Here is a 52,678-nt window from a genome sequence, read left to right as displayed (position 1 = left end):
GGCCGCGGGCCAGTGATACGGCGTGGACTTCGCGCGCAACCTGCTCACGAGTTCGCAGCGGCCGCGCGGCGAACCAGGTGAAGCTCACTTGTTGCCGCCGAGTAGTCCGCCGAGCCCGCCGATAACCCTGCCCAGGTTGAACTGTCCGGCGAGCAGCGACGCCAACGACGGCGCGAGCTTCGCGACGAGTGGGTCAATGATCTTGTCGTCCCACTGCCCCGGGATGAGATTGGTGACCTGGTCGACGGCAGCGGGGATCGTCTCGGCGACGCGATCGGCAATGAAGTTGCCAGCGGCCTTCACGTCGTCGGCGTTGGCGGGGTCTTTGATCCAGGCGATGGCGGCGTTGAGGAGTGCTTGGGCGAGGAGTGCGGCGAGTTTTTGCAGCATGACGGGACCTTTTGACGAAGAAACCCCGCAGCCGGATGGCTACGGGGTGAGCGATGTGGATGCTTCAGGAGAAGTCGGAGCCGAAGTCTCTGTCCACGAGCGGACACCCCCACAAGAACATCCACGTGAGCAGCGAGGAGAGGGCGATGCCGCCGACAGCTCCGGCGGCGATGGTGGTGAGTGCGCGGGTCATGGGTGCGCCCGGTTGTGCGGTTTGGGCATGGCGACCTCCGTGGGTGGGTAGGGTGCTGCGGGTGAGGTTGTGGGCGGCATTCACCGGCTGGCTGTACCGGGCACGGCATCGCGGTACGTGCCTGGTGTGCGGCCAGGTATTGCGCGACGATGTGACCGATGAGCTGTGCTCGCCGGCGTGCGAAGAGACGTGGTTGCGCGCGGGTGCGTGGTGATCAGGCGAGTGTGAGGACGGGTGTGGTGGTGCTGTTGAGCGTCAGCGTGTTGCCCGCGGTAACGACGACATCGGCCGGGGTGTTGTCGAGCAGCACATAGCCGACGACATCTCCGCCGACCTCGTAGAGCACAGCCCAGCGGGCCGTGATGCCCGACCCCGCGGCCGTCCAGACGGCGTTGGCTGCGAGCTTCGCGGTGACGCTCGTGGTCCCGGCCAGGTTCGCGGTGACGGCGATGCCGCCCGTGGTGTACCCGCTGCCGTTCGCCACCTCGCCCGTGACCCCGGCCCATGTGGTCGATGCCGCGCCGATGTTCGATGCGGAGGTGACCAGCGCGAGTTTGAAGCTGTCGGTGGCGAGATTGAATTGCCCGTTGAGCAGCTTGATTCGGGTCGTGTTGGTGAATTGCCATGTGCCAGCGGTCATGTGATCGCCTTTCAGCCTCGGATGATTTCGATGGTGTGGCCCGAGTAGCCGGTCGTGCCGCCGGTTCGGGTGACGGTCACAGCGCCGTCGGTCGTGGTGGCGTCCTTGGTGAGGACGCAGATCGGGCCGCCGCTGGTGATCTCTGTGCGCTTGGTGTAGCCCGCGGGTGCGGCTCCCCAGGTGACCGTCGCGCCGCCGGTGCGAGCACCCATGAAGTGCAGCAGGATCGACGACCCATCCGTCTTGGAGAGCGTGACGGCGGGGGCTGTGGCGTCGAGTGTGGACGCGCCGCCACCGGCCTGCCCGCCGATGGGCGATGCGGCCTGCCCGCGGATCACGACGGCGGTCACACTGTCAGCTCCGGACCATGTGCCAGTGGTGTGGTTGTTGGCGGTCGCGACGGCGGTTGCCACGACGCCGACGCACGCTGCGCCGGCGTTGCCCTGGTTGACAAACGACCAGGTGGGCACGGTGCCGCCCGCTGCGGGTGCTGGCGGAACGGTGGTGCTGTTGCGGGCGAACGCGAAGATGACGATCAGGTCACCAGCGGCGTGCGTGGGGATCGTTCCCGACGTGCCGTTGGTCGCCGCGATGCCCGTGATGCCGAACACCGTGACCGTCGGTTGGCCGCCGGCGAGGGTGAGCGTGGCGCTCGACGGGGCGACGACCTTGTGATCGCTGAGTGTGACTGACGGCTGGCCGCCCGTGAGTGCGAGCACCGCGGGCGTGGGGTTGGCCCAGTAGTGCGCCGTGGTGTCGACCTCGGGCGTGCCGCCCGTGAGGGTCAGTAGCGCGCCGTCGGGGACGACCTCGATGACCTGTTCGGCCCACCATCCCGGCATCAGCTACCCCCCTCGGCCTCGGGGTGGTGCGCCAGGTAGGCGTTCGCGGCGTCAATCCACAGTTCGACGGGCTCGCACTCGTAGCAGCGCGGGGTGTTGCTGCCCGACGGGATGACACGGGCACGACCGCACTGCGGGCACGGATAGTCCATGAGTCCTCCTACGGTGTGGGCTGCTTGTAGTTCGGCTGCGTGGTCATGCTGCCCGGATAGAGGTATTCGGCGACCCTGCGGAAAATCGTGGTGTAGGCGGCCAGCGGGACCGGACCATTGCCGGTCGTGGTCTGCATGTTCTCCAGGATCACCATGCACGCACCAGACACGCTGTCGAAACCGGTCTGACCGTCGTAGCCCAGCCAAGATCCGTTGTGCCCGAACCACGTTCCCGTCGACTCCAGCCCGAGCCCGTATCCGAACTGGACCGGAGTGCCCGCGGGGAACGGTGCCGGGTAGCCAAGGAAGTCGCTCGTGGGTGAGTCGGGGTCGGTCCAGTGCGCCCACGTCGCCGCGTCGAGGCGGGTGTGGTCGCGCATCGCCTGCGCCCACTTGATCAGGTCGCCAACCGTGGAGGTCAGAGCGCCCGCTGCGCCGAGAAAGTCGGGATTCCACTGCGCGGTGCCACCAGCCGGAGGCTTGACGACCGGCGAGCCCTTGCCGCTGGCGTTCACGTCCCATGTCGTCTCGATCAGGCCGAGCGGGGTGATCAACTCGTCCATCAGCAGATCGCGAATGTAGCTGCCCGTCACCGCTTTCAGGATCAGGCCCAGCAGAACGAAATTGCCGTTGTTGTACTGATAGGCCGACCCGGGTGTGAAAAGTGGCTTGCCGGAACGGATGTAGTTCACCGTCGTCTGCTCATTCCACGAGCCCGTGGGGGTGAGCATGAGGTAGAGCAGCACGGCGGGGCTGGCGTTGTAGTCCGCGATGCCCGACCGCATGGTGAGCATGTGCCGGATCGTGATGGACGACGAATTGGCAATGCCGATGCCGGGGAGGTACTGCTCGAGTGTGCCGTCCAGCGACAAACGTCCGGCCGCGATCGAACGCATCACCAGCGTGGACGTGAAACTCTTTGTGGTCGAGGCGATGCGGAAGTGGTCGTCGATCGTGACCGGACGCCCGCCCGACGCTTTGGTGTTGCCGTACGCCTGGAAGTAGTTGCCGCGCGGCCCGGTGATGGCCAGCACCACACCCGGGGGTTTCGACTCGGCCATCGACGCCGCCACGATCGCATCGACCGCGGCCTGATCCGCGGGTGACAGCTCGGAGCCGCGAGGATAGTCCAGCGTCACCAGCGTGCCCGGCGGCAAGGGCGACGACAGGTCCGACTCGATCCCCGCGTCGTTGACGTAGGTCGCCCTGATCCGGCCCGAGCAGTCGGTGACGGACGCCAGGCCATCGAGGGTGTACGTCGGGCCCGGCACCAGCGCGTCGTTTACCTTCGCGCCGTCGAAATAGACGTTGTACCCGGCCATTACAGAACGGCGATCTTCCCGGCGTCGTTCGGCCACGTGATCAGCTCGTCGGCACCCGACGGCGTGAACGGCAGACCGGTCATGCTGTCGATATAGAACAGCAGCGGCGAGGTGGCGGCGTTGCCGGTGTCCTTGTAGACGACGGCGGCGATGACCTGCGCGCCCGTGACCGCCGTGAACAGGGCGTCATCGGCATCGAGAACGCCAGCCGTGTACGACTTTCCAGTCAGGGCCGGGGACGTGCACACCCGGGCGAGTGACGGCACATCGGCCAGGAACTCGTGCGCCTGACTGAACGCGTAGGAAGCTGAGACGCCGACCGCCTTGATGGTGTCGCCCGCGCTGCCAATGCCCCAGGTGCATTGTCCGGCCGCGAATTTCTCGACGCCCTTGTCGTACCACTGATTTGCCATGCTGCTCCTAGCTGCTGAGTGGGATGTGGATTGCGGCCCACGCGGTCGGCGTCGACAGCGCGGCAGTCATCGTCGCCGCTGTCGTCTTGGTGCTGATCGCCTGCGACGTGCCCGACGTGGACAAGAGCGACCGGTTCGTGACGCCCGTGATCGCGGACAAGGTGCCACCACCACTACCGCCGCCGCCGGAGCCGATGATCTGCAGGCCGAACCCGGCCGGAAGCTCCTGAGTCACGGTGTCGCCGTTGCCGAACGCGATCGTCGGCTCACCAACGCTGCTCACGCCAGAGACCGCCACGACCTGCACCACCCACCACGCGATGCCTGAGCCGACCGCCTGCACCGACTGCGGTGAGCCAGTGCCCGTGCCCGCGCCTGCGAACCGGTACACCTTCGTCGACCCGTAGGTGGTGACGTTGTTGTGCGCCGAACCGGCGACCGGAGCGCTGTTGGTGACGCCATCGAGCTTCGCGCCGTTGATGTTCGACGTGCGATCCGTCGAGACCACGATAAACAGGTCCGCACCGGCCGGGGCCGTGAAATTGAACGCCGACGGGACGCCCGTACCGGTACCGCCTACGCCCTTGTCGACGTACGTCGGCATCGGAGGCGGCGCACCGATCGACGGCACGCCCACCGAACGTGTGCGCGGAACACCCGTGGCCGTGAGGATCTGCGTGCGCTTCGGGCTGCCCACCGAGCGAACCCGCGGCACGCCGGCCAGCGTCGAGCCCTGCGCCAGATTGATGGTGATGCTTGAGAATGTCGCCTCAGCAAGCGAGATGATCGGCGGCGGTGGGGGCACATTCGTCACTGGTGGCGGCGTAGAGCCGCCCACTGGATCACCCGGCAGGAACACCACCCAGCCACCCCCCTTGGCGCCGCGACCGCCGGCGGTGACCGTCGACCAGTTGCCACCGTTCGCGCCACCACCGGGCGCGATACCGTCACCGCTGTAGGCGTTCTGGTCGCCGCCGCCTGGGAACTCATATCCCTCATAGGCGAACGGCTCCGAGCCCGTGCCGCGGCCCACCGGCTTGCCGCTAGTCAGGACGAAGCGCACACCCTTGCCGCCCTTACCGCCCTCTGCGGTGACGCTGCGGCCCGGAATGGACATTGTGGTGCCCACGCCATCGCCCCCGTTCTGCGCGAGCGGGGACGCGCCTGCAGCACCACCCGGGCCAGGGTTGAGCGCAATGAGCGTCGTTCCCTCCCCAGGGAAGTCGACCCCGCGGTCCCACACCGCGACCGCGGCCAGGCCCGGCTCGCCACCCTGACCCGCGAACCCGACACTGCCGCCGAGATGCCCGCCACCGCCGTCGCCACGGGCCACCGCGATGACACGCGCACACCAGTTCGGGACGGCAATCTCCGTCGGCTCAGTGCCGAGGTACAGCCACATCGGCTCGTGCTGGGATGCTGTGTTGCCCGTCTCGATCGCCGTTTCAATCCACAGCACATCCGGCGACGACGTGGCTGCCGCCTTCGTGACTGTGGATCCGAGCGCGGGCGGCGACGACCACGAATGCTCAAAGCCGAACGACTTCACCTGCGCATACGGGTGATCCACGATCGCATCGGCGTACGACAAGCCCCAGATGTGGTGCGTCCCGCCGACGAACATCACCGAGTATTCCCAGTCCTCGCCCCGCTTCTGGGTTACGGCGTCGGCGGTCTCGATCTCGTAGAACACCCAGCCGCGGTCGGCCACGGTCGATCCCGGAGGCAGCAGTCCGGCGATGTTCGGCGACACATGCTTGACCGTGCGCAGGCCGGTCGTGGCGTCGATACCCAGCGCAATCACGTAGGCGCCGGTGATGCCGACGTTGCCGTAGCCGTACCAGGACACCACACCCATGGGCCTGTCTTTGCCGATCCGATGCGTCACACCCTTGGCAACACCCGGCGCGACCGGCACCCACGTGTTCGCGTTCGCCCATGGATAGTTCGAGTCGCCCGTGGCCATCATGCCCGACGACACCGGCTCAGCGTTGCGGACGCCGAGGATGCCCAACGCATCCTGGCCCATGCTGGCCGCGTTCTTCACCATGCCCGCAAGATTCAGCAGCTCGCCCAGCGATGCGTTGCCAGACCCCTTGTGCCCCAACGCCTTAGCCAGGATGTTCACGACCGCCTGAAGGTCATCGTCCAGCCCCGCCGCGCCCAGCACGCCCTTGATCACGTGCGCTGGGATGTTCACCAGCGTCTCGGCCAGGTCCTCCAGCGTGTCGCCCACGCCGCCGAACGCCCCCACGATCACGCCGATCAGCAGTTGCCAGCGACCCAACATGTCCTGCAACGCTTCCGGCAGATTGTCTACCGCAGACTGCGGAATCTTGCCCGTCTGTCGCCCCGACGCATCATCGAGAAAGAACGTGCCCGCTGTGGCGTCCGAGGTCAGGACATAACGCTTCTGATAACCGATCACACCGTCGGGGACCGCCCACACGCCCGACAACATGCGCCCCGGCCACGCCAGATCGGCAGCGGCCGGGGTGTACGCGTCGAGCTGCACCGGCGTACCAGCACCCGCCGCGGTGAACGGCACTACCTGCAACAGGATTGCCGCGCCAGTACCCGAATAGCCCTCGTGCGCAACAAAAACCGACTCCGTGATCGACTGGCCGGCGCCGACCGCGATGTAGTCATCCTGCGCCGACACGTCGCCGCGGGGCTCGCCGGAACGCAACACCTTCGTGCGCCCATCGGCCACCACCCGCGCGGCTCCGGTCCCGTCAGCCGTGCGCGATTTCGCGAGGTCGACAGTCCAATCCGGGTTGTCGGCGATAGACCCCTCGGCGAACGACGCCCACGGCGCGGCCTGCAGATTCGGCGTCTCGTTCGTGATCGCACCAGCCGGCACGCGAGTCAACAGGTGGATGATGCTGCCCACGATGTTCACCGCGGCAATGGGGGCGGTTTTGAGGACGGTCTCGACGATCTGGATGATGTCGCCGATAACGGGGATGCTCTCGGCGAAGTCCTTGAGCTGGTCGAACGCCGGAGACCCAGGGACAAGGACTCCGACGAGCGCGAGGACTACATCGCCGAGGAACTTCTCCAGTAGCTGGAGAACCAACCTCGTTAGGTCCGGGAGCGACGGCAGCGGCACACCCTGCTTGCTGTAGCCACCCCACGGAACATCCGGGAGATTGTGCAGGGACTCCAGATTCGGAGTCTGCCGCATCCAATCCGGAAGTGGATCGGTCACACGTACTCCACGTCAACCGAGAACCACGGCTCCGTCGTGGCATACGTCGCGGCACCAGACTTCTTCTCCGCCATCAGGTAGACGGTGGCCGCAGCGCCACCCGCCACGAAGTAGTCGGCGTTCGACACCGAGGTGCCCGCCGGCGGCCCAGAAACCACCACGGTGCGCTGCGTCTGAATCCCCGCAACGCCAGCCCCGTAGCCGATGATCGGGCCATCAGCGGCGCCCAGCCGTGCGACGATGTCCACCTTCAGGTCAGCGCTCGACCCGATTACCGTCGCGCCGGCATTGATGTGCAGGCGGAACGGATTCTTGTAGACGCCCGCCGAGATGCTGACCACGCCGAGCTGGAATGTCGCCGTCGTACCAGATGGCGCGTTACTCAGACTGCCGGGCCAGTGTGACCGAACGACCCTCTGCTGCACCAACTCGAACGCAGTCTTAGCGTCGTTGACCTGCAGAATGTCCTTCGCGTTCGGAGTCCCGTAATCGGTTGGGGTGAGAACCGTGTCCCCATCATCTCCGGGAGGTCCCTTGCGTTGCGACATCTGCAGCTTGACCACCTGAGACGTCGTGTCGCTACCGGGGACGGTTTCCACGAACTGCGCGAAATCCGGTGTCGGATCGTTCCATTCGAGCACCGTGCGATCAATGTCGGTGTCGACGATGGTGTGCTTTCCCGCATCGCCCTTTATCAGACCCGCGATACCCGTCACCCCGTCCAGGGGTTTGGCGAAGAAGATGTAGGCGCCCCGCTCCGGGTCTGACTCTTTCGGCACCAGGCAGGGAATCTCCCAGTATTCTTCCCCGTCAACGACTTTGGTCGGATATGGCTCATCAGGCACAGTGCTCTCCTACGTTCTCGGGGCGAGGGTTAGGACGTTGAAGCTTTCGAACAACCCAGATATGAATCGCTGATGTCTGGCGATCGGCGCTTCCTCTGCGCGGCCGTCGCCGATCTGCACCATCAGCTCGCGTTCCTTCGGCGAGTACCGCCACGGCGTGTCCTCGACGTAGTCGGTGTACATCTCCCAACCACCCCCCGGCACTGGGTAGATGAGTGACATGAGGCCGCCGCGGAAAATGTCGCGTCCCAACGCATACGGGCCGAACGGGGCGTTCTTCAGCACCGCCTGCGCCGACGTGTACCCCCGGGTATCAAACAGCGCCGTGAGGAATGAGAAGACAGCTTCGATGTTGTACGGCGGTGACTGGGTCGGGATGAACACCTCAATGTTCGGGTGCATCGGGCCCATCTCGGACCGCCGCGTGTAGTGCTGGATCAGCTGGAACGCGAACAGGGAATCCGACATGAAGCCGTCCAGAATGTTGGACGGCACCCCCGTGAAACCGATGACGATCATCAGGCTGTCGATTAGCCAGGACAGGGTTGCGTTGATGAAATCGTTAATAAACTTCGGCGAGTGACCGCCGATGGCTATTTGCCACGCCTTCGGTGTGTGGTCCGTGATCCTGCACGACACCAGGGGCGAATCCCCACCATGCTCGGGTGCCACAACGATCGCGTACGGCGGCGTCCAGTTCACCCCCAACACCGGCGACACGTACACACCCGGCATCGACTGGACCTGCTGAATGATCGGCTCGAAGATGCCGCCGAGCGAACCACCCAGGTCGACGGTGGTGCGGAAAATGGAATCCAGGATCGTGTGCGTCGGACCTTCGATCTGGGACCGGTCGGTGACCTTCACGACATAGGTGGGCTTGGTCAGGTTGGCCCACTTGTCGGGCTGCGGATCACCCTCACGCCACAGCGTGACGCTCACGTCGACGCCGTACGCCTTCGTCAGATCCTTGATCGTGGTGCCGCACGACTCCATCCGAACCGTCTTGGCCACCAACGGAGATCCATCACCGAGTGGATTGGTGCGCACCACATACATCGGCGTCTTGAGCATCTCCAGCAACGCCTGAGGATTCAGCCCGTCACGCTCGATCGCCTGCAGGATCGTCCCGAACCACGCCCGCACATCTGGATTCAGTGACAGCGCGTTGTTCAAGAACTCGTTGATGCCCGATTGGATACGGAACGCGCACTCGGAGATCATGTTTTCGATCACCGTCACCAGCGGGCCCACGAACACAGCGTGGGAGAACGGCTGCAGCTGGATCGGCAGGAACCATGACGGCCAGATCGTCAGGTAGTTCAGGATGTCCCAGATGCCAACGCAATTCGCGGTGCTGGTCCACGCTGCCTTCTCATAGGCCCAGTCGTGGGTGTCGATGTAGTACGGCAACCGAACACTGCCGGTCTCAACGAGGACACCGCGCAACGTTTTGCGGCACTGCTTCATCGGCCCGACGAGGTCGGAGCTGCCCTTGGTCTTGATGGTGGCCGCGCCCTTGTCGTTGCGCGGATCGGTGCCGGACGCCTCCATAAGGTCGGCGCCGAACTGGTCAATGTCGCGCCACAGTTCGTCGCACAGCGTGAACGTCCAGTCGATGTCCAGTTCGTCCTGCATGCGGGCGAGCGTCTCGGCGGCCTCGGCCTGCGCTGCGACGTCGCCGTGCAGCAGCCGGTCGTTCAGGCGCGCGAGGTCCGCGGTGGCCGCTGTCACGCGTCACCGCCCGATACCCACACCATCAGAGTGGGTATCTCCGCTGCGCGGTTCCCGACACGAGGATCTTCGAGTCGGCGTTGCCGTTGTCGATCGCGACCTTCACGTAATACGGCTCAGCCGGTTTACCCGAGGGCTTCGGCGGAATCGACGATTCCTTCGCCCACCGCCCCTTCAGCAGCGAGTACAGGTTTCCCTGCGGCGGCACGATCCCGAACGCGCTCTCAATCTGCTGCTTCAGCAACGGTGTGTTGTTCCCCAGCGACCAGGACAGGAAATCGTCAAGCGCCTTCTGCCACGAGTTGAGTTCCTGCGTCGTCGGCGGCACCGACGTCAGATCCTTGATCTTCGGGTTCTGCCGACTCGTGTCGATCCACACCACCTGATTCGGCAGCAGCGGACCGAACTCGATCATCTCCGACCTTCCAGGCCCCAACGCGAACTTGAATGTCCCCGGCCCGAAAACCGTGTACTTGTCAGCCATTGGTTGATCACCGATGTTGAGCCGCTTCACATATCCGGTCTGCGACACCGTCGAGTTGTCTCCGGCGGACAGCTTGGTGATCGGCGATGGGGTGGCCTGGGTGAGCATCGCGGCCCCAGCGAACATGCCGTTGCCGACACCGCGATGGTTCGCATCCACCAACGAGCCGGAACCGGATTCCTTGACCGACATGATCTCGGCACCGTTGCGCAGCGCCTTGAACATGCGCTCGTTGCCCTCATAGCCGCAGACCAGGCTGAACTCCTCACCCCGCAGCGGAGGGATGATCAGCGGCTGCTCACGCAGCACTCCGACCTCGACGTAGTTGATGTAGTACGACAGGCGAATCCAGCCGAGCCCGTAGTACAGGCGCACACCGTCACCGCCCCATGACCCGTCGGGCTTGCGGTTCATCCGCCCCCACAGGGTGTTCCGCGCCGACTCCGGCACCGAGAACTCACCGAACCCACCATGCTTCTGGCTGATGACCTGGTTGTTCGTGGTGGTTGAGAATCCCGGCCAGGGCCCGTTGACGACCTCGCGGGACTGCGTGCTCGTCGGGTGCGCCGGATCATCCACCCAAATCATCTGGGAGCCATCGGAGGTGCAGTAGCCACCACCGCTACCGGTGTAGCGCTGCGGCACTGTCCCGAGATTCTGCGTGCCGCGATAATCCACGGTGAACGAGTCGCTGACCGCGTCGTAGGTGAAGCGGAACGAGTCAGTGTGCGCGAAGGTCCGCCAGAATCCCGAGTCGGCGCGCAGCACCAATGTCAGTTCCTGCGTGACTGATTCGCCGATCTTGTACACCTCGGGTGGGCCCTTGAACCACCGCACATCCGACCACCACCGGGTACCTGTGCCGTGGTCGATGAACGACAGCTCACTGGTGCGTTTCTTGTCGATCGACGCGATCAGGTCCCGCACCACCTTGCGCAGATGCTGCGGGTCCCGGCCGCGGCAGACCACTTTGATCTCCACCTCGGTGGGGCCTTGGATGGCGTCGACGAACGTCACACCGTCCTCGGTGGCGCCCTTCTGGTCGACCATGTCCCAAGGCGCGATCAGACCCTTGAGGCCATCACGCTTGATCTGCACGCACTCGGGGGCGAGGAACCGGTCGGGCATCGCCTGCCCGCCAAGCATGGAGATCTTGATCGTCTCGTCGGGTGACCACAGTGTGACCAGTGGATAGCGGCCCTTGAGGTGGTAGTAGGCGGCGTGCGGGGTGAGTGGCCCCGACGGGTAGCTGATCGTCATCACCGCACCCCAGCCGGGGCGTTCGTAGCCTCCAGGTGGCGTGTCAGGTCAGCTCCGGCACGGTCCTCGGTGGCGCCCTGGTTGGTGTAGTTCAGCTCGATGTTGGTGTCACCCTTTCCACCTTGCTGCTGCCCCTGCTGCTGGGCGTTCGGATTCGGCGGGGCCTGCTGCCCGGCCACGTTCGGCAGCGCGGGCCGGGCGCCTGCGAAAACGGACGCGAGCTTGCCGAACCACGAGTTGCCGATATTCCCCAGCGGTGAACCGGATGGCAGGAAGGTCTCCATCAGTCCGGACACGCCGATACCGGCGAGCTGACCGGCGTAGCCGATGGCGCGGTTCGCGAGTTTCATGCCCATTTGGGCGGCCTGACCGGCACCTGGGGCGAGCAGATCCAGTCCCCCGGCGGCCATCATGGCCGCGTCCATCGGAGCGCCCGAAACGCCTTGGAATCCACCGCCGGGCTGCGACGGGAAGGCGACACCACCGATCGGACTGTTGAGGGCAAACGGTGCGGCATTCGGCATCCCCATACCCGGACCGCCGCCACCACCCCACCGAGTGGGCAGCGGCGCACCAGTGCCGTACGCGCCCGCCGTCGGCTGGAACCACTCCGGGTGCGCCGTCGACGTCGCCGGCCACGCGCTCGGGCCCTGCCCGGCCAGCACGTTGTTGCCTACCGCCATCTGCTGCTCAGGGGTCGCCTGCCACGCCTCCGGGGCGTACTGAGTGCCACCGAACGCTTTCCAAGTGTTCGGATCGAACTGCAGCCCACCAGAAAAGCCGTTGCCCGAGTTGATCGCCCATTCGCCGCCAGATTCAGCTTCGGCGATGTTGTTCCACTGCTCCGTGCTAAGTCCAGTCGACGGAGCCGCGCTCGATGGAGCGCCGCTCGACGAAGCGATGCCAGGTGCGGAACCCTGCGATCCGGGCCAGTTCGTGACGAATACCGGGGTCGCACCACCAGCCGCTGGCGCAGCGACAGCGGGCGCAGCGGCAGCAGATGCTCCCGGCACGGGCGCACCCGTCGGATTGATGTTGTCGCTACCTCCGGGCTTGTACCAAGCGTGAACATGATCTTGGTGGTCCTGCGTCGGATTGCCGGTATGCCCTGCGCTGTAGTCCTGGGGGGTCAGGCCGTGGCCGTAGCCGTACGTCTGGTTGTTGAAGATCGCGCCGTAGACGTTGGGGTCGGACAGCACCTGCTGGAGAACCTTCTGCCCTTCGGCGATGCTCGGCACCATGATGTCGAGGGCGCCGTTCTGGTGCTCCCCGTACTTGTCTGCGGCGTGGTCTCCGACCGTGAGGCCCTGGTTCTGCCAGAACGGCATCATCACCCGATGCGCGAACTCCCGCGCAGATTCACCAGGTTTGGCTGCGCCCACCGGACCAGCTCCTGGCAGCGCTGGCGTCCCCGCTGGGGCAGTCCCTGCTGGTGCGTATCCGTAGCCCGGCTGCTTGCTGTAGTCGACACCGGTGAACCGGTCACCGAACACGCCCCGGGCGCCCAGGATGCCCATCAGCCCGTAGCCACCCTGAGATGGGTTGGCCTGCTTGATCGCCTCCAACTGCCCCAACAGTGGTGCGGCAGCGAGGTTCGCGATGAACTTCGTCAGGTTCTCCGCGAGCCCCGGCAAGCCCTTCGAAATACCCAGATCGTTGTCGAGCGCGGCACCGATGTCCTCCATGCCCTTCGACGCCTGCTTGGCCGAGTTCTCCAGCTTCTTCCAGGTACCCTGCTGCGCCTCAGCCAGCTTCTGCTGCGCCGAGATGGCACCGCGCTCGGCCATGACCACCGCCTGCTTGGCAGCCGCCAATTCCTGCGCGGTCGTGGTGTTGTCCGCCTCCAACTCCAACACCCGGATGCGGGCCTGCTCCACACTGTTGCGCGCCGACATCACCGACGAATCCGCGTCAAAAACCCGCTGCGGATCCACCTGGTAGTAGCCATATCCCGGCTTCGCATACGGGTCATTGCCGGTGCCCCACATGATCTGGCCGTTCTGCACCTGCCCAACACCCGGAGCACCCAGTGCGCCAGCCGACCCAACAATGCCAGGGAATGCGCCCAACGGGATCGCATCGAGCGAGTACTGCGACGGATCGAACGACGGCTTCGCCTTCGCCGCATCAGGATCCAAAGGGATCGGCGTCGGCGTGCCCGCCACCGGAGCGCCCGGCACGAACGTGTGCGGCCTGCTCTTCAGGTCATCCAGCTGCCGCGGCGACAACCCAGCGGGGAACTGAATCTGAGGGAGCACCCCATCAGGCGGCGCGGAAATCCCCGGCCCCCAGAAACCAGCCGGCTTACCCGGGCGATCCGTGAACGCATCCTTGATCTGCCCCGGCAGATCCTTGATCACCGGCAGGCTCGTAAACCAATCAGCGATATCCGTCTTCAGGTCCGAAAAGTACTGCCCAACAGCCTTGGTCGCACCCTCCCACTGCGACTTGAAGTTGTCCGTCGCCGTCTTATTCGCACGATCCGAAGTGCCCTGCAGATCAGTGAACTCGCGCTTCGCCGGATCCAAGCTCAGTCGATTGATCGCGTCACCCATGTCCTCCCACTGGGTGCCGAACAACCGCTGCCAGATCAACGCCTTCTGCTGCTCATCATCGGTCTCACGCAGCTTGTCCAGGACAGCGGAGAAAGCCACCTTCGCCGAATCCCCACCGGCGGCGATCCGCTTCCCCATCTCCTGCGCATTGAACCCGAGCGCCTCGAAACCCTCCTTGGTGGACTTCGACCCGTCAACAGCGCGAATGCTGAACTCCTTCAGCGAATCCGCCACCTTGTCCGTATCCCGAGCGCCACCCTCGAGCCCCTGGTTGAGCAGGGTCATGAACTCGCTCGCATCCAGCCCAAGCTTGCGGAACTGGGTGGAGTACTCATTGAGGGTGTCCAGCCAGTCCTGCGACACGTTCAGGCCCCGCTGGAACCCGGACGTGATGATGTCCATCGCGCTGGCCGTGTCATGAGCGAACCCGGTCCGAATCAATGTGGTCGCCGAGCGCGCCAACTCCTGCGGCGACGCCTCACCGAGGCTGGTTTGCGACGCGCCCTGCAGCCGCTGCACCACGTCCTGGACCATTGCGTCCGACGAATCCGGAGAGATCAACCCCGCCTGTAACGCCGCCCGGGCGGCGGCGAGGTTGTCGGCCAACGATTCACCGAAGTTGTTCGCGAACGCGTGGCCAGCCGCAGACGCATACCGGGCCATCGACGCATCGTTGAGCCCCATCGCCGCCTGGAACTGATCCTGCAACTGAATGCGAGCCATACCCTCGGAGATGCCTTGAGCGAGTTCCTTACCCGCCACAACCCCCAGAGTTGCCACACCAGCAAGGGCCAGTCCGATCGGCCCGGCTGCGGCGCCCAACCGCAGCAGCATCGACGAGCCGGCGAAGCCCTCAACGAACCCGTTCGCTGCTTCCTGCCCGGTCTGTCCAACGCCTGACACCGCGTTGTGGAGCCCGCCGAGGAACCCTGAGCCGGCGTTCTTCGCGGCGTCCTCGTACTCTTTGTAGGCGTCCGTCGCATCGCGGACAGCACGGACTTCCGCACGCCGGGCTTTCTCCACCCGCTCGACCTGCGCGACGATCCGATCATTCGATGCGGCCTCGTTGCGCAGCTTCTGTAGCTTCTCCTCTTCGGTGCGCAACCGGCCCGCGGCGTCGCGCGCCTTGTCGTAGGCGTCAGAGGCTTTGTCGCCGATCTTCTTGACCGACTGGTCGACGTCCCGGGTGCCGTCGGCGAACGCGTTGGTGAATGACTGGCCGGCCTTCTTGCCCGCATCGGCGAACGTCTTCTCAGCCTTGTTCGCCGCGGCGGTGGCGGTGCGCTCATCGAGCTGCGGTTCAACGGGAATCGGGATGCCCAACGGTCACACCACCTTTCAGTCGTCGAACATGGTCAGCAGCTTGCCGAACTCTTCTTCGTGGAATTCCTCGGCCGCGGCAGCTTCTTCTTCACGCTCCCGGGCCTCCAGTGGGGAGATGAACACGGTGTACTCGTATTCGTGCTCAGTGCCCGCGTACTTGCTGGCCCGGTAGGCCGCCATCTCGTTGTGGTGCGCGGCGATCATCTTCTCCAAGATCGGCCAGTCGCCGTCGCGGCCGAACGGCGGAGCAGCGTTCGTCTTGAACTCAGACTTCTCATCGAGGCGGCGAATCAGGCTGAGTAACAGTCGACTCGACAGTGTCAGGCAGCCACGCTCGTCGCGTGTGCCTTGATGCCATTCGGCGATACGGATCCCGCGGAATCGGAGGTCCGCTTCGATCTCATCGGGGTAGCGGCACCACAGTGCCACTGCCTCAAGAACTTTTCGAGTCTTGCTTCATACGCTCCCGGAGCTGACGCTCCATCATCTGCCACGCCGTGTTCAACTGCCCGGGAACACCACCAGCCTTCAAGAACTTCGCGTAGACGGCAGGCAGGGTGCCGTCCTTCAAGTACGCGGCGCGGTCCTCCTCAGCGTCGGTACCCATCAGCGCGATGGCCAGCAGTTCCTCATCGTTGATGAGCTTGCCGCCGTGGCGGATCGGGAACTTCTGCACCGGACGCATCTCGCCCGTGATCGGGTCCTTACGCTCATCGGTGTCGAGATCCTCAGCCATGAACCGCAGATGCTCCAGATACCGGTTCTTCATGGCCGGCGGCATCATGTTCGGGTTGGGCAGGGTCCACGTTTCCCCTTCGCCGAGGTCGTAGACTGCGCTGCCCATGAAGCCGAGGTAGTCGGTGGCTTGCGCGGCAGCGGCTTCGGGTTTGATCGGATGCTTGTCGTCGTCGGACACGAGAGGTTTCCTTTCGGGCTGATGGGCTGAGGCTGGGCTGAAATGGTGGGGGCTCACCGGCGGGCGTCAGCCCAACGCCCGCCGGTGAGGTCTATTACGGGACTGGGGTGATGGTCAGTGCGCCGCCAGTCAGGCCGGAGCCGTCGCCCGTAAGCGTCTTGTTCGCGTCGGGCACAGTGACCGTGAACGTCGGCGCGGTACCGGTGACAGTCCAGTCGGCGGCCACGTAACCGTCGTCCAGTGCGACCAGTGCGGACTTCACTGCCGAGCTGGTCGCGTTGTAGGCGATGGTCGCCGTGGTCAGGCCGCCGTAGGACAGGGTGAATGTGCCGGCCGAAGCAGCGCCCACTCCGACGTTGTACTGAGTCACCGGAGACCCGAGATCAGCCCACGCGTCACCACCGACCCAGGTGTGCCGGATGACCGGGATGTACTTCCCGTCGACCATGGCCATGAAGTAGCCCGACGGTTCCGGCTTGTACGTCAGCTCGGCCGCGGTGCCCTTCTTGCCCATCTTCCGTTCACCAACATTGGACAGGGTGGCGAAGTCGTAGCCCTCCACCTCGTAGACGTACTTGGCGCCGCGCTTGCGGATGCCGTACAGCAGGAACTGCCGGGGGATCTTCCCGGACTCCAGCGGCTGCGACCATCCCGCATCGGCGCCGCCGGGCAGCTCCACCAGAGAGTTTCCGTTGGCATCAGCCAGGGGAAGGTTGTTGCGCAGCCGCATGATCGCGGGCTGCAGGTTCTGCAGTGCCTGGAACGTGAACGGTTCATCCTGCTTGGTGATGTCCGATTCGAACGGCCAGTTCGACTGCTCGATCATCTGATCGTCGGTGTCGATAGACGGCTTTGTTGACGTCCCGTTGCCATCCCCGAACGCGCCGGCCAGGTACCAGCCCTCGTTCGGGTCGGTGTTGATCTGCCAGACACCGGCGACGCGCTTCTGCGCGAACAGATCCTTACGCAGCTTGTTGTCCAGCGCCAGCGGGTTGAACTTCACCGAGCCGTCCGGGTTGTGTGGAGAGATGTCAGTCGCCGCGCCGCGGGCATCGCGGAACGCGACACCAATCAGGCCGGTGCGGTGACCGCCCTGGAAGCGGTTGTCGGTATCGAGGTAGCCACCGGACGAAGGATCGGTGCCGGTTGCGGGTCGCGTCATCTGACGCTCCTTTCGGGAAGGGATATACCGGAAGGCAATCCGGCAAATGGGATTTGGGCTGAGTCGGCCTAGTGGCCGTGCACCGTCAGGAGACGGTGACGTATGAGAGGCCCAGCAGATAGCGGGCCGTGTACCGCACGATCAAGTCGTGCTCATAGGGCATCCGGAACGGGCGGATCAGGCACTCGCCAAAATCCAGACTGGCGGGGGTGCCGTCGGACAGGATGACGGTCGCACCCGTCCGGAACAGCAGGTTCATCCGCCGGTGTCCCTGCTTCGCAGCAGATTTCGCCGCAGTAGTGCCGTGCGCATAGAAGTCGAGCTGCACCACCGGATCAGCAGTCCCCGCCTCCGAGTCATCAGCACCATCGACACCGGTGACTTCGCAGAACGGCAACACATCATTGAGGTCACGCTCCACCGCGGTGCGCATCACCGCCTGCATCCAACAGACGGCGAAGTCTTCCTCGTCGGGCGAATCCTGTTCGTACAGCAGCGGATCGGTCACTCGTCACCGTCCAGGTCGACAACGCCACCCTTGAGTTGACCCCCGAAGTGCGAGGCAACCTTCTGGGCGATACCGAGGGCTTTCGTCGGGGTGTTCGGGCCCAACTCGCGGATCTCGCCATCGGCCACCTCAACCGGCCGTCTCCCCTTCTTAGACCGCTTCCCCTTCTTGCCCTTCGACTGCTTCTTATCCGCACCGGTGCCGAACTCGACGAAATGGGAATACCAAGCCTTCGGGCCGAACACACCCTTGCCGTTCTTGGCTTTCTTCATCACCGCCCACGACGCCGCATACTTCCCCGTCTCGACCGGCGAGATGCTCTTCGCGTACGGGATGGCCTCGTTGACCATGAACTCGTTGATCCCATTGTCAACCTCGGCGGATTCCCGAATGTGCTTGGCCAGCTCAGCATCCGAGATGCCGAACTTGTCGAACGGGTTGCCCATCAGCCGGCCTGCCGCTTGCAGAAGATCGTGACGTGATGCACCTCGGCGCCGTCGTACTTCGGCATGATCGGTCCGTCGATCTGGAAGGTGGCAGCCTTGCCGGCATCTGATTCCAGGTCCAGCAGTTCGGGATGATCCGAACCGTCGTAGACCAGTTCACCGTTCGCTTTCACCGCCAACGCTGCAGCCTCGGGTGGGGCGGTCAGCTTCCACACCTCGGTCGTCACATCGATCTGCGTGTCAGGGGTCTCTGACGACGACGCGGGCCGAAAATGGCAGCCGCCCAGGGGCGTGGCCGTGCGAACCGTGGGTTTGAGACCGCCCCACCCGGGTGAACCAGTCTGCGTCACCGCCACGAACGCCACAGTCTGCCCACCGAAGCTCTCACTCATGGCGCGGGCAGGATCCTGAACGTCGAGAACAACGCCTCCAGCCGGGAATCGGTGGAGATGATGCCCTGCGCCCATTGGTATTGGACGTCGTCGATCCGCTTCATGATCATGTCGCCGCCGCCCCGCTGGGTGTCGTCGCGGTCCATCAGATCCGCGAGGCGCAGCACCGCGCGCCGCCAGTCCGCCGCCTCGGCCTCGGTGAAACCGTGAGTCATCGTCGCCGTGATAGCACCGTCCCGATGCGTCCAGTTTCCGTACGGGTGCTTCTCGACAGTGCCCTTGCGGCGCGACACGTCGAGTTGGGTGACATCCAGTGCGACACCACATTCCGTCAGCGCGCTCAGCGCGATGAGGTTGAGTGTCGGCAGGGACAGCACCCGGCCACCGGGCCCATCCACAACAAGTTCGTCGTCGGTGCGCACCGGTGACACGTGCCAGCCGCACCACCGGCGTGCCGCCGACAACGCCGCGTCCAGGAGATCCTGTGTCGTGGCGTCGGCCGGCAGGCGACTCTTGGTGTACGCCGACAGGTTGGCGGCGGTCAGTTCGGCCACGATGCCTTACGAACGCGCGACCGGGTTGTTTCCGCCGGCGCCCAGAACTGCGGTGGCGACCAAGACACCGCCAGTCGTGGCACCGGTAGCGGTGACGACGAGTCGGACATACCGCTTGTTGGGGCGGACCCCGAATGACTTCACCGTGTCGTCATCCGTCGCGGCGAACGACGGCAGCGGGCCCAGCACGCGCCAGGAATCCACTGCGGCGAAGCCACTGCCCGACTGGTCAGACTCCTCCGCGGTGATGACGTAGGTGCCATCAGTAAGGGTTCCAGAGGTGACCACGAACAGAATGTCGCGGAAGTTGTTGCTGAACGCCCCGGTATCCACGACTGCACCATTGACAGTCCCGGTCTGCACGGTCCCCGAGTTGAGGGCCTTTACTGCCAGCGTGTTTGAGTACACGTTACGCATCAGTCGTCGCCTTTCGGCTCGTTGTTCTCCGGCTCCGCTTCTTGCTTCACCTCATGCTTCGGTGCAGCCTTCTTAGCCGGCGCCTTCTTCGCCGCACGGTGTTCGCCCGGTGCGGCCGTTGCAGTTTCAGTACGTGAGGCGACCGGCTCGTCCACCCGCGCGAAATGCGTGAGGTGGGTCTGCAGGATCGGATCACTGTCCGCCACAAGGCAACCGCCGGGATACACGTCCCCGGAGGCGGTGGCGAAGGGGTCTACACAGCGGTAACTCATGACTTCCTCCCGTCCACTGCTGTGCCGCACAACTCCAGTTGTGCGGCACAGCAGTGGTTTTCGACTAGGTGACGTTCAGCAGCCGGAACGCGGCGTCGTTGACAGAGTCGGCGCCGACGCGCATCCACGCATGCCACCCCGCCTGGCCGGTCGGGCGGCCATTCGCGCCGAAGGTGTGCGGGATGTACGACATCGTGACGCCGAGGCGGTCGGCGATGACGTAGTTCTGGAAGTCGCCGAACGCCAGCAGGTAGTTCTCCTGAGAGGCGTTGACCACACCATCCATGGCTTCCGACACATAGTCGGGGCGGCCCAGCAGTTCCGGCTTGCGCCCATCTGCCAGGAATCCCCAGAGTGCTGCGCCACCGTTGGTGTCGAAGCGCCGCATGGCGTTGTAGGTGCCGCGGTGGGCGAGCCATGAAGCGTTCGCCGCGTAGCGGGCCGGCAGAGCAGAATCCAGCGCGTACACGTCAGCCAAGGCGAACGTGTCGGTGGTTGCCGAGTTCACCACAACAGTCGGCGACGAGGCGACCAGGGCAGTCACAATGCCGGTCGGCTGGCCCGAACCGGAGCCAGTGGCGAACGCAATGCCTTCCTTCGCGTCCTTCTCGAACGCGATGAACTGGGCGATGTCGTTGGCCAGGCCCGGTGCATCCATGGCGATCTCATGAGACACCGGGACGTACACCTGGAACTTGTACACCGGGACGCTCGGCTGCCCCAGTGTGGGTGCATCGTCGGAAACCTCGACGGCTTCCCCGTCCCACGAACCGGTCACTCCAGCCGACGAGATGCCGTTCCACACATCGCCAGTGGCCGTGACCACCCGGGAGATCTGGCGGATTTGGTTGACCGAGCCGTTGGCGGTCAGGATGACCGTCGGATCGAGCTGGAACGGCACCAGGAATCCACCGGCGGTGTCGGTGAGCGACATCGCGCGGGTGATCTCACGCTGCTCCTCGGCGTTCAGGGCAGCCATCTGTCCGTTCGACCGGATCACCTTGGTGAACGCCTCGGAGTACAGCGGGGAGGTGGTGTTGAGCACCAGTTCGGTGGCCTTGCCATCGCGGCCGTCGCGCTCGACGAACTTCGTCGCGGCTTCGCGGACCTTGTCGGTGGCGAACGGCATCTGCTCGACAGCACTCAGCGCGCGGCCCCGCAACTCGGCTTCACGGTTGCCCGCGTAGCGCACCTCGGACAGATCCCAGGGGTTGCGGTACTTGCCGGCGATGAACTCGGGGCCGCTGCGCTTGGCGTCCACCACCTGAGCGCCGGTATCGGCAGTGTCTGCAGTTTCGACCTTCGTAGCCGAACGGATCTCCGACAGCGCCATGTCATGCTCCAGGTCCAGGCGGTGCGCGTGCACCTGCCGGAACTCGTCGAGCAGCGTCGGCACCGCAGCGTGATCCTCGGGCGTCTTGTCCTTCTTGGCCTTCAACCGCTCCAGTTCGTCCTGGATGTCCTTTTCGCGGTTGAGTGCCTGCTTATGGGTTAGTTCGACAGCCATCGTCAGATTCCTTTCAGTGGTGGCGTCGCGTCCCGCGTGTTCTTGACCTCGTTGAGGGCATCGGCGAACACCTGCTCCAGCGCGGCGGCGCGGGCTTCATCGACCTCATCGGTCGGCGGGGCTTCGGTTACGGGTTCCGACTCGTGCTCTCCGGCCTGTTCGGTGGATCGCGGCGTGTCGTCGTCCTGACCGGAGTGCTCAACGGCCACCACGGGGGCGGTGTCTTGCGGCTCGTCGTTGGACGAATCCCCTTCTTCAGGGGTGTCTACTGCGTCAGCACGCAGCAACATCTCTGCGAGCAGCCTGCGCTGCTCGGGCTCTTTCAAACGAGACCGGTACAGCACAACCGGCTCTTCGTCGGTGGATCGGACACTTGCGGTGGTGTCCGAGTATGCCGGCCACACCACGGGCCCAACCTCTGCGATCTTGACCTCTTTGAGGGTCCGCAGCAGCGGAAGACGCTCCGGCTCTTCGCCATACAGCAACCGGTTGAGTTCACTGTCGTCCTTGATGGCCTTGCCGGCGTTGTCTTGCCACTCGTCGCGCACTACGGAGAACCGGAAGCTCATTCCATCGATCGCGCCGGACGCGATGGCCTCACGAATCAGATCGATCACGATGTGCTGCCCGAGTCGCGCGGCGACGTACAAACCGCGGTCGTCCTCGTGGATGTCAGTGATGGTTCCGATCGGAACGCTGCCGATCAGTGGATGGTGTCCGTGGTCGAACTGGAACTTCGGGGTGCGTTCCCGCAGCGACTTCCGGAACGCGCCTGGTGCGATCTGCTCGTCGAAAACGCCCTCCCACGAGTCGATCCGAGTCGGCGAGTTGAACACCGCGCCGTACCCCTCGAATGAGAGCCCGTCGCCGTCAGCTTCGCCGTCGCGAGTCAGTGTGAATGGCACCGACCGGCATACGTCGTCACGCGGTGGAGTCTTCTGTGTCATCACTGGACTCCCTCCTGTTCTGTGTGTCAGATGGCGCGATAGCCAACGGGTTCGGCCGAAAACTCGGAACGTGGCGTGCTTGAACGCCCGACTGCGGTGCGCCGGATCCCAACTCCTGCAATTGCACTGAGTAGTAGCCACTGTGCTTCAGCAGTCGCAGATCATTGGCATTGACCGCCGCAATCACGGAATCCGGCTCATACCCCGCGGTGATATACGAATTCACAGTCTGCGCCGTAACGGCTGCGATGTCGGCGGCATCCTTCTCGTCCTCGCGCAGGAATGGAACGTCGGCGGCGTCGTACCACAACCGCACACCAGTTCCCGGTGGCGGAAGCACACGCTCCATCGATCCTGCGAGGTTCGCCCAGAGCGGGTGGGCAGTCCCGTCAGCCAGCCGACGCCGGGCCTGTGAGTAGTTCGAGTAAGTGGACGAATCCAAGCCTTTGGACAAGCCGACGATCACCGGCGGCACACCTGCAGCTGCCGCGATCCGGACCTCCCCGCCGGCGCGCACGTCACCGAAGTCAATGTCCTTGAGATTCGCGCCCACAACCGTGGCGTCGGCACCCGGGTAGAGATTGAGGTTCTTCCATGCATTGTCGACACCGCCGTGGGTGGAATCGAGTTCCTTCGCCCACTTCAAGATCGCGTCACGATCCGCAATCGGGTTGTGCTTGATGATCATGTTGGGCGTCGCACCATGTTCGAAAAACTTGCGCTGATGCTTCGTCATCGCCTGATCGGCCTGGATCTCACGCAGAATCGGTGTCACCCACGACATTCCCGTGAACACGGCCAGCGGATCGGGGATCGGCGCGAAATGCACGACCTCGTCGACGGTGAATGCCACGGCTTCGTTCGAATTGCCCGGGTGATAGCCACCCTCGGTGTAGAGGTATCCGACCTTGACCCAACCGACCTGCCCGCCACCGCGACCCGAATCAGCGGATCCCATGTGTCGAGGCTTCCCGATGACCTGCACCCAGTCCGGGCGTAGCCGCACCAGTTCATCGCCTTGCCGTACCCAGTACGAATTGCCCGCCAAGTCGGCGTCCTGGATCATGCGGGACAACAGGTCTTGCGTCGTGCCGCCGGGCCATGGACGCTCAACGAGCGCCAGGGTCTGATCACCGAACGTGTCCGACGGTGATCCATTCAGCAGGCGTTGCCATTGAAACCGGACTGACGAAAACACCAACTGCCGCACCAGCATGCACGCGAACACCACGCCATTGGCGGCGTACGCCTGCGATGCAATGCCGGCGAACGTATCCGCAGGGCGTTCCGTCGACGTGCCCGCAATCGTCTGCTGCAGGCCGATCCCGGTGTATCCGTAACCGCCCAATTGGAACTGGTTCAGCATCTGCGCGTACTCGTCGATCGAGATCACAGATGTCCGCGATGGCGACTTTCGCCCGGTCAGGCGGTCCAGCAGGTTCACGTGTCGTCACCCCGCACCAGCACGGCGGCGCAACTCACAGATGCCACGATCAACAGGACCCCACCGGCGATCAGGGCCCACCCGGATCCGGCGAGAACGGCGACGCCAGACACCACCAGACCGATAGCCACGACGACCACCGCGATGGTGGCGGCGAAAACTACCTGCAGTGCTGTCAACTGAGTCACTCCGAATCCTGTTGTCCTGTCATGTCCACAACGGCTCCCACACCTCAACGGCCGCGGGCTGCAAACCCCACCGGTAGAACGCACCTGACACCGCCACGAGTGGGGAGTCGTCGACCTTTGCGTCCTTGCGGTCCCAACGTTCCGACTCCCCCGACATGCGGGTGCGGGCGTTCTTCACGGCCTTGTCCAGTTGCACCTGCCCGAGATGGACGAGCCCACCGTTCTTCACGGCTTCCTGAAACGCCGCACAAGACGCAGCTTCTCCGCTTCCGTTGAGAGTTTCGAACTCGATGCCGGCCTGCACGAAGTCCGGCTGCAGAGCGTTCGCCTGGGCGCCCACCAGCACAACCTCCGCGACATTGCGCTCACCCTTGAGTTCGGCAACCTTCGTAGCCACGCCACCGATACCGGGCACTGACTGGCACATCACCAGCGTTCGCGCCTCGTCGCCGACCATCACTTCACCCGCCACCGCAATGCACGACCACGAACGGTCCTGCGCCACAGCCACCGCCATCACCACGCGGTCCGGCGGCTCCACTGAAGCATTCAGCAGAGACATCCACCGCGCGTAGTCGATGACATCCATACCCGACTTCGGCCAGATGCCGCGCGCCTCACGGTTCCACGACTCATCGTCCGGGATGTTCTCCCGCATCCGCTCCATCGCCTCCAGCGGCGTCCGATGCGGAAACGACGGGTTCATGATCCGGTACTGCGATACATCGTCTGGTTTCGAATCCGGATCCGCCGAAAACTCAAACCAGAAGATGTTCTTCGACTTCCCCGACAATGCCTGCTCACGCTTCGCCGTGAACGCCTCACCAGGGTCTGACGGCCTAGGCGGCGTGCCGAGAAAAAACAGAAGGCCGCCGTGCGGATTTCGCGCCTGGTTCGTCGCCGGCACCATGTCCTCCAACGCCTTCAGCGTCAGAATCTGGGCCTCGTCGAACACTTCCGAGTCGAGTTCGTCCAAGCCACGGCCGAAGCCCTGCTCGCGCGCACCGAACATCATGATCGACCCATTGGCGAACCGGATCTCCTGCTCACCGTTGGTGGTCCGGATCCCATTCGGCGCCAGGAACGGCGCAATCTGCTTGCGCCTCACCAACCCCTGAACGGACCGAAACGTGTTCGTCGTCGTCCGGTTATGGTGCGATGTCCACGCACATTTCCATTCCGGAAACTCCAGGCACAATCCGAGTTCAAGCCGGCTGACGAAATACGTCTTGCCAACCTGCCGCGGAATCGAGCCGCACGCGCCGCCGATCGACGCCGCGAACTTCCCATCCTCCCGGCAGCCCAACGCCACCGTGCCTGCCCCCTGCTGCCACGGATCGAAGAACACGCCAACATCGTTCAGGCGCTTCTGGACCCGCGGGAACACCGACGTGACGATCCCCTCGGGGATGACCAACTCGCGGGCCGCCTCCGACAGTTTCGGGCTAGACGACGGAGGCGTCGTAGGTGTCATCTACCGCGTCACTGATCAGCGGATGGTCCGGAGCCACTTCCCGCAATGCCACTTCCAACTCACGAACACGCAGCTGCGAATCTTCGCGGGCATCCATTGCGTCGATCGCATTCGCAATGTCCTGCAAGCGCTTCGTCAATGACGCCAACTCGCGAGCCGGACACGTAGGGTCAGCCACTGTAACCGCGATCCGGTCCCGCATCGCCACCAGCAACTCCCGTGGAGTCCCATTCTTCGCTGCCTCGGCAACATCCTTCGGCGGCTTCGGTGGTGCGGTCTCGCCCTCTCCTACCGCACGCAGCGATTTTGTCCGAGTCACAACCGTTCACCACCCTTCGCTACATGTTTGCCACGAAGTTTGCTGGAGCGGTCAGTCTGGCGATGCCCAGATTTGGCGGAAAACTTCGGGGAGAGATTTGACTGGAAGGGGTGGGGTCAGGTGGCCGGCTCGCCTTCGATGGCGACCCACCCCCCCTGACCTGCGGTTTTGCTACTGCCCGCTGCCGGGCCGTTGAACCATCCGAGCGCCGGGGCGTGGCCGGGTGTTTGCCGGGTCGCGCCGGGTGTTTGCTGGCGGTACCAGAGTTTGGCGGCCTGCTGGATTTGCCATGGCCGTTCCGCTCTGCATCGGGCCATCACCACGTCCTGTCCCGGGTCGATGGTGACGATCTGGGCTCCAGCGTCCCGGTAGCGCTGCACGGTGGCTGCGCTGGGCATGGAGTGAATGATGTACACGTCGTGGTCGCCGGCGGTTTGCAGCGCGGTGTCGATGGCTGCTTGCCGCGCCGCTTTGGTGATGGCCTGCACCGCTGGTGTGTGCTTGTGCGGCTTGCCATCTGGTGGTGTGAGGACGTTGGCGATGGCGTCGAAGTCGATGGTGATGTCGCCAGGGCGCGCGTGTTCACGGACCCAGGTGGACTTGCCTGATGCGGGCGGGCCGGTGACGAGGTAGATAGCGTTCGGTCCGCTGCGCTTGTTGCGGCCCTTGGTGGCGCGGTTTCCGCCGGCGGGGCAGTCCTTGGCGCGTGCGTGTTCTGGTCCGCGGTATTTGGTGCGGTCGTGGTCGTCGTGGCCGAGGTCCCATTGCTGGTTGGGTTTGATGGGTCGGCCGCATCGCCAACATGTGGCTTGTCCGGTTGCGACGTGGTCTTGGTAGCGGCGGCGAAGCGCCTGGTGTGCGGAGCCGTATCCGCGCTTGGTGGTGCTGCCCTCGCTCGGCATGGTGGCTACTGCTCGGTGACGGTGAGGGTCCAGCTTGTGGCTGTGTGTTGCAGGGTGATGGAGAGGGATTTGCCGAGGGTGATGCCTTCAGTCATGGCGATCATGAGTGCTCGGAGTCCGGGTGGTTGGGTGCGTGGGTTTTTCATGGCTTCGACGAAGCGTTGGGGTTGTTTCTGTTCCCATTGGCCGAGGTCGCCGTCCATCCAGGTTTCGTCGTCGACGACGATGCGCATGCTGGGCATCAGGCTTCCTTGAGTGCGTTGAGGGCGATGTCGGGGATGACGATCTTGTCGTCCTTGCCGACGGTGATGGATAGCACTGGTGGGGTGGTGATGTTGTCGCGGTGCAGGGTGATGATGCGTGTGCAGTCGGGCATTTCGGAGGCGTCGGTGCGGAGCTGGTCCAGTTCCGTCTGTTGGATCATCTTCCAGCCGTTGGTTTCCAGTAGCGCAACGATGGCTTCACCGGTGAGCTGGGCGATGTCGAAGTGGGGTATCCCGGCTTCTTGCGCGAACTCTTGAGCCATGCCGGGTGGGATGGCGCTGGTGCGGAACATGGGCAGTGGGAGCGGGATAGGTCCGCTTTTGCCGTCTCCGGGGTGGATGAGTGCGGGCAGGTTGTCGGCGATGAGCTGCGCGACTGGCTGATTGGTCATGCTGTCGGCTGTCCGCCTGCGAGTCCTTCTGCGATTCGCTGCGACCATGTCATGCCAGCGAGTTGCCCGGCGTACTGCATCGCCCTGTCGGACAGGTCAGTGTTCGGCGGTTCGAGCTTGTTGGACTGCCGGATCAACGCGCGCGCGGTTCGGCGCATGGCGTGAGCGAGAGCGTGTTTCACGGGTTACTCCTGGGCTGTGGAGCGGGGCAATCGGTCGATCAGCCGGTCGAGTCGGCGTTGCGCGATGGTGATGCATGTGGCGTCACCATCGAAGCGTGCTTGGCGCAACTGCATCAGTGCGTAGGTGATCTGCGCGGTCAGTGGCTGGGGTTTCGCGAAGGTGGTCATCGGCGGGCTTTGTTGCGTGTGGCTCGTTCGGCCTTGGCGACATCGAGTAGGCGGTAGATCTTGCGGCCTTGCCTGTTGATGCCGACGGGTGTGATGCGGCCGTCGCGTGCCCATTTGGTTATGGTGCAGAGGGCGACTCCGCACAGGGCGGCGGCTTCGGTGGCTGTGATCTCGCTGTCGATGCCTTCAGGTGTGAGCACTGCTGTTCCTGCCAACCTGTCCTCCATACGAGAAAACCCGCGGCCAATGCTGGTCGCGGGTGTGGGCACAGTTGTGCTAGTGGCTTCCACTGTACCAGTACAGTTCCCCGCTGTTGGGCGCATCGTCATGGGGTGTGTCACGCTGCGCCGTTGAGGTACGCATCGAGGGTCATGCGGATGAGTAGTGGGTAGTGGGCTTCCTTGAAGGTGTAGCCGCAGGAGTCGCAGGAGATGAAGTCCTGGCCGATGCCTTGGATACGGGCGAGTGTGCGGAGCTCGCAGTCGCTGTTGGGGCATGGGATTGGCAGGGTGTATTTGGGGGTTGAGACTCCTAGTGCCCGGCGGATCTTGTGGTGGAGGTCTGGGAGTTCTTTGAGTGCTTCGGCTTCGACGATTTGGGTGAGTTGTTCGACTCGGGGTTCGAGGTATTTCCAGGCGGCGACGAGTCGGCGTTCTTCTGATCCGGTGGGCGGTGGGGTTTCGTTGCGTTGTTCGGCGAGGTAGTCGTGCCATCCGGTGAGGAGGTTGACGATTTCTGCTGCGCGGTCGGATGCCCATTCGGCTGGGTGTCCGTATTCGCGGGTGGTGGCGGATCGGGTTCGTTCGCCGGTGTGGGTTGGGGTTGGGAGTGTGGTGTGGAGGTGGATCCAGTCGAGGGCGAGCCAGTAGAGGGTTTGGCGTAGGCGCCTGGGGTTCATGGGTTTCGGCTGGGTTTCGCCGTCTTCGTTGGCGGGTTGGGTCACTGCTCACCCTTCCCGTACTCGCAGTTCTCATTTGGGCAGGGTTTCTCGTAGACGCGCTGGAATGTGTGATCGTTGGTGCACTTGTAGGCCACCTGAACAGAGTTGGGGTTATGTGCGTGGTACTGGCCGTCTTCGTCGTAGTAGGGCGACCACCCCATCGCCCAGGTGCTACCGCCTTGGTCATACACCTTGCTTCGCTGGCCGCTCTCGATGCACTGCGGACACTTCAGATAGTTTGGTCGAATCACGCTGCTAGCCCTTCCTGATTTCCATGTGATTGGGGTTGACGCACGAGCATTCGGTTCGTTGCCTCCAGCAGTCAGGGCACGTCGGGGAATTGGCTAGGAATTGCACTTGTGCGGCAACGATGTCGGCGAGGGTCACCATGGCGGTCCCCAGGCTTCGATCAGGGCATCGAACGCGGCCGTGGCCACAGGCGTCAGGTCGATGCCGCCGTCTATGAGCAGCGAATGCTCGCCGCTGTAGCCGGTGCCGACGTATCCGCCGCCAGGTTCATCTCCCTGTTTGCGGATCTCGATTTCGATGACATCGCGGACCTTGGCGATGATCTTGTCGCGGTCATATGGATCGGTCATGGCAGGTTGTCGATTTCGCCGGTGCCAATGGCCGCGACCTTGAGGTAGCCACTGCCAACTGCGAATCGGAGTGCGTCGATCTCTTCGGCGAAGATGGCATCGATGTGGACGCCCATGTCGTGGTGATAGCAGATCCATGCGAATGGTTCTGGGCAGACTTCGCCGTCATCACCCGAGTACCAGCCGAGCGGCTTGCCGGTGATGGCCTGCAGCGCAGCCAGATCACTCGCTTTCCTGGCGCGCGTCAACGCGAGAAGGTGCGAGTCGTAGTTCATCTGGTCAACCATCGACAGGCCGAGAGCGTCAAGGGTCAGCTCGGGCTGGGCCGAATTGTCTGGAAGATCAAGGGTCGGCTTGGGATCGCCTGAAAACCATTGCACTGCAACTATTTTCTGAAAATCCCTGGGCTGCCCACCCTCGGGCGTGGGGAGGATCTGAATCGTGTCCCGGTACGGCGCGGGGTAGAGGAGCGCGATCGGGGCCGTGTCCAGCGCCCTCGCTAGGACGATCAGCTCGGCAGTCGTAACGTAGCGCCGCCGGCCTACCTCGATGTCGGAGATCACGGCGCGCGTAAGCGGGTAGCCGAGTTCCCTGGTGCGGTCTGCCAGCCACTGGCCGGTGCGCTTGCCGCGGAGGCGACTGACCTCAAGCGCCACGCGGTGCGCCTGCTCCTCGGCCCAATCGCGTGGCGGAACTTCTGTCCAATTCGGCTTCTGCTTCGGCTTCTGCGGTCCATCCATGCCGTCAGCGTACGTCAGACGCACGACGCGCGTCATATGCCGTCGCTTGCGGCTGATGGCGACCAGGTGTTAACGTCGCCATTGGACGCGCATCAACCACAATTATCGCCTATTTGCGTCCCACGGCGACGGGAGTTGATTATGGAGAACGTTGTCTGGCTCACCCGGACCGAGCTGGCCGAGCGGGAGAAGCTGCCCGTCGCCACGCTCGCGCAGTGGGCGAGCCAGGGAAAAGGGCCGCGCTACGCCCGCTTTGGTCGGCATTGCCGCTACAGGCTGTCCGACGTAATCGCTTGGGAGGAACAGCAATTCGGCGATGGCGCCGCATGATGCGGACATACCCGCAGTTCGAAGACCTCGGCCTCGATCCGGAGGCCGACCGGACCGAAGATTTGCGGCCCGGAAAAGACGACGACCCCAGGGCTGCCACCCCGAGGCCGTCAGTAACCCATCACTCAGCAGAGATCTAGGAGAACACCATCATGACACAAACGGAGATCGCCCTGCCCGCCGGTGCTGACACCGAATCAGACGACTGGTACGCCGACGAGGGAGTCACACAACGGCTCGTCTGGTCACGGCCGATGCAGCTTCCAGAACACCTCGCCACCAACGACATCCGAGTGGTTGTCGTACAACGAGCGGACGGCACGATCATCAACGTCAAAGGAGATGACGAGCCGCTCGTATACCACGGCTGCTTCGACTACACGACGGAAGATGCCCGGACAGTCGCACGGGCGCTCCTTGAGGCCGCCGACCTCGCCGACACGTGGGCTGGCCGTTCTGACGCTGCGGACACTGCAATGATCGCCGCCCATCGAGCGGTGCGGGCCGCGTACGCGCTGCTGCGCACCACTCCAGGCAACGCAGGAGACTACTTGCGGGCCGCACTGGACAGCCTCATCGACGCCACCGAAGCGATCCGATGACCGATCAGGCCACAACTCGCGACAAGCTGGAGACCCGCACCGATAGCCACGGTGCGGGTTCTCCCGCATCCCAGCAAGTTTCGTGGTGGCCAGTTCATCAGTTCCTCGAAAGCGTCGTCGCTCAAGCGAATTACGGACCACTACCGATCGCTGGTACACCAGCGTGGCAGCAGCTCGCCGACGGCGACCCCAGGAAGTTGTTGGCCGTCGCCATGAGCGGCGAGCACTGGGTGCTGCGCCGGGCGGACTTCTTTGCCGTCAACCCATGTCCAGGTGCTGATGGTGGGGTTGGCGGCTAGCTCTTGGATGGCACGCTGTTGCAGGGCTTCGAGGGGGATGCGATGCGCGGTAGTCGTCACTGGTCGGCCTCCGCGTCCCACAGGAACACCTTCACGGTGCGGCCGTCGTCCTGGAGTGTCACGTATATCTCGCATGACCTGACATCCATTGCCCGTGCGAATGGGGTTGTTCGTGCTCTGCGGTAGTCGACGAGGACGAACCGGTCAGCGTTCGGGGTTTCGAAGTCTGAAACGAGCCCTGAGAGCCCTTCTGGCATGTTCGGGGTCCGTTCACACGCGGTACCCGGGTTTAATCCGTCTCCGTCGATCCTGGGCGGCAATCCCGCAGTGTTCTCACTCATCGCTTCCCTTCCTCGCGTCTCGGATACGAACCTCATGCGCCGGGAACGCTTCAAGAGGCTTCGAATGCGCCTTGTCCATGCACACCTCCCCGACCAGTGCATGGCAGTACCGGCACCCGACAGTCAGTGCCTGCTGCTGAATCGTCGTCCCAGTCCAGTTCTTCACTGCGCCTCCATGTGTGGCTGGCATGGATGGACACCGGTCTCGTCTTCGTAGGTGTTGTGGCCGTGGCAGCGGGGGCAGTTGATGCGGAGTTGTTCTTTCGCGGCGCGTTTGCGTTCCAGTTCGTTGGCCAGGACGCCGGGGTTGGCCTTGTCCCATTCGCGCCTTCGCCCGCACGCGAAGCACGGGCCGTCGTGGTTCTCTTTGTGCTTCGAGCATTTGGGGCGGGGTTCAACGCTCGCGTCTACTGACGTAACCCCCCCACTTAACTCAACCAAAGAAGAAGGGTTGGGTTGGGTTGGGTTGGGGCTCGGGGACTCCCCGGGGGACACGTTTTCGCTGGATTCAGTTGTGTCCCCTGGGTTGTCCCCTGGGGACATTTGGTCATCTATGCCGGTCACGAAGTTGCGTCCGCGCCGTCTTTGGTTCCGTTTCTTCTCCGCTTCGCGTTTGCGCTTGGATTCGATTTCGGCCTTAGTTGGTTGCCATTTTTGCCAATTCTTGACCTGAATACCGTCCACTTTCAGGTCACAAAGTGGCGCATCCAGAGTGCCAGGCCCCGTGATCGCATCAATGACAGCGCGTGGAGCGCGAAGGGATTTCAGCTTCGAAGTGGGTATGAATCCGTCCAGTTCCTCCTTTGCCGACCAGCTCCCGCCGAGCACCCACAACCCGCATACGGCAAGGCGCATCGGCACGCGCACGAGGTGATCGGGGATGCTCATCACGGGCTTGGAATCGCTGAACCCGTCATCGACGTAGAACCACGGCAATTACCTTCGCCTCCCGTCGGTTTCGATGGAGTCAGTGGCTGCGACACTCGCTGCCCGCTTTTTGGCCTGGGTGCATGTGCGCCAGTCGCCATGCCAAACAGAAGCCTTGATGTCGTATAGTTCCCAGCGTCCACTGGGAGTGTTCTCGGGGTGTCTGATGTGCCAGCGGCCGTCGATGGATTTGCGGTCCATGCCGAATGAGACCCAACGAATTTCGGCCATCTAGTCCTCTTCCTCTCGGTTTTGGCATTCTGGGTGGTGCCCTTGCGTTTCGGGATGCCACCCACAGTCAGGACAGCGGCGCATTCCGATCGCTTCTCGGCGTGTGAACAGGGAACGCACCTCACCCATGAGTCACCTCCGCGCCGTACAGTCCGCGCCACCGGACGAGTTGGTTCTCAGCTCTGTGGCGGAACCAGAACTTGCGGCGCGCCACCACCTTGCCGTCGCGACGCAGCACCGCCTCGTACTCGTTGGGGATACCTGGGGCGCCGAACTCGTTGGACAGTTGGCGGTACGAGCACGTGTAGTCAGGCATTGGCCAGCTCCAGGAGAACCGAGGCATGGCACGAGCGATCGGGTGGGCACCAGCAGACGAGGTCGTGGCCACGGAGTTCTTCGAGGCTTTCCACGATGGTGATGAAGCGTGAAGCGCCGCCGGTGAACCACCACACGGATTCCTCGCCACGCTCAATGCAGGACCTGAATGCGACGACGACCAGGCGGTGCGCTTCCTCGCGGGTTGACGCGTAGCCGCTCTCAAGAGCCCCCTCGATGGTGAACGGGTTGCCCCACTTCGTTGGCCGCCCTACGTAGATCGCGCCCTCCGGTTTGCGCCATCCGCGTTGCCGGGACCGCTGGATACGCTCAGGCATCAGTCGACCTCCGGCATGTAGAGCACACGGGCAGGCAGTGAGATCAAGGACGCGTCCCTGCCGACGCCGCTGATAGATGCGGGCCACCATGCCGCGTCGTCTTTGTGCCAGGGCATCCCCGTGCGACCGCGCACGACCGAATCCGGCGGCAGCGCGTCGAGTTCCTCGATGTTCTCAATGACCGGACGCAGTGCGGCGTCAATCACCTGGGCAACGTGGGAAGCGTGATCGTCGACGGTGTACCACCAACCGCAATAGCATTCGATGATGTCGCCCTCGCCCGCCGTAGGGTCGATGGTTACCGCGCGGTGGTCTCGGTGGATCTGGACGATGCGGTCAATGTCGCTCATTGCTTGTCCTCCAGCCATTCGACGCTGTTGCACCACAGGCACTGTCGATGCGCATCGCAGTAGCCTTCTTCGGCTTCATGCTCACGCCAGTGGTGTTGGCAGTTGCCTTGCAGGTAGGCGAGTAGCAGCGCGTGCATCTCCTGCACCTGCGGCTTCTGTGGGGCAAGCGCGAGCGCGTTCTCCAAATGCCACAGCAGCCGGTGATCAGTGGGCGTCTCGATTACTTCGCCGCCGGGCCCGTACTTGTCGAACACGCCACGAGGCAGGAGTAGTTGCGGATTGCGGTCGTGTGTCGGTTGCCATTCGGGCACGACGTCGGATGGCCAACTCGGGGCGCTCATTTTTCCTCCAGCACTTCCAGGATCCGTTGCAGCACATCGGTTGACTGCTTGAAGTCTCCGTAGCCGTCGGGGCGGATTCCGTGGCTTTTGATGGCCCCTACGACCTCGCCGCGGCGCTCCTTCTGCTGCCACGCCTCCGGTGTCCAGATCTTTCGAGCGCTACCCGGATATTTGGTCTTCTGTACGCCGGTCTGTGCGTTGTAGGCGGTCCGCCCATCACCGTGCAGGTACACATACCTGCGGCCAACCTTGGCTACCGTGTCCTCCCAGAACTTCTTCCCGTACCGGGATTCGTTGTAGGACGCCTCGACGATGACTGTGTCGCCAACTTTGAACGGTCCGCTCATTTGTCCTCCAGGATTTTCAGCAGTGGCACCATGTCTGCCCGTGCGTGATGAGCACACACTGGATACGGGTCACCGGTTTCAGGGTCGTAACGAACAGCCACCGTCGTAGAACCACACGGTTGGAAACGACCCTTGCGCGAGACACCCTCAGTGCAATTCGGATACAACGCAGCACGGAGAAGGTCACTCATGGTCTGGCCTCGGAACATCCGGGTGCCAATGCCCGCACGGTGGTGTACTTCCCCGCTTGTAGGTGTCATCGGGGTAGGTCCAGCAGCAGTGCCCCTCGTGGCCGAATGATGTGGTGTTGATCCAGCAGGGGCACGGTCCGGCGCTCATCGTTGGGCCTCCGCAGCATCAGCAGCAGCGAGCAGCAGCTTCGACACGGCGGCCCGCACATTGCTCCCACCGATGTACCCAGATCGCCGGTCCTCCAGCCGGTCCGCCACCTGCCGGAAGAACTTCGCGTCGGTGTCTTCCGGCCCCTTGTGCGCAACCGTCGGCAGATGAATCACCGCGTACCCGTCGGCCTTGAGCGCTTCCATGTGCGCGGCGATAGCCGCATCGGCGACGGTGGTGTACGGCGCGAATGGGTGCGGGGTGTCGTGTATCGCCGTCTCGATCGCGGTGGCGACCTTCTCGATGATCTGCTCCCATGAAGCACAGGACCGCCAGAATCCAGGCTGAAACTGTTCGGCTGCGATGGGGATCGGGATATCGCGCAGGATTTCGGCGATTCGGGATTGCGGGTCAGACATCGTCGTTCTCTGTAGCCGTTCCACCTCGGCAGCCAGGCGGACTAATTCATCCGCCAGGAACCGGTATTCGCGTCCATGCCAAGGGCAGAACTCGTCCGGGCCTTCTGTGTCGGGTCCGGTGTTGCATGTGCAGTCGCCGTCACGCTGCAGCTTCATGGCTCGCTGGAACTCGACGTGCTCCACCCAAGGCCCGCCCGCCCGCAGCCGCTCGACTTCTGCGTTGGCAGCGTCGCATTCAGCCCACGCCTGGTCCCGTTGCTCGCGATACACCGAATCCGGGTCGATGATGTCGGTGATCTTCCGTAGCCGCTCCACCTCGGCGACCAGCTCTGGCACGAGAGTGCGTGCAGCGGCTATGAACTCGGCGTCGGCGGTCTTGATCTCCAAGCCGGATGCGTCGTAGCCGCCGCTGGTGATCACGTCATTGTCGGCCGAATACTCCTCGATCGCGCTGCCGTCTTCGTTGCCGCGTACCAGATCTGGTCCGTGATCGGTCCATTGCGTTCCGTGAGGGCACTTGTGCTCGGCGGCGTCTGAGAACGTGTCGCCGTCCCATGTCCACGGTCCCGGCGTCACGCCTTCCAGCGCGGCCTTGGCGCGCTCCACAACGTCGCTCATCGGTCGGCCTCAGCTTCCCGCGCTATTCTCGCCAGCGCACCGTCGGACAGGCGTCCGTACTTGGCTCGCATGTCGGCGATGAACCGCAATGCCATCGCGCCGACCTGCACCGCCTCCTCGATGGCGTGCGGGACATCGTTGCCCTTCACGTCATCCCACAGTTCATCCAGCTCTTCGGCGATGACGGCGTAGCCTTCGTGACTGCTGTTGAATGGCGCGAACTTGGCGCGGGCGCTCTCCGCTTCCCGCAGAATCTCGTTGGCCGCATCGGTGTACGGCTGCTCCCAGTCCTTCATCGTGTTCTCCTGGTCCACATTGATCCGGTGATGCGTCGTCTATTTCGGTGTCGGCACACCGATTCCGCGGTTCATCGGTCACGCTCCCTGCGTCAATCTGCGCTTAGGCAGCAGGCGACCGTCCGCCGCTGAGACCCACAACTCGACCGGCTCATCCTCAAAGTCGGCCCACCGATCAAGCGAGATGCCGAGATCGAGCGCCACGGAGAACGGGCAATCGCGCAGATCAATACCGCTGTCCTTGCACTCATGTGAATGCAAGATGTAGACCGTCTCCTCAGCTGAAACGGCTCGCCCGAGGTGTTCGGTTTGGTGTCGGTCCGCGCCAACTATCTGCTCAATTTTGCTGGCGGGCACTAGGTCAGTCATGGGAATTCCTCTCGGCCGGTAATTTTCGCGGGTGCGTTGGATTTCTTCGGCTACATGCCGAGCCCACTCGTCGGCGGTCAGCACGATCCGCCGACACCCACACCTCGAATGCGTGCCATGAAAGAACGGGCCCTGATGCACACGCAGGACGGCGGCAAGCTCCTCGGTGTTCATGACGCGGCCGAATCGAACAATTGAGGAACGGCCATTGCAGCTTCAAGGCGGCGCATGTTGTCCACCGCAGTCGCCCAGTACTCGGGCTTCAACTCGATCCCGATCGCGCGCCGCCCCCGCTTCACCGACTGATACAACTCCGACCCGATACCCGCGAACGGTGTCAGCACCAACTCGCCTGGGTTCGACCACAACCGCACGCACCGATCAATGAACCCTAACTGCAGCGGGCAGATGTGCCGCTCGTCCTTGTCTGCTTTCGCCACAGCGGTATTCAGGGTGTCGGTTTCTTTGATGCCGTACCAGACGGGGCACAGGTTGCCTTCTTCGGTTAGCCATCCACCGTCGTGCATGTCGGCCCAGATCGGTGATGCCCAGTCGATCCAGTCGTCGTTGGTAACCTCCCCCGTCGTGGCGTTGTGCGGGATCTTCACCTGGTTGTCGCCGGACTTTTTGAAGATCAGCAAGTAGTCGGCTAGCGCAGGTCGCGACGTCGCCGAGTCGCGGTTTTTCGACTGGAACGCCAGTGCGTGCGCCCTGGTCCGAATCGACTGTGCTTGCGGGTCTTTCCACACCGTGGTTTCGCCGTAGAAGATCCACCCCTCATCCTGGAATGCGCGGATCACATCGCCCCGAAAATCGGTCAACCCCATGTGCCCGTGGATGGCTTTGGTGGTGGTCAACTGCTGGACGTGGATGCAGGCGTTCCGGCCTGGTTTCGTTACCCGCAGCTGTTCGCGGATGATGAACTTGTAGTGCTCGATGAACTCGGTTCGGCTGCTGGAGTTGCCGAGGTCCCGGATGCTCGGCGAGTACACGAACAGGCTGGCGAACGGTGGGGAGCAGATCGACAGGTCAATACTGTCGGTGTCCAGTTCGGCTAACCGTTCGCACGAGTCGCCCAGCAGTAGTGACCAGCTGTCGCCGTGCGATTCGTCAGTCTGGTAGTCGGTCACGCAACACTCCTTTTCCTCGCGGCGATCAACGCATCGGTAATTAGGTTGGCCTGCCGTTCTTTCCGTGCCACGTTGGTGGCGATCTGCGATTCCAGGTCGGACAGGATGATGTGCGCCTGGACGATGCGGGACTGCCCATACCGGTAGCAGCGCCGGATCGCCTGGTAGTACTGCTCGTAGCTATCCCCGAGTCCGACGAACGCCATCCGGGCGCAGTGCTGATAATTCAAGCCCTGCGAGGCGATTTGGGGCTTTGTGATCAGAACCCGGAACCCGCCATCTGCGAAGTCCATCAACGCATCCGCCTTCTGATCGGGGTGTAGCGCCCCGTGAACGTTGACCGCGCCGGGGATGGCATCGGCCAACGCTTCGGCTTCCGCGTTCAGCGCGCACCACAGCAGCCACGGTTCGTCCGGTTCGGCAGCGACCAGCTCGGCGGCCACCGCAACCCGGTCATCCAGGGTTTGTTTGCGGACCTTGGATCGGCCCGTCACCCCACCCAGGTCGACCGCGAACAGTGCCCCATCTTCCTCTACTCGCGACTCCACCAAGTGCGGAACGATGTCCAACCCAGGCAAGATGTAACCGGTGTCGTCGCCGCCCATGTCAGACGGGCGCCGCAACGCCACAGCCCACGACGTCATCCAGTCGACCATCGGACCGCCGGCATGCCCTTTGATGCGCCAGCCGTCCTGGTCGTGCACGAAATACGCGGCCAGCATGTGAGTGCGGGTCATTCGGCCCAACCATTCAGCTTGGTTAGTCAGCTCTTCCGGGTCGTTCGGCGCAGGGGTCGCCGAGCATGCCAACCGATGCGGAATTGTGGATGCCCATTCGATCAGTGCCGTGCGTGTCGCGCCGTCGGACTGCTTGAGGATCGACGATTCGTCGAGCACCACAGAATCGAACAAGCCAGGGTCGATAGCATCGACGCGTTCGTAGTTGGTGACAGACAGCTTGAACCGATTCACGTCCGCGGTGCTGCGGACGTACTGCGCCGCAATACCGAGCTTCTCAGCTTCCCGAATGGTCTGTCGGCACACCGCGAGTGGAGCGATGACGATTGGAAAACCATCGGTTATACGAGCCCATTCGAGCTGCATCCGGGTCTTGCCCAATCCGGTGTCAGCCCAGATTGCGGCGCGTGACGTCCCTACTGCCCACTGGACGATCTCGGCCTGCCAACGGTGCAGCGACGGGTGAACGTCCGACACGGGAATAGTGCGGCCATCATGCGGTGCTGCGGCAGCTTTCGCGGCGAGAAACTCTACGTACGTGCTCACATCGACACCCACCCTGTCGTCGTCTGGCGGTACGGTGCCGTGCATGCCCCGCCCCACTGACGCTGACTGGTCCTGGTACCAGTCCGCGATGGTGCAGATCCGCCCCGACGCGTGGATCGCCACACTCCCCATGACATGCCCACGCTGCCTACTCCCCTGGTCCGACGACGGGCTTGACCCGATACGCGGGCAGGTTGAACGCGGACGAGGCCACCCACCAGGCGCAGCGGTAGCGACGACCAGCTACCGATGCGCCCAGTGCGGACACACCGCCTACGAACAGAAGTGATCACGCCGCCACCGCCTGAACGTGTAGCAGCCAGCGCAGCGCGGCGATGGCCTGCTGCGGGCACACACCGTTTCCGATGATGCGCAGAGCGTCGTTACGCGAGATAAGCCCGAGGACCACCAGCGCCGTGACCCAGCCGGCGGGCCAGCCCATCATCCACTCAGGGAACGGCGCTGCGAGACGCGGGTTTCCAAGCGTGTTCGGCTCAGTCGGCGACGGTGCTGGTCGGGTAACCGCTTCCCAACGGCGGATCGCCGGCTCGTACTTCCCCCACGCCTGCGCCATTTCGATTGCCCGGCCGGGAAGTAGGGGCTCGCCTGATCGAGCACCAGACCGCGACAGGTGACCTCCGTCGCCGTCAGCCCTGCTAGGAGTGTTCAGCAGTCGAATGACGCGGGTCTCAACGTCGTCCATCCGCTCGGCGCGAGACAGCGGGTTAGCTCCACCATCGCCATCGCTTCGCCTCGGCGTCGGTAGAAGATCCGTGATGCTGTCCAGTGACGGCCGAACAGCGGCACCCGGCGACGCCGACTGGTTGTTGCCCGACCTGGACGCTGCCGGTGTCGGCAGCAGGTTGTCTACGGTTGCCAGCTCGGCGGCAGCTCGGCCCACGAGTTCGCCTCGCGCGGAAGCTGACCGCTCGCGATCTCGATCGCCTGCTCCAAACTCGGTGCCGCCATACTGTCCCGGCGCACCGCCGCACCCCGCGACGTCCGTTCCGCACCCACACGCGGAGTCGGCAGCAGATCCATCACCGCCGACGGCAGCATCAGATCCCCCGACGAGCCGCGCTGATTCGGGCCACCTTTCGTCCCATCCGTCGCGCGCGGCGTTGGCATCAACTGCGAGGATGATGACCCGCTCACGCCTGTGGGGTGCGCCGACGCTGGCAGCGGAAACAGTCGTCCATTGCGCGTCATACCCGAGGTCGGCCAGGTCTCCAACAACTGTCCCGATCGCTCGTTGAACAAGTCGACGCTTGACGGTTCGGAATCGAGCCAATGCCCGGTCTCGGAGTCGAACCATCCGATGCAACTCGAATTGCTTGCGCTGCTTGTACTGTCCATGCCACCAGTCCTCTCGCATGGCTCGGTTGATCTTGCTGTGGATGAGGGCGACGACGCGAGCAAGGCGCGCCCATTCGGCGTCGGCGGCTACCACTTCGGCCGGCCACTCTTCGCCGTCCGCGCTGAGCAGTCCACGCACGTTCTCGATCACCACCACCTTGGGTCGCAGCACCGCGATGGCACCGGCGAACATCGCCCACAAGCCCGATCGGGTGCCATCCTTCAAGCCAGCCCGGCGGCCGGCTGGGCTGACGTCCTGGCACGGAAACCCGCCGCACAGAATGTCGATGGCCTCGACGGTCGACCAGTCAACGGCCGTGATGTCGCCGAGGTTCGGCACTCCCGGCCATCGATGAGCCAGCACCTTCGACGCCGCCGGGTCGAGCTCGCAATGCCACACGGTGTGGCCACCGAATGCCTCCTCGACGGCCAGATCTAAGCCCCCAGCGCCAGAGAAAAGAGACCCGATCCTCACGCGCCGGCCGCCTCGATGAGCGTCAGAATGGACTCCGCTACCGCCGCGGCAATAACATCGGATCTCGTCGGCGCAGCTCCATGTCCCCTACCCTGGGCAATCAAGTCGCCACATAGCTCCCGGACCGCGTTGAGCGCCTGGGTTTGTCGTTCGGCGAGCTGCTTGACGGCCAGCACCTCATCAGCACCCCGCCAAAACCCGCGTGCCGCCCCGTGCTCGATCACAGCCAGGGTGTCCACAGGCCCCCCACCGAGAGGCTCGGTTTCGTCTTCGCAAGCGTTCATTTTTCGGCTCCGTTCAGTTCAGGCGTGTAAGTGGTGCAGGTGCAGGGGGTTTCGTTGCGTCCGGTGTGCTCGTAGGAGTCACCAACCTTCCGGCCCTTGTCGGATGGGGGTCCGTCGATACGCACAACACGGCATCGACGATCAGGGTGGGGTAGATGACCACAGTGGGCACACATGATGCTCATGGCTGAACCTCGCTCCAGCCGGACACCCAACGCGACTTCAGCGCCGAGTCTTCGTATTCCGCCACGTCAGCCTCAGCCTGCTGGCGCGCCTCGTTGCGCCTGATCTCATAAGCTTCGTGGTACGGGCCGAAATACGAATCATCGGGCAGAACTGCAGCCCATGCGCGCGTGAGTCCTCCGAGTGCCTTGACGATCTCAGCGGCAACATGCTCGGGGTGGTTGCGCCCCTCGGCCTGATCCCACCACCAGCCGCAGTCGCATGAATCCCCACCGTTCAGCGGCTCATGTCGGACGAGCACGTCGGTGATCAGGTTCTCTGCGTCGTTCATGCCGTCTCCTGGATGTCCACGACATGCCCCGCGTACATGCGTGTGTGCCGATCCGCGAACTGTTCAGCGCCATCCCGATCAGGAAAATGGGATGGGTTACGAGCCCACACAGGGCAATCCAGGCACACAGCGTCGAAGCTCACGACGCCCTCCCCTCAACAGGTTCAGGCGCCGGACGCCAACCACCCTCGTCATCAAGGAACACCCACTGCTCACGCCGAAACACACGCCGCGCCTTCGGGTCATGGGACTGCCGGACCAGCCAGCCGTCATCGAATGCCTTGGCCCGGTAGCTTTCGACGTGCCGATGACACTCTGCACACAGCAGCACCCCGTTGGAGGCATAGTTGGTTTCCGGCCGGCGGGTCGATCCAGCCCCGCGTGGTCGACGATGATGTATCTCGCAGTCGCTCGCCCACTCGTCGCACCGCTCGCACCGGCCCGCGGACCGCTCGTAGATAAGTGTCCGCACGAGAGGGGGGAACCCCGTCTGGCGGCGGCTCACGATGCGGCCCCCAGTTCCTGCTGCACCGGCTCTGACTCAGCAGGCGGTGCAGCCTCCAACACCTGCGCGCGGGCCATGATGGCGTCCTGCACCGTCGGCCCATCCAACACACCGACGTTCAACACCTCACTGGCCTTGGCCTCACGCCAAACCCCGGTCAGCTCATCCTTCGACCCAGCACGATCCACCCGATCCAACAAATCCAGAACCCGGTCCTGCACCGATGCGAACTCCCGAACATGCGCCGTCTTCGGATCACACCTCAAAATGTCGAACACCAACTGTTCCAACGTCATATCCGGAACACGCTTCGCCTTGTCCTCACCCGGCACGATCCCCGCATGCACTGAGCGGGCCCCGATGATCTGCGGATGCTCACCACGCCCCAACCGCACCCACACCGACGCATCGAACGCTAAATCCTTCTGCCCCTCCACCTTCCACGTCCGCCTGGTGGTGGGCTTACCGTTCTCCATCTCCATCTGATCAGCACCCCGCGCCGTCATCACCACAATCCCGGGGAACCTCATGAGAATCCGCATCAAATCCTTGTGGCGGCCGTTCGCGAGGTTCCACAGGTCCGGGGTGATCTGAATCTCGGCTTCAGGATCCTTCTCCAACTTCTTGCGGTTGGCGTCACGCCTCCTCGCCTTCGCATCCACCCACTCCTTGAGGTCAGACCATTCGGCGGTCATGGAGTCGATCACCAGGACGACGGGTTTATCGCCGGCGTCGACAGCGCGTTGGGCTTCATCCCGAGCGGCCTTGACCTGCTCGATGATGGAGGGCCAGGTGCCGTCATGCTCGACCACTTCGTACCGGGCCCCGGGGATGGCGCCGTACTCGTCGGCCGCACCTTCACCCCAGTCGATCCAGAGTGTCCGGCTAACCTTGTCCGACGATGAGAGGACCGCAGCCGCCCACGATTTGCCCGCTTTCTCACCACCTTCAACGAGCAGCAACGGCCAAGGAACAGAGCACGTCGGTGGTCTTGTCTTGAGGGTCATTGTTCGATCTGCCTCAGCCCGTCGATCCCCAGCGCCCCGCGTGACAGCAGCCCAGCGATCGTGATGTCCGCGTCCTCCGCAAGCCGTGCCGTGGGGTACGGATCGCCCTGCGCTACGTCGATCAGCCCGTCGATCACCACACCATCGGTGTCGACGAACGCACCCTTCTTCGCCGTCTCATCCAGGAGCTGCTTGAGGAACGCGGGCCGGATCCGCTCCTCCACCTCAATCTCACTGGGGTAGTTGGCTTTCACGTAGGCCAGGAGTCCAGCTTCGGAGACGACGCGGGCAGTCTTACGGCCTTTCGTCATGGTGATGTGACCGATCACCTGCCCACCCACCACGGCGGCTTTCCGCTCCCCCGCCAACAAGCCGAGCTGCGTCTTCGCTTCGGCCTTCCAGTTCTTCAACCGGTCTTCGAGCCACTTAACCAACGCCAACGTTGCCGCTGGATCACTCATCGTCTTGCCCTCTTCTCCCAATCGGCTATCGCCGCAGTAACTTGCTCATCGGTCCACTCGTAACGACCGTGCGGAAGCGCGCGGCAGTGCGGCCCGTTATGGCCTGTCATGTGTTCGCATTGGCCGCCCGACATGGTCCTGGCCGGGCATTGCGCGAGCCTGCGTTTCGCTGTATCAACGTGCTCGCGGGCCACGCTGATCGCAGCCAGCGCTGCCGCGAGACTGTCGTCTACCGTTTCGTCGTACAGGCCGCCAGGTTCCCCGATGATCGAAACCGCCTGGGACAAAAGTCCGAACACCTGCGTGAATCTCGAATCGATATCGATCATGCTGACCTCCGCTCATACAGCCCGTGCCGCATCAACTGGCGTTCAAGGGATTCCGGATCGATACCCATCCGGCGGGCGATCATCTCGTCGGAGAGGCTCATCGCCCGCAGTTCCCGGTACCGCTCGGGGAACGGGACACGGCGTCTGCTGCCGAGGTTCGGCTTCTCCCCCGGGTCGTCGAGTTCGTCCCACGCCAGTGGTGGCGCCCACCCCTTCGCGATGGCTCGCAGCCGTGTCAGTGACGACGGGCCGAGGGTCATCGACCACCGCTCGAACAGTTCCTTCACTGCGATAGCGGTCTCCGCTGTGACCTTGCCGCGCAACGCGATCGCAGAGACAGCAGTCTGCTTCGTGCCCAACTCGGCCGCGATCTGACCTTGTGTCCAGCCCAGCGCCACGAGAGCCTGTATGCGACGGGTGGTGCCGATCGCGTCCACATGCGCCCTGGTGCGCACCAGGCTCTCGGGGACGGGGATGGAGAAGACCTTGGCTTCGGTGGCCTTGCGGATCCTTTCAGCGGTCTGGACTCGACGGACGCCGAACTTCGACAGGCCGTGCTGGTTCATCATCGCGATGGTGACGCCCCGGGAGCGCAGGAGTTCGATGCGTTCACGCGACGGCCCCGGGTCGACGTATCCGCGTTCGGGATCAAGGTTGTAGTGCTTCTCGCACATGCCCCGGTTCTTGCCGGGCTGTGCAGAGTTGGGGCAATTGGGCCTGGCGCAGGTGCTCATGGCTGCATCCACACGATGGTTGTGGTGTCCGGTGGGGTGAAGTACAACCCGTACACCGCGCCGATGATGATGAGGAACGCGATAGCCAACCAGCATGTGCCATCAGTGAAAAACCTGCGGATCATGCGGGACCGCCCTCTTCGATGTTCACCGTCAACTCTCTAGTCGCCTCGTTGGCGTCGAACATCCCAGTGACCCGCTCGAATACCTCGCGGCGAATCGTCTCCATCGCGGCAGGGTCTTTCTTTATTCCAATGACGACGTCATCGGCGAACTTGTCGGCCATATCGCCACCGCATCCCGAGAGATTCTGTGCGGCAGTGGTCAATCCGGACGTGAAGCCGTCGAGCCAGATATCAAGCAGGGTGCTGCGGTCGAACTCCTGCACCTTCACTAGCTTCTGAGTCATGCGAAGTTCCCCTCTGCCAGAAACTCGATGTAGGCAAGTACGCGCCCCACCTCGCCGCTCTCGATAAGGCTTCGTGGAGAACGCATATCAAGCATTCGGTTCGGCGATTCCATCCAAACCTCCACTCCCTCGTCGGTGTAGATCTCAAGCGCCGCCTCACGCACGCGGTCGATGTCACTCATCTCTGATGGCGCTAAGTGAAAGTGCTCAGTCTCGCTAATTGAAAGTGCCCAGTTGGCAGCGGTGGTTCGGCGTGTCGTCGGACTGCTTGTCGGGGTTCTGCTCATCGTCAGCGGAGTTGTGTTTCCGCTGATGAATGGGAGGGCCGTCGTTTGCTGTCGCTGGAGGGTGATGTGGAAGCGCATGCGCTTCGGGAGCAGGGTTGGTCGATATCGGCGATCGCTCGCCATCTCGGGATCAATCGCCGAACCGTTCGGGCCTATCTGGCTGGGGAACGAGTACCCGGGCAACGCCAACGCTCTGAACCGCTGGTGATCGATCCGTTCGTCGAGTACTGCCGGATCCGCCTGGCTGACGATCCGCACCTGTGGGCCTCAACCCTGTTCGACGAACTCGTCGAGCTAGGTTTTACCGGCTCGTATCCGTCGCTGACCCTGGCAATCCGAAACCTGGGGCTGCGACCGCATTGCGAGCCGTGTCAGTCGGTCAAGGGCCGCGACGTCGCGGTCATCGATCATCCGCCGGGGTCGAGACTCAGTGGGACTGGGTCGAGCTGCCCGATCCACCAGCATCGTGGGCGGCTGACCGGCATGCCCACCTGCTGGTCGGGGCGTTGGCCCATTCGAGCCGCTGGCGCGGGGCGCTGGCCCGGCCGAGGACTTCGCGCACGTCGTGGAAGCGATCGAGGCGGTCAGCATCCGGTTGGGTGGGGTCACCCAGCGGTGGCGGTTCGACCGGATGGCCACGGTATGTCATCCCGAATCGGGCCGGATCACCGCGGCGTTCGCCGGGGTGGCCAAACACTACGCTGTCGCCGTCGATGTGTGCCCGCCACGACGGGGCAACCGCAAGGGTGTGGTGGAGAAGTCCAATCACGCTGCCGCCCAACGCTGGTGGCGCACCGTCACCGACGACACCACGATCGAGCAAGCCCAGGCGTCGCTGGACCGGCTGTGCGTGAAGCTCGACGGGCGCCGCCGGCGCCGCGACGGGCAGGCCACCACCGTCGGCGCCCTGGCCGATGCCGAACCACTACGGTCACTGCCGACGGGTTCGTATCCGGCCGAGTTGACCGAACACCGCATCGTCACTCCACAAGCGTTGGTGTCCTGGCGGGGCAATCAGTACTCGGTGCCGCCGGGGCTGGCCGGGCCACGGTGACCGTCACCCACCGCCTGGGCTCTGACACCGTGCAATTGACCACGGCATCGGGAGCCGTTGTTGCCGCGCACCGCCGCGCGGTCGACGGCAGCGGCGCGGTGGTGCGCGATGCCGGTCACGTCGTCGCGCTCGAACAGGCAGTGCTATCGGGGTTCTCGACGGCCAGGCCTTGCACTCATAAGACCCGGCGACCGCCCTCGGTGGCCGCCGTTGCCGAGGCCGCGCGGCTGCGTGGTGCCCCGGCGAACGATCCCGCCCAGAAGGTAGTGATCGATCTGGCCGTCTATGCGGCGACCGCAGCACGGCTATCCGTTGTTCCCCAACACCATCCAACCGAACAGAACCAGGAGTAACCCCTTGAGCAAAACCGTCCCACAGATGAGCGAAGCCCGCCGATACCAACAACTCCGGGCACATCTGTCCTATCTGAAACTCGGCGACGCAGCCGAAGCGCTACCCCGCATCCTCGATGCCGCCCGCGCCGAAAACCTGTCCCTGACCGCCGCTTTGGAGCGGCTGTTGGAGATCGAGGTCAACGCCACCGAAGCCCGCCGGCTGACCTCACGGTTGCGGTTCGCCTGTCTGCCCGAACCCTGGACCATGGCCGATTTCGATTTCGCCGCCCAGCCGGGGTCGACGCCAAACTGATCAACGACCTGGCCAGTCTGCGCTTCCTCGACGACGCGGCCAACGTGCTGTTCGTCGGCCCACCCGGGTCGGCAAGACCATGCTGGCCGTCGCGTTGGCCCGCGGCGCGGTCGAGGCCGGCCACCGGGTGTATTTCACCACCGCCGCCGACCTGGCGGCCCGCTGCCACAAAGCCGCCCTGGAAGGCCGCTGGCACACCTGCATGCGGTTCTTCGCCGGACCGAAACTGTTGGTGATTGACGAACTTGGCTACCTTCCGCTGCCCGGCGATGGGGCATCCGCGTTGTTCCAGGTGATCAACCAACGGTATCTGAAGTCGAGTACGATTCTGACAACCAATGTTGGGATCGCTGACTGGGCAACCGCTTTCGGAGACGCCACCGTCGCAGCCGCCATGTTGGACAGGCTACTGCACCGCGCCACCGTGGTCGGTATCGACGGACCCAGCTACCGGCTGCGCAACCACCAAGCCACCGCCGAAACGATGCGTAAGGCGGTCGCCGCCCATGTCAGCTGAGACCCGTTCCTGCCAAGCCTGCTGGACCGAATTCACCGCCACCACACCGACCAAGATCTACTGCTCAGACCGCTGCCGCAAACACGCCTGGGAGCAACGCAAACACAGCGACACCGCCGCCACCGTCACCGAGGCCCGGCCACCCGCCCCACAGCCGGCCGCCACCCGTTCCTGCCCGCATTGCGGCGAACCCATCACCATCGTCGCTTTGCTGACCACTCCAGAAGCTGCCCGCCCCAGCACCCCCGGCGACGGCACAATCGTTCCCCTGCAACGACGAACCTGCTAACCTTAGCCACTCAAGCCAACTGGGCAATTTCGCTTAGCATCTCTGGGCAGTCTTCTTTAGCGCCATCATCTCGATGCATCCCCGCTTTCCACTCGTCACACCAATCAGCGTGTTCCAGCAGCTCCCTCGCCAACCCTCGCGCGGTGTCTGGTTCCAGGAATGCCTGAATCTCGTTGACACCGTCGGGGAGCACATCGGTAAGCGCCAGTCGCACATGGGCTTCGCAGCCAGGTTGAACGTGCACGCTCCACTCGCCGGTAGCGCCATCGCCTACACTCATCGCGACTCCGTACGCTTACCGACCGCACGCCGGGCATCCATATGCCGCTTGTAGCGCGCGAACTGCTCAGGCAACTCGTCGAGTCGCCGCCGAGCCTCAGCAACCTCCGGATCGGTGCGTTCCAACTCATCCAGGTCCGCTTGCAGGCAATGGTTCACAGGTCGAACACCACCCTCTCCGTCTCGCCACCGCGGCGCAGCAACACCTCGTCGCCGCGGTCTATCGCGGCCAGGATGAAGCCAGCCACTCCGACATGCTTCCAGGACTGGTAGCACGACTGGCATCGACCATGGGGGGCCCGCGCAGGCCGCTTCCCGCACTTGATGCACAGGGTCATGGCTGTTCCCACACGATGGTTGTGGTGTCCGGTGGGGTGAAGTACAACCCGTACACCGCGACACCAACGAGAGCACCGAAGAGGACCATCCAGTACAGGCCGTCAGCGAAGAACCTTCGGATCATGCGACCGCCGCCTTCGATGGGCGCTTAGCTCGAGGCTTGCGGGCCACAGCTTTCTTCGGTTCGCGCTTCTCGGGCGACGGATTAACCCACTCCGGAACAACCCAATCCATCGAATCGTCATCAGCCATCCGAACCGGCATGACCATGCCGACGAAACTGTCACCAATCACAACCCTTATCGGCCTCGTGTGCCCGAAGAAATGCACACGCATCCTCGACGCGCCGGACACCCGCGCGAACTTCGCCAGAAACTGAGGGTTCAGGACCATCGCTTTGGATGGCTCGCTATCGGGGCTCGACTTCAGCAGAGTCAGCCATCCACGATGGACACCCGACTCAATTTCGGAGGCCGGCAGGGTGATGGTTTCTCCGCTGCTGAACGCGACCCGAATGGTCTTACCGTCAGCATCAAGCGCCACCTTCGAGAACGCCTGCTTGCACGCCCCGGCCAACTGGATGATGGTCTTGACTTGTTGAAGTGTAAGAGCCGCAGCGAAACCCCCTGTAGCTTCGTCGAGTTCCGTTTTTGATGCGCCGAGCACGAACCTGTCCGTGCCCACTGCGACCAGCTCCTGGCCGCTGGCCTCCAGATGGACGGCATTGATAATTGGAATCGTCGTAGCGCTACTGGCGAATAGTGATGCTTCCTTCAGGATGCGCACCAATTCGGTCGTCATCAGTTGAACAGTCATCCGAGTACCCCAGCGCATCCACCCGGTCCGGCCAAGGGTGGGTTCATGGACCCGTCAGGGATGATGCAACGTAGTGGTTGCCAGTAGTAGCCGATGCGGAAGGTGTTGAGGCGACTACCGTCTGGGAATGTGCGGCCCTCGCAATAACCGCCCCAGCCTGATGCACTCAGCCCGGGCCCGTTACCTGGGCACCAGAACGGTGGCACAGGCGTGAACGGATCCGGCAACGCCTCAGCACGAGCCGCCCAACCCACACCCGTACCCACAAGCACCGCAGCCGACAATGTCGCGACAATCCAACGGGCAGTGCGCTTATGAACAGTCCTATACATCACGCCGACACCGCCAGCTCTTCGGCCTGGTGACGACCAACGTAGCTACCGGGATCGATTTCAGCGCTGGCGGAATGCCTTCCCACCGCGCCGTCCTCCACCCGGATCGGCCTGGCACCTTCCATGCGGAACAACACTCGCTCCAGGGGTGTCGCCCACGCTGGTATAGGCCACAGGGTTTCAGTGGTTGATACGCTCGATGTTGACATCGGATGGGGTTCCTCTCTTGTGGTTGGGTTTTCCGGTGTTTCGGCGGGTCACCCGGGCAGGGGTGGCCCGCCGACTTACTTGGTGACGCGGTAGTCGGCGAGTAGTGAGGCGGCGATCGCGTCGTCGCTCGCATCCGATCCAGTGGCCCTCACGTAGGCGTTCCTGATTGCCGTGATGTGCGCGGCCAGATCCTCCTGCGAGACAGGCCTATCCGACTCGGACTCATCTGCCTCGAACTGGGCAGCTAGGTCACGCAGTTCGGCGACGAGCTGCTGGCACCGTTCCAACGGTGGCCGCGTCCCATCGAGCCCGACGAACCACTCCAACCCGAGCGCAGCTTCGTACAGCAGATCCGACGGTGGGCGTTCCGGGGAGGGCGACTCGTGGCCACCCACCTCCCCGAAACTATCCGCGCACTGCGTCCCCTCAGCACGCGGCGAATCCGGTTTCTTGGCGTGGTAGTCAGCCCACGTCGTTGCGTAGAGGTAGTCCTCGTCGGCTTCCGCCTCATCGCAGATGTCCTCAGCTCGCAGCGGGCATTCGACTGTCGGGCAGGTGCATTCAGCTGCTGGCGGGTCCAGCAGGTTTGGTGGTGTGTGATTCGCGGGGCACACGGTTCGCAGACCCAAGTCGATCCCGTCAGCGACAGCATTCAAGGCAGCGTTGACAACCGGCCAAAACCACCGCGCCGTCACCTTGTCCACCACCAGCCGAGAATCAAACGAGCACCACCAAACAACGCCAACAGCAGGGCAATCACGAAGAACAAGACATCGATCATGACGCCACCTGCGGAAACACGTGACCGCACTCAGTGCTGATCACCACTCGACGCGGCTGATCAACCGCAATCTTCACCCGCCGTCCGTGATGCTCAATCACCTTCCCGAACAGGTACTCCATGCAGCCAGCCGTCTTGTGCCACTGGTGAATACCGACACGGGAACCAACCGCGTGATGCGGCAAAGCACACGGTGGAGCAGGTGGCGTAGGAACACGGATCGGCTGGGTAGTCATGCTGCACCGCCGGTCATCTGCTGCTCTTCCCACGCGATGACATCAGAAAGCCTGTACCGCACATACTTTCCGAACTTCGCGTAACGCGGCCCGTACGGAACCTTCGCCCACTCAGCCAACGTGTTCGGCGGCAAACTCCAACGCTCCGTCAACTCCGGGCGGGTAAGCCAAATCCTGTCCGGATCCTGCTCATCAGGTGTAGTCACTTCGACCTCGGTTTCGACTCGTAGAGTGGACGTTTCGGCTTCGGCCAGTGCTGAATCGCCGGGCGCGGGATGGAGTGGAATGTCATGCCGTCCGCACCACCCGAACGTGGATCTCCTGCGTCTCCGGGTAGGTGGTCACCTCGTAGATGCCGGGCGACGGGATGTCCGGGTCATAAGAGGGGAGGTTGCCGCGCCACGAGGCAGGCTTCTCCTGCGCCGGATCTGGATGCCAAACATGTGACGTGCCAAGGCTGTCCCCATCGATCCATGTGCTCGTCTTGACGTAACGGCCATCCGAGTAGACGTTTGGATCTCCGAATAGCTCAGCCAGGGAAGCGATGTCGACTGTGATGTCGTGAATCGCGTTGGTCTGCAGCTCGTGACCTTCCTGGTCGCACATCGAACCGCCAATTTCGTCAAGCGCCCAGTCGGTGCGCTCCCGCAGGACCGCCGCGGCGTACTTGAGTGCATCGTCAGCGCGCATCAGGCAGCGCTCCTGAGCATTTCGATCAGCTTGTCGATGCCGGCGGGGCGGACCCGCACCTGCGGGGTACGGAGGTGGACACGCCCGTCCTCGTCCTCCCACTCGCCCATCGGCTTCTCACGGAGCCAGCCCTTTTCAATCGCCGTCTGGTACGCGCGCGGCTTTCCCTTGTGGTCCTTGTAGATCCAGCGGACCATCCGCAGCGTCTCCCACAGTCGGGTTTCACCAATCTCGATGTCGGCCCGATTGATGACCTTCGCGGCCTCATTGACGTCGTAGTCACCTTCGGCCGAGATGAAGTTGTCGAACTTCGCGGCCTTGGGTTCAACTTCCTTGAGCCGGTTCGATGCGATCACCAACTTGTTGGCGGTGTCGTGGAACATCGCCGCCATGTACGCGACACCCTCGGGCGTGGACAGGTCTGGCGCACGGAGTTCCAATTTGGCTTCCCGATGGACGTCCAGCAGGTGCGCGCGAAGCTCTTGGGCCACCTCGCTGTCTCGGAGCAGCATCCCGACGTTCAGCACGGCACGGTGGGAGAACAGCGCCATGGATGCCGCGCGGCTGGTAGATCCACTGAGGTTCTTCAGGGACCTCAGTTCGTCGCCAGTGATGACACGGAACCCATTGGCGGCCAACTCTTCGCGGTTGTCCTTGACGAGCGACTTGATTGCCTCCAGCCCTACGCCGTAGAACCGGGCGACCAGCTCGGTGGTGATATTGGTGTCGTCCGGCAGTTGGCAGAACGCGCGCACTTTGCGGAGCACATCGACACGGCCGGCCAGCGCGTCACGCTGGGCGCGCGCCGCGCCGTCGGTCAGATCGACCGCTGTAGTCTGGATGTCTGACATTCGAGCTACCTCTCGTTGTCGGTCGAAGCCCTCGCCCCGTACGGCGGGGGCTTTTTCGTGGATTTAGGCCACGCCCTTCTGCTCGACTGGGCGCTCCAGCACGGAGACGGGGACCTTCAGCGCGACGGCGAGCTTCTTGGTCACCGTGGCGTTAGGCCAGCGGTCACCGTTCTCAAGCTGAGAGAGGTAGGGGGCGGACACTCCGCTCGTCCTGGAAAGTTCTGCCGATGACCATCCGGTGCGTTCGCGGATGATTCGGAGCTCCTGCCAGACCCCGTAGGACTGTTTGACCATGCTGCAAACT

At 63.7% G+C, this 52,678-nt stretch carries 73 protein-coding genes and 4 pseudogenes; 9 read left to right on the top strand and 68 right to left on the bottom strand.

Annotation, left to right across the window (positions count from 1 at the left end; translation table 11 throughout):
- Positions 1 to 84: 84 nt before the first annotated feature.
- A complete protein-coding gene (locus tag BTO20_RS11615) occupies positions 85 to 390 on the bottom strand; it encodes a hypothetical protein (protein WP_087075984.1) in 306 nt (101 codons plus the stop codon).
- Positions 391 to 454: 64 nt separating this feature from the next.
- Positions 455 to 583, bottom strand: coding sequence for a hypothetical protein (locus BTO20_RS41105; protein WP_269770344.1), 129 nt, complete (start codon positions 581 to 583; stop codon positions 455 to 457).
- Between the two features lie 61 nt (positions 584 to 644).
- Between BTO20_RS41105 and BTO20_RS39265 the strand changes: the two genes are divergently transcribed.
- On the top strand, positions 645 to 797 hold the full coding sequence (locus tag BTO20_RS39265) for a hypothetical protein (RefSeq protein WP_157680198.1): 153 nt from the start codon (positions 645 to 647) through the stop codon (positions 795 to 797).
- On the opposite strand, the gene BTO20_RS11610 is transcribed toward BTO20_RS39265, so the two are convergent.
- The 34 genes and pseudogenes from BTO20_RS11610 to BTO20_RS11450 form a co-directional block, all read right to left on the bottom strand.
- Positions 798 to 1,223, bottom strand: a complete 426-nt coding sequence (locus tag BTO20_RS11610) for a hypothetical protein (protein ID WP_087075982.1) — start codon at positions 1,221 to 1,223, stop codon at positions 798 to 800.
- Between the two features lie 11 nt (positions 1,224 to 1,234).
- A complete protein-coding gene (locus BTO20_RS11605; protein ID WP_232491114.1) occupies positions 1,235 to 2,065 on the bottom strand; it encodes a hypothetical protein in 831 nt (276 codons plus the stop codon).
- Positions 2,065 to 2,217: a hypothetical protein gene (locus BTO20_RS39260; RefSeq protein ID WP_157680197.1), complete on the bottom strand. Its 153-nt coding sequence runs from the start codon at positions 2,215 to 2,217 to the stop codon at positions 2,065 to 2,067. Before BTO20_RS39260 ends, BTO20_RS11605 begins: the two co-directional genes overlap by 1 nt.
- 8 nt (positions 2,218 to 2,225) lie before the next feature.
- Complete coding sequence (locus tag BTO20_RS11600) at positions 2,226 to 3,539, bottom strand: serine hydrolase domain-containing protein (RefSeq protein WP_087075980.1); 1,314 nt, start codon at positions 3,537 to 3,539, stop codon at positions 2,226 to 2,228.
- Positions 3,539 to 3,952: a hypothetical protein gene (locus BTO20_RS11595; protein ID WP_087075979.1), complete on the bottom strand. Its 414-nt coding sequence runs from the start codon at positions 3,950 to 3,952 to the stop codon at positions 3,539 to 3,541. Before BTO20_RS11595 ends, BTO20_RS11600 begins: the two co-directional genes overlap by 1 nt.
- Before the next feature lie 7 nt (positions 3,953 to 3,959).
- Positions 3,960 to 7,163, bottom strand: coding sequence for a hypothetical protein (locus BTO20_RS11590; protein WP_087075976.1), 3,204 nt, complete (start codon positions 7,161 to 7,163; stop codon positions 3,960 to 3,962).
- Complete coding sequence (locus tag BTO20_RS11585; RefSeq protein ID WP_198344347.1) at positions 7,160 to 7,879, bottom strand: hypothetical protein; 720 nt, start codon at positions 7,877 to 7,879, stop codon at positions 7,160 to 7,162. Before BTO20_RS11585 ends, BTO20_RS11590 begins: the two co-directional genes overlap by 4 nt.
- A 138-nt stretch (positions 7,880 to 8,017) precedes the next feature.
- The gene (locus tag BTO20_RS11580) at positions 8,018 to 9,742 is read right to left on the bottom strand and encodes a hypothetical protein (protein WP_087075972.1); all 1,725 of its coding nucleotides are present in this window, start codon (positions 9,740 to 9,742) and stop codon (positions 8,018 to 8,020) included.
- A gap of 25 nt (positions 9,743 to 9,767) precedes the next feature.
- Positions 9,768 to 11,486 (bottom strand): DUF7257 domain-containing protein, encoded by a 1,719-nt coding sequence (locus BTO20_RS11575; RefSeq protein WP_087075970.1) that lies wholly within the window; start codon positions 11,484 to 11,486, stop codon positions 9,768 to 9,770.
- Complete coding sequence (locus BTO20_RS41100) at positions 11,486 to 15,364, bottom strand: transglycosylase family protein (protein ID WP_087075968.1); 3,879 nt, start codon at positions 15,362 to 15,364, stop codon at positions 11,486 to 11,488. Before BTO20_RS41100 ends, BTO20_RS11575 begins: the two co-directional genes overlap by 1 nt.
- Positions 15,365 to 15,379: 15 nt before the next feature.
- On the bottom strand, positions 15,380 to 15,793 hold the full coding sequence (locus tag BTO20_RS11565) for a hypothetical protein (protein WP_232491113.1): 414 nt from the start codon (positions 15,791 to 15,793) through the stop codon (positions 15,380 to 15,382).
- 4 nt (positions 15,794 to 15,797) lie between these two features.
- A complete protein-coding gene (locus tag BTO20_RS11560) occupies positions 15,798 to 16,280 on the bottom strand; it encodes a hypothetical protein (protein ID WP_087075966.1) in 483 nt (160 codons plus the stop codon).
- Between the two features lie 94 nt (positions 16,281 to 16,374).
- The gene (locus BTO20_RS11555; RefSeq protein ID WP_198344346.1) at positions 16,375 to 17,442 is read right to left on the bottom strand and encodes a hypothetical protein; all 1,068 of its coding nucleotides are present in this window, start codon (positions 17,440 to 17,442) and stop codon (positions 16,375 to 16,377) included.
- A gap of 85 nt (positions 17,443 to 17,527) precedes the next feature.
- Entirely contained in the window at positions 17,528 to 17,950 is a 423-nt protein-coding gene (locus tag BTO20_RS11550) for a hypothetical protein (RefSeq protein WP_198344345.1), read from the bottom strand.
- Positions 17,947 to 18,396, bottom strand: a complete 450-nt coding sequence (locus tag BTO20_RS11545) for an HK97 gp10 family phage protein (RefSeq protein WP_087075964.1) — start codon at positions 18,394 to 18,396, stop codon at positions 17,947 to 17,949. The genes BTO20_RS11550 and BTO20_RS11545 overlap by 4 nt, the downstream gene beginning before the upstream one ends.
- Positions 18,396 to 18,788 carry a hypothetical protein gene (locus tag BTO20_RS11540; RefSeq protein WP_087075962.1) on the bottom strand — a complete coding sequence of 131 codons (393 nt, stop codon included), beginning with the start codon at positions 18,786 to 18,788 and terminating at the stop codon, positions 18,396 to 18,398. Before BTO20_RS11540 ends, BTO20_RS11545 begins: the two co-directional genes overlap by 1 nt.
- Positions 18,785 to 19,342, bottom strand: a complete 558-nt coding sequence (locus tag BTO20_RS11535) for a hypothetical protein (RefSeq protein WP_087075960.1) — start codon at positions 19,340 to 19,342, stop codon at positions 18,785 to 18,787. Before BTO20_RS11535 ends, BTO20_RS11540 begins: the two co-directional genes overlap by 4 nt.
- Before the next feature lie 6 nt (positions 19,343 to 19,348).
- On the bottom strand, positions 19,349 to 19,759 hold the full coding sequence (locus BTO20_RS11530; RefSeq protein ID WP_087075958.1) for a hypothetical protein: 411 nt from the start codon (positions 19,757 to 19,759) through the stop codon (positions 19,349 to 19,351).
- Complete coding sequence (locus BTO20_RS11525; protein ID WP_087075956.1) at positions 19,759 to 20,031, bottom strand: hypothetical protein; 273 nt, start codon at positions 20,029 to 20,031, stop codon at positions 19,759 to 19,761. Before BTO20_RS11525 ends, BTO20_RS11530 begins: the two co-directional genes overlap by 1 nt.
- A 64-nt stretch (positions 20,032 to 20,095) precedes the next feature.
- Positions 20,096 to 21,538, bottom strand: a complete 1,443-nt coding sequence (locus tag BTO20_RS11520; RefSeq protein WP_087075954.1) for a phage major capsid protein — start codon at positions 21,536 to 21,538, stop codon at positions 20,096 to 20,098.
- A gap of 2 nt (positions 21,539 to 21,540) precedes the next feature.
- The gene (locus BTO20_RS11515) at positions 21,541 to 22,485 is read right to left on the bottom strand and encodes an HK97 family phage prohead protease (protein WP_087075952.1); all 945 of its coding nucleotides are present in this window, start codon (positions 22,483 to 22,485) and stop codon (positions 21,541 to 21,543) included.
- Positions 22,460 to 23,929, bottom strand: a complete 1,470-nt coding sequence (locus BTO20_RS11510; protein ID WP_087075950.1) for a phage portal protein — start codon at positions 23,927 to 23,929, stop codon at positions 22,460 to 22,462. The genes BTO20_RS11515 and BTO20_RS11510 overlap by 26 nt, the downstream gene beginning before the upstream one ends.
- A complete protein-coding gene (locus BTO20_RS11505) occupies positions 23,926 to 24,117 on the bottom strand; it encodes a hypothetical protein (protein WP_198344344.1) in 192 nt (63 codons plus the stop codon). The genes BTO20_RS11510 and BTO20_RS11505 overlap by 4 nt, the downstream gene beginning before the upstream one ends.
- 19 nt (positions 24,118 to 24,136) lie before the next feature.
- Positions 24,137 to 25,093: a hypothetical protein gene (locus tag BTO20_RS11500; protein ID WP_232491112.1), complete on the bottom strand. Its 957-nt coding sequence runs from the start codon at positions 25,091 to 25,093 to the stop codon at positions 24,137 to 24,139.
- A 469-nt stretch (positions 25,094 to 25,562) separates the two neighbouring features.
- A complete protein-coding gene (locus BTO20_RS41095) occupies positions 25,563 to 25,688 on the bottom strand; it encodes a hypothetical protein (RefSeq protein ID WP_269770343.1) in 126 nt (41 codons plus the stop codon).
- A gap of 467 nt (positions 25,689 to 26,155) precedes the next feature.
- A pseudogene (locus tag BTO20_RS41225) lies at positions 26,156 to 26,545 on the bottom strand (AAA family ATPase); the annotation flags it as partial.
- A gap of 272 nt (positions 26,546 to 26,817) precedes the next feature.
- Positions 26,818 to 27,054, bottom strand: a complete 237-nt coding sequence (locus BTO20_RS11480; RefSeq protein ID WP_087075944.1) for a hypothetical protein — start codon at positions 27,052 to 27,054, stop codon at positions 26,818 to 26,820.
- Positions 27,054 to 27,467: a hypothetical protein gene (locus tag BTO20_RS11475; protein ID WP_087075942.1), complete on the bottom strand. Its 414-nt coding sequence runs from the start codon at positions 27,465 to 27,467 to the stop codon at positions 27,054 to 27,056. The genes BTO20_RS11480 and BTO20_RS11475 overlap by 1 nt, the downstream gene beginning before the upstream one ends.
- Positions 27,468 to 27,652: 185 nt before the next feature.
- The gene (locus BTO20_RS39880; protein WP_198344343.1) at positions 27,653 to 27,817 is read right to left on the bottom strand and encodes a hypothetical protein; all 165 of its coding nucleotides are present in this window, start codon (positions 27,815 to 27,817) and stop codon (positions 27,653 to 27,655) included.
- Positions 27,814 to 28,017, bottom strand: a complete 204-nt coding sequence (locus BTO20_RS11465; RefSeq protein WP_232491110.1) for a hypothetical protein — start codon at positions 28,015 to 28,017, stop codon at positions 27,814 to 27,816. Before BTO20_RS11465 ends, BTO20_RS39880 begins: the two co-directional genes overlap by 4 nt.
- A 137-nt stretch (positions 28,018 to 28,154) precedes the next feature.
- Positions 28,155 to 28,760, bottom strand: a complete 606-nt coding sequence (locus tag BTO20_RS11460; protein WP_232491109.1) for a hypothetical protein — start codon at positions 28,758 to 28,760, stop codon at positions 28,155 to 28,157.
- 252 nt (positions 28,761 to 29,012) lie between these two features.
- A complete protein-coding gene (locus BTO20_RS41520; RefSeq protein ID WP_456299085.1) occupies positions 29,013 to 29,147 on the bottom strand; it encodes a DUF7419 family protein in 135 nt (44 codons plus the stop codon).
- Positions 29,141 to 29,356, bottom strand: coding sequence for a hypothetical protein (locus BTO20_RS11455; RefSeq protein WP_087075938.1), 216 nt, complete (start codon positions 29,354 to 29,356; stop codon positions 29,141 to 29,143). The genes BTO20_RS41520 and BTO20_RS11455 overlap by 7 nt, the downstream gene beginning before the upstream one ends.
- Positions 29,353 to 30,096, bottom strand: a complete 744-nt coding sequence (locus tag BTO20_RS11450) for a hypothetical protein (protein WP_157680196.1) — start codon at positions 30,094 to 30,096, stop codon at positions 29,353 to 29,355. Before BTO20_RS11450 ends, BTO20_RS11455 begins: the two co-directional genes overlap by 4 nt.
- A gap of 141 nt (positions 30,097 to 30,237) precedes the next feature.
- Between BTO20_RS11450 and BTO20_RS11445 the strand changes: the two genes are divergently transcribed.
- The 3 genes from BTO20_RS11445 (at position 30,238) to BTO20_RS11435 (ending at position 31,327) form a co-directional block, all read left to right on the top strand.
- On the top strand, positions 30,238 to 30,426 hold the full coding sequence (locus tag BTO20_RS11445; protein ID WP_087075934.1) for a helix-turn-helix transcriptional regulator: 189 nt from the start codon (positions 30,238 to 30,240) through the stop codon (positions 30,424 to 30,426).
- Positions 30,427 to 30,578: 152 nt separating this feature from the next.
- A complete protein-coding gene (locus tag BTO20_RS11440; RefSeq protein WP_198344341.1) occupies positions 30,579 to 31,028 on the top strand; it encodes a hypothetical protein in 450 nt (149 codons plus the stop codon).
- On the top strand, positions 31,025 to 31,327 hold the full coding sequence (locus BTO20_RS11435) for a DUF2742 domain-containing protein (RefSeq protein WP_087075931.1): 303 nt from the start codon (positions 31,025 to 31,027) through the stop codon (positions 31,325 to 31,327). The genes BTO20_RS11440 and BTO20_RS11435 overlap by 4 nt, the downstream gene beginning before the upstream one ends.
- A gap of 56 nt (positions 31,328 to 31,383) precedes the next feature.
- On the opposite strand, the gene BTO20_RS11430 is transcribed toward BTO20_RS11435, so the two are convergent.
- The 25 genes and pseudogenes from BTO20_RS11430 to BTO20_RS39255 all read right to left on the bottom strand — a co-directional run bounded on the left by BTO20_RS11430 (position 31,384) and on the right by BTO20_RS39255 (position 45,227).
- Positions 31,384 to 31,668, bottom strand: a complete 285-nt coding sequence (locus BTO20_RS11430; RefSeq protein ID WP_157680195.1) for a hypothetical protein — start codon at positions 31,666 to 31,668, stop codon at positions 31,384 to 31,386.
- A complete protein-coding gene (locus BTO20_RS41515; RefSeq protein ID WP_456299084.1) occupies positions 31,661 to 31,858 on the bottom strand; it encodes a zinc finger domain-containing protein in 198 nt (65 codons plus the stop codon). The genes BTO20_RS11430 and BTO20_RS41515 overlap by 8 nt, the downstream gene beginning before the upstream one ends.
- Positions 31,831 to 32,604 carry a hypothetical protein gene (locus BTO20_RS40430; protein WP_232491108.1) on the bottom strand — a complete coding sequence of 258 codons (774 nt, stop codon included), beginning with the start codon at positions 32,602 to 32,604 and terminating at the stop codon, positions 31,831 to 31,833. Before BTO20_RS40430 ends, BTO20_RS41515 begins: the two co-directional genes overlap by 28 nt.
- Before the next feature lie 343 nt (positions 32,605 to 32,947).
- The gene (locus BTO20_RS11420) at positions 32,948 to 33,142 is read right to left on the bottom strand and encodes a hypothetical protein (RefSeq protein WP_087075927.1); all 195 of its coding nucleotides are present in this window, start codon (positions 33,140 to 33,142) and stop codon (positions 32,948 to 32,950) included.
- Positions 33,135 to 33,479, bottom strand: a complete 345-nt coding sequence (locus BTO20_RS11415) for a DUF4326 domain-containing protein (RefSeq protein ID WP_087075925.1) — start codon at positions 33,477 to 33,479, stop codon at positions 33,135 to 33,137. Before BTO20_RS11415 ends, BTO20_RS11420 begins: the two co-directional genes overlap by 8 nt.
- The gene (locus tag BTO20_RS11410; protein WP_087075923.1) at positions 33,479 to 33,829 is read right to left on the bottom strand and encodes a hypothetical protein; all 351 of its coding nucleotides are present in this window, start codon (positions 33,827 to 33,829) and stop codon (positions 33,479 to 33,481) included. The genes BTO20_RS11415 and BTO20_RS11410 overlap by 1 nt, the downstream gene beginning before the upstream one ends.
- On the bottom strand, positions 33,826 to 34,170 hold the full coding sequence (locus tag BTO20_RS11405) for a hypothetical protein (protein WP_157680194.1): 345 nt from the start codon (positions 34,168 to 34,170) through the stop codon (positions 33,826 to 33,828). Before BTO20_RS11405 ends, BTO20_RS11410 begins: the two co-directional genes overlap by 4 nt.
- Positions 34,167 to 34,517, bottom strand: coding sequence for a beta barrel domain-containing protein (locus BTO20_RS11400; RefSeq protein WP_087075919.1), 351 nt, complete (start codon positions 34,515 to 34,517; stop codon positions 34,167 to 34,169). Before BTO20_RS11400 ends, BTO20_RS11405 begins: the two co-directional genes overlap by 4 nt.
- 335 nt (positions 34,518 to 34,852) lie before the next feature.
- Positions 34,853 to 35,893: a hypothetical protein gene (locus tag BTO20_RS11395; RefSeq protein ID WP_087075917.1), complete on the bottom strand. Its 1,041-nt coding sequence runs from the start codon at positions 35,891 to 35,893 to the stop codon at positions 34,853 to 34,855.
- The gene (locus BTO20_RS11390) at positions 35,890 to 36,189 is read right to left on the bottom strand and encodes a hypothetical protein (RefSeq protein WP_157680193.1); all 300 of its coding nucleotides are present in this window, start codon (positions 36,187 to 36,189) and stop codon (positions 35,890 to 35,892) included. Before BTO20_RS11390 ends, BTO20_RS11395 begins: the two co-directional genes overlap by 4 nt.
- Positions 36,190 to 36,267: 78 nt before the next feature.
- On the bottom strand, positions 36,268 to 36,732 hold the full coding sequence (locus BTO20_RS11385; RefSeq protein ID WP_087075913.1) for a hypothetical protein: 465 nt from the start codon (positions 36,730 to 36,732) through the stop codon (positions 36,268 to 36,270).
- The gene (locus tag BTO20_RS11380; RefSeq protein WP_087075911.1) at positions 36,729 to 37,688 is read right to left on the bottom strand and encodes a DNA-methyltransferase; all 960 of its coding nucleotides are present in this window, start codon (positions 37,686 to 37,688) and stop codon (positions 36,729 to 36,731) included. Before BTO20_RS11380 ends, BTO20_RS11385 begins: the two co-directional genes overlap by 4 nt.
- A complete protein-coding gene (locus BTO20_RS11375; protein ID WP_198344340.1) occupies positions 37,685 to 38,971 on the bottom strand; it encodes a DEAD/DEAH box helicase in 1,287 nt (428 codons plus the stop codon). The genes BTO20_RS11380 and BTO20_RS11375 overlap by 4 nt, the downstream gene beginning before the upstream one ends.
- Positions 38,972 to 39,260: 289 nt before the next feature.
- Entirely contained in the window at positions 39,261 to 39,416 is a 156-nt protein-coding gene (locus BTO20_RS40425; RefSeq protein ID WP_232491334.1) for a hypothetical protein, read from the bottom strand.
- Positions 39,417 to 39,838: 422 nt separating this feature from the next.
- Complete coding sequence (locus BTO20_RS40420; RefSeq protein ID WP_232491333.1) at positions 39,839 to 40,099, bottom strand: hypothetical protein; 261 nt, start codon at positions 40,097 to 40,099, stop codon at positions 39,839 to 39,841.
- A 52-nt stretch (positions 40,100 to 40,151) separates the two neighbouring features.
- Positions 40,152 to 40,802: pseudogene (locus tag BTO20_RS40415) on the bottom strand (DNA cytosine methyltransferase); the annotation flags it as partial.
- Positions 40,799 to 41,041 carry a hypothetical protein gene (locus BTO20_RS11365; protein WP_157680192.1) on the bottom strand — a complete coding sequence of 81 codons (243 nt, stop codon included), beginning with the start codon at positions 41,039 to 41,041 and terminating at the stop codon, positions 40,799 to 40,801. The pseudogene BTO20_RS40415 and the gene BTO20_RS11365, both read right to left, overlap by 4 nt.
- 226 nt (positions 41,042 to 41,267) lie before the next feature.
- Entirely contained in the window at positions 41,268 to 41,600 is a 333-nt protein-coding gene (locus BTO20_RS11360) for a hypothetical protein (RefSeq protein WP_087075905.1), read from the bottom strand.
- A 501-nt stretch (positions 41,601 to 42,101) separates the two neighbouring features.
- Entirely contained in the window at positions 42,102 to 43,067 is a 966-nt protein-coding gene (locus tag BTO20_RS11350; RefSeq protein ID WP_198344339.1) for a DEAD/DEAH box helicase family protein, read from the bottom strand.
- Positions 43,068 to 43,108: 41 nt separating this feature from the next.
- Positions 43,109 to 43,573: a hypothetical protein gene (locus BTO20_RS11345; RefSeq protein ID WP_087075898.1), complete on the bottom strand. Its 465-nt coding sequence runs from the start codon at positions 43,571 to 43,573 to the stop codon at positions 43,109 to 43,111.
- Positions 43,570 to 43,902: a hypothetical protein gene (locus tag BTO20_RS11340; RefSeq protein ID WP_087075896.1), complete on the bottom strand. Its 333-nt coding sequence runs from the start codon at positions 43,900 to 43,902 to the stop codon at positions 43,570 to 43,572. The genes BTO20_RS11345 and BTO20_RS11340 overlap by 4 nt, the downstream gene beginning before the upstream one ends.
- Positions 43,899 to 44,636 (bottom strand): hypothetical protein, encoded by a 738-nt coding sequence (locus tag BTO20_RS11335; protein ID WP_157680191.1) that lies wholly within the window; start codon positions 44,634 to 44,636, stop codon positions 43,899 to 43,901. The genes BTO20_RS11340 and BTO20_RS11335 overlap by 4 nt, the downstream gene beginning before the upstream one ends.
- Positions 44,633 to 44,761 carry a hypothetical protein gene (locus BTO20_RS41090; protein ID WP_269770342.1) on the bottom strand — a complete coding sequence of 43 codons (129 nt, stop codon included), beginning with the start codon at positions 44,759 to 44,761 and terminating at the stop codon, positions 44,633 to 44,635. The genes BTO20_RS11335 and BTO20_RS41090 overlap by 4 nt, the downstream gene beginning before the upstream one ends.
- Positions 44,758 to 45,024, bottom strand: coding sequence for a hypothetical protein (locus BTO20_RS11330; protein WP_157680190.1), 267 nt, complete (start codon positions 45,022 to 45,024; stop codon positions 44,758 to 44,760). The genes BTO20_RS41090 and BTO20_RS11330 overlap by 4 nt, the downstream gene beginning before the upstream one ends.
- A 17-nt stretch (positions 45,025 to 45,041) precedes the next feature.
- Complete coding sequence (locus BTO20_RS39255) at positions 45,042 to 45,227, bottom strand: antitoxin Xre/MbcA/ParS toxin-binding domain-containing protein (protein ID WP_157680189.1); 186 nt, start codon at positions 45,225 to 45,227, stop codon at positions 45,042 to 45,044.
- A 171-nt stretch (positions 45,228 to 45,398) separates the two neighbouring features.
- Between BTO20_RS39255 and BTO20_RS40410 the strand changes: the two are divergent.
- The 5 genes and pseudogenes from BTO20_RS40410 to BTO20_RS11315 all read left to right on the top strand — a co-directional run.
- Positions 45,399 to 45,461: pseudogene (locus BTO20_RS40410) on the top strand (hypothetical protein); the annotation flags it as partial.
- Positions 45,462 to 45,897: 436 nt separating this feature from the next.
- Positions 45,898 to 46,386 carry a Mu transposase domain-containing protein gene (locus BTO20_RS40405; RefSeq protein ID WP_232491097.1) on the top strand — a complete coding sequence of 163 codons (489 nt, stop codon included), beginning with the start codon at positions 45,898 to 45,900 and terminating at the stop codon, positions 46,384 to 46,386.
- On the top strand, positions 46,383 to 46,739 hold the full coding sequence (locus BTO20_RS40400) for a hypothetical protein (RefSeq protein WP_232490947.1): 357 nt from the start codon (positions 46,383 to 46,385) through the stop codon (positions 46,737 to 46,739). Before BTO20_RS40405 ends, BTO20_RS40400 begins: the two co-directional genes overlap by 4 nt.
- Before the next feature lie 25 nt (positions 46,740 to 46,764).
- Positions 46,765 to 47,551, top strand: a pseudogene (gene istB, locus BTO20_RS11320) (IS21-like element helper ATPase IstB).
- Entirely contained in the window at positions 47,541 to 47,840 is a 300-nt protein-coding gene (locus tag BTO20_RS11315) for a hypothetical protein (protein WP_087072533.1), read from the top strand. The pseudogene istB and the gene BTO20_RS11315 overlap by 11 nt, the downstream one beginning before the upstream one ends.
- 10 nt (positions 47,841 to 47,850) lie before the next feature.
- Here BTO20_RS11315 and BTO20_RS11310 read toward each other — a convergent pair whose 3' ends face one another.
- From BTO20_RS11310 to BTO20_RS11275, 7 genes are all read right to left on the bottom strand, one after another.
- Entirely contained in the window at positions 47,851 to 48,120 is a 270-nt protein-coding gene (locus BTO20_RS11310; protein WP_157680188.1) for a hypothetical protein, read from the bottom strand.
- Between the two features lie 333 nt (positions 48,121 to 48,453).
- The gene (locus tag BTO20_RS41085) at positions 48,454 to 48,582 is read right to left on the bottom strand and encodes a hypothetical protein (RefSeq protein ID WP_269770341.1); all 129 of its coding nucleotides are present in this window, start codon (positions 48,580 to 48,582) and stop codon (positions 48,454 to 48,456) included.
- Positions 48,579 to 49,259: a beta clamp domain-containing protein gene (locus BTO20_RS11305; RefSeq protein ID WP_198344338.1), complete on the bottom strand. Its 681-nt coding sequence runs from the start codon at positions 49,257 to 49,259 to the stop codon at positions 48,579 to 48,581. Before BTO20_RS11305 ends, BTO20_RS41085 begins: the two co-directional genes overlap by 4 nt.
- A 631-nt stretch (positions 49,260 to 49,890) precedes the next feature.
- Positions 49,891 to 50,445: a hypothetical protein gene (locus BTO20_RS11295; RefSeq protein WP_157680186.1), complete on the bottom strand. Its 555-nt coding sequence runs from the start codon at positions 50,443 to 50,445 to the stop codon at positions 49,891 to 49,893.
- A 676-nt stretch (positions 50,446 to 51,121) separates the two neighbouring features.
- Complete coding sequence (locus BTO20_RS11285; RefSeq protein WP_087075882.1) at positions 51,122 to 51,523, bottom strand: hypothetical protein; 402 nt, start codon at positions 51,521 to 51,523, stop codon at positions 51,122 to 51,124.
- On the bottom strand, positions 51,523 to 52,374 hold the full coding sequence (locus BTO20_RS11280) for a phage antirepressor KilAC domain-containing protein (protein ID WP_087075880.1): 852 nt from the start codon (positions 52,372 to 52,374) through the stop codon (positions 51,523 to 51,525). The genes BTO20_RS11285 and BTO20_RS11280 overlap by 1 nt, the downstream gene beginning before the upstream one ends.
- 63 nt (positions 52,375 to 52,437) lie before the next feature.
- Positions 52,438 to 52,668, bottom strand: a complete 231-nt coding sequence (locus BTO20_RS11275; protein ID WP_087075878.1) for a helix-turn-helix domain-containing protein — start codon at positions 52,666 to 52,668, stop codon at positions 52,438 to 52,440.
- Positions 52,669 to 52,678: the final 10 nt, after the last annotated feature.

This window comes from Mycobacterium dioxanotrophicus, assembly GCF_002157835.1.
GTDB classification, from domain to species: Bacteria; Actinomycetota; Actinomycetes; order Mycobacteriales; family Mycobacteriaceae; genus Mycobacterium; species Mycobacterium dioxanotrophicus.
The sequence above is the reverse complement of the archived record's forward strand: the minus strand, read 5'-3'. Positions and strand labels throughout refer to the sequence as shown.

Bases quoted from the DNA above. Each gene is read 5' to 3' on its own strand.
- BTO20_RS11615 (WP_087075984.1), bottom strand. From the start codon at position 390: ATGCTGCAAAAACTCGCCGCACTCCTCGCCCAAGCACTCCTCAACGCC.
- BTO20_RS41105 (WP_269770344.1), bottom strand. From the start codon at position 583: ATGACCCGCGCACTCACCACCATCGCCGCCGGAGCTGTCGGCGGCATC.
- BTO20_RS11610 (WP_087075982.1), bottom strand. From the start codon at position 1,223: ATGACCGCTGGCACATGGCAATTCACCAACACGACCCGAATCAAGCTG.
- BTO20_RS11605 (WP_232491114.1), bottom strand. From the start codon at position 2,065: ATGCCGGGATGGTGGGCCGAACAGGTCATCGAGGTCGTCCCCGACGGC.
- BTO20_RS39260 (WP_157680197.1), bottom strand. From the start codon at position 2,217: ATGGACTATCCGTGCCCGCAGTGCGGTCGTGCCCGTGTCATCCCGTCG.
- BTO20_RS11600 (WP_087075980.1), bottom strand. From the start codon at position 3,539: ATGGCCGGGTACAACGTCTATTTCGACGGCGCGAAGGTAAACGACGCG.
- BTO20_RS11595 (WP_087075979.1), bottom strand. From the start codon at position 3,952: ATGGCAAATCAGTGGTACGACAAGGGCGTCGAGAAATTCGCGGCCGGA.
- BTO20_RS11575 (WP_087075970.1), bottom strand. From the start codon at position 11,486: ATGACGATCAGCTACCCGTCGGGGCCACTCACCCCGCACGCCGCCTAC.
- BTO20_RS11555 (WP_198344346.1), bottom strand. From the start codon at position 17,442: ATGACGCGACCCGCAACCGGCACCGATCCTTCGTCCGGTGGCTACCTC.
- BTO20_RS11545 (WP_087075964.1), bottom strand. From the start codon at position 18,396: ATGGGCAACCCGTTCGACAAGTTCGGCATCTCGGATGCTGAGCTGGCC.
- BTO20_RS11540 (WP_087075962.1), bottom strand. From the start codon at position 18,788: ATGAGTGAGAGCTTCGGTGGGCAGACTGTGGCGTTCGTGGCGGTGACG.
- BTO20_RS11530 (WP_087075958.1), bottom strand. From the start codon at position 19,759: ATGCGTAACGTGTACTCAAACACGCTGGCAGTAAAGGCCCTCAACTCG.
- BTO20_RS11525 (WP_087075956.1), bottom strand. From the start codon at position 20,031: ATGAGTTACCGCTGTGTAGACCCCTTCGCCACCGCCTCCGGGGACGTG.
- BTO20_RS11520 (WP_087075954.1), bottom strand. From the start codon at position 21,538: ATGGCTGTCGAACTAACCCATAAGCAGGCACTCAACCGCGAAAAGGAC.
- BTO20_RS11515 (WP_087075952.1), bottom strand. From the start codon at position 22,485: ATGACACAGAAGACTCCACCGCGTGACGACGTATGCCGGTCGGTGCCA.
- BTO20_RS41095 (WP_269770343.1), bottom strand. From the start codon at position 25,688: ATGGATGCCCGCGAAGATTCGCAGCTGCGTGTTCGTGAGTTGGAAGTG.
- BTO20_RS11480 (WP_087075944.1), bottom strand. From the start codon at position 27,054: ATGCCCAGCATGCGCATCGTCGTCGACGACGAAACCTGGATGGACGGC.
- BTO20_RS11475 (WP_087075942.1), bottom strand. From the start codon at position 27,467: ATGACCAATCAGCCAGTCGCGCAGCTCATCGCCGACAACCTGCCCGCA.
- BTO20_RS39880 (WP_198344343.1), bottom strand. From the start codon at position 27,817: ATGACCACCTTCGCGAAACCCCAGCCACTGACCGCGCAGATCACCTAC.
- BTO20_RS41520 (WP_456299085.1), bottom strand. From the start codon at position 29,147: ATGGTGACCCTCGCCGACATCGTTGCCGCACAAGTGCAATTCCTAGCC.
- BTO20_RS11455 (WP_087075938.1), bottom strand. From the start codon at position 29,356: ATGACCGATCCATATGACCGCGACAAGATCATCGCCAAGGTCCGCGAT.
- BTO20_RS11450 (WP_157680196.1), bottom strand. From the start codon at position 30,096: ATGGATGGACCGCAGAAGCCGAAGCAGAAGCCGAATTGGACAGAAGTT.
- BTO20_RS11445 (WP_087075934.1), top strand. From the start codon at position 30,238: ATGGAGAACGTTGTCTGGCTCACCCGGACCGAGCTGGCCGAGCGGGAG.
- BTO20_RS11440 (WP_198344341.1), top strand. From the start codon at position 30,579: ATGACACAAACGGAGATCGCCCTGCCCGCCGGTGCTGACACCGAATCA.
- BTO20_RS11435 (WP_087075931.1), top strand. From the start codon at position 31,025: ATGACCGATCAGGCCACAACTCGCGACAAGCTGGAGACCCGCACCGAT.
- BTO20_RS11430 (WP_157680195.1), bottom strand. From the start codon at position 31,668: ATGAGTGAGAACACTGCGGGATTGCCGCCCAGGATCGACGGAGACGGA.
- BTO20_RS41515 (WP_456299084.1), bottom strand. From the start codon at position 31,858: ATGCCAGCCACACATGGAGGCGCAGTGAAGAACTGGACTGGGACGACG.
- BTO20_RS11420 (WP_087075927.1), bottom strand. From the start codon at position 33,142: ATGCCTGACTACACGTGCTCGTACCGCCAACTGTCCAACGAGTTCGGC.
- BTO20_RS11415 (WP_087075925.1), bottom strand. From the start codon at position 33,479: ATGCCTGAGCGTATCCAGCGGTCCCGGCAACGCGGATGGCGCAAACCG.
- BTO20_RS11410 (WP_087075923.1), bottom strand. From the start codon at position 33,829: ATGAGCGACATTGACCGCATCGTCCAGATCCACCGAGACCACCGCGCG.
- BTO20_RS11405 (WP_157680194.1), bottom strand. From the start codon at position 34,170: ATGAGCGCCCCGAGTTGGCCATCCGACGTCGTGCCCGAATGGCAACCG.
- BTO20_RS11400 (WP_087075919.1), bottom strand. From the start codon at position 34,517: ATGAGCGGACCGTTCAAAGTTGGCGACACAGTCATCGTCGAGGCGTCC.
- BTO20_RS11395 (WP_087075917.1), bottom strand. From the start codon at position 35,893: ATGAGCGACGTTGTGGAGCGCGCCAAGGCCGCGCTGGAAGGCGTGACG.
- BTO20_RS11390 (WP_157680193.1), bottom strand. From the start codon at position 36,189: ATGAAGGACTGGGAGCAGCCGTACACCGATGCGGCCAACGAGATTCTG.
- BTO20_RS11385 (WP_087075913.1), bottom strand. From the start codon at position 36,732: ATGAACACCGAGGAGCTTGCCGCCGTCCTGCGTGTGCATCAGGGCCCG.
- BTO20_RS40425 (WP_232491334.1), bottom strand. From the start codon at position 39,416: ATGATGGGCTGGCCCGCCGGCTGGGTCACGGCGCTGGTGGTCCTCGGG.
- BTO20_RS40420 (WP_232491333.1), bottom strand. From the start codon at position 40,099: ATGCCAACGCCGCGCGCGACGGATGGGACGAAAGGTGGCCCGAATCAG.
- BTO20_RS11360 (WP_087075905.1), bottom strand. From the start codon at position 41,600: ATGAACGACGCAGAGAACCTGATCACCGACGTGCTCGTCCGACATGAG.
- BTO20_RS11345 (WP_087075898.1), bottom strand. From the start codon at position 43,573: ATGAGTGATCCAGCGGCAACGTTGGCGTTGGTTAAGTGGCTCGAAGAC.
- BTO20_RS11340 (WP_087075896.1), bottom strand. From the start codon at position 43,902: ATGATCGATATCGATTCGAGATTCACGCAGGTGTTCGGACTTTTGTCC.
- BTO20_RS11335 (WP_157680191.1), bottom strand. From the start codon at position 44,636: ATGAGCACCTGCGCCAGGCCCAATTGCCCCAACTCTGCACAGCCCGGC.
- BTO20_RS41090 (WP_269770342.1), bottom strand. From the start codon at position 44,761: ATGATCCGCAGGTTTTTCACTGATGGCACATGCTGGTTGGCTATCGCG.
- BTO20_RS39255 (WP_157680189.1), bottom strand. From the start codon at position 45,227: ATGAGTGACATCGACCGCGTGCGTGAGGCGGCGCTTGAGATCTACACC.
- BTO20_RS11315 (WP_087072533.1), top strand. From the start codon at position 47,541: ATGTCAGCTGAGACCCGTTCCTGCCAAGCCTGCTGGACCGAATTCACC.
- BTO20_RS11310 (WP_157680188.1), bottom strand. From the start codon at position 48,120: ATGAGTGTAGGCGATGGCGCTACCGGCGAGTGGAGCGTGCACGTTCAA.
- BTO20_RS41085 (WP_269770341.1), bottom strand. From the start codon at position 48,582: ATGATCCGAAGGTTCTTCGCTGACGGCCTGTACTGGATGGTCCTCTTC.
- BTO20_RS11305 (WP_198344338.1), bottom strand. From the start codon at position 49,259: ATGACGACCGAATTGGTGCGCATCCTGAAGGAAGCATCACTATTCGCC.
- BTO20_RS11285 (WP_087075882.1), bottom strand. From the start codon at position 51,523: ATGCGCGCTGACGATGCACTCAAGTACGCCGCGGCGGTCCTGCGGGAG.
- BTO20_RS11280 (WP_087075880.1), bottom strand. From the start codon at position 52,374: ATGTCAGACATCCAGACTACAGCGGTCGATCTGACCGACGGCGCGGCG.
- BTO20_RS11275 (WP_087075878.1), bottom strand. From the start codon at position 52,668: ATGGTCAAACAGTCCTACGGGGTCTGGCAGGAGCTCCGAATCATCCGC.